This is a genomic window from Aminobacter sp. MET-1, assembly GCF_026521175.1.
GTDB lineage: Bacteria > Pseudomonadota > Alphaproteobacteria > Rhizobiales > Rhizobiaceae > Aminobacter.
This window is the reverse complement of sequence record NZ_JAMSHL010000015.1, coordinates 112,104-159,381: the sequence shown is the minus strand read 5'-3', so window position 1 is coordinate 159,381 and position 47,278 is coordinate 112,104. Positions and strand designations below refer to the sequence as shown.

Here is a 47,278-nt window from a genome sequence, read left to right as displayed (position 1 = left end):
TGGGTGCGACAGGGATCGAACCTGTGACCCGCTGATTAAGAGTCAGCTGCTCTACCAACTGAGCTACGCACCCACACAGTCGTTTCAGCGACCGTGGCCGGCATATAGCCAACGCATTTTTGCCTGTCCACCCCTCCAGGAGCTTTTTCTTCAAGTCGGCAAAAATTCCTGCCTGTCAGGCGAAGATCGCCCCTTCAGCCACCCGCACAGCGTGCCCGCCTATGCGCGCCGCAACCAGATTTCCGGCAGCGACATCCAATTCGAGCCTGATTTTCGACGGACGCCCCATCTCGATCCCCTGTTCGATCCAGAATCGCGACACGCCGTCAGTTGGTTTGTCGAATTGCATGATGGCACCGGCAAAGGCGGCCGCGGCCGATCCGGTGGCCGGGTCTTCGTAGGATGGACTGCCCGGAACGATCATGCGGGCGTGGAAGGCATTGTCGTGGCCCACCGTCTCACGGCAGTAGATATAGGCGCTGGCGACGGCGGAATCGCTCTTGCGGGGCGAAAACGTGAACCACGCCTCATTGTCGAAGCGGATCCGGGCCGCGACCTTCGTGTCGGCCACCGGCACGGTTATGTAAGGCACGCCGGCCGACCACAGCGAAACGCGGTGATTCTCGAAGCCGATCTCGTGCGGGGACAGGCCAAGGGCGGCGGCAACCGCGTCGCTGCTTGCGGCCAGTGGCAACGGCTCGGGAAGTTTCGGCAGGTCGAATTCGGCAAACAGGCTGTTTCCGATCTTGTTCACCGCACAGCGCACGAGGCCGATATTTTCCTCCAGCACGAAAATGCCGGCCAGATCGCTGTCTTGCGCCATCTCGGTAAGGGCGATCGCCGTGCCCACCGTCGGATGGCCGGCAAACGGCATCTCGTAATCTGGCGTGAAGATGCGCACCTTCGCCTTGTGGGTGGGCGTTTTCGGCGGCAGCACAAAGGCCGTTTCCGACAAATTGAACTCACGCGCGATCGCCTGCATCGAGGCCGTGTTCAGGCCATTGGCCTCGACGACGACGGCAAGCGGATTGCCGGCAAGCCTGTCTTCGGTGAAGACGTCGTAGATAAAATACTTGCGTCCGCTTCTCATGTTTGCTCCTTCTGCCGCCGGCTATGTGAACTAAAATTAATTTGAATTCCGGGGTCTTACGGCCGATCTGTGGACCAGAAGGGATTTCGAGGGATAATTGGGGACAGGGTTGGATCAGCTTGTCAATCGCCCAGAAGGCGCCACCGCAGAGACCATCGAGAAGGCGCTGGGGCTGGACAGCAAGGGCCGCGCGCGCCGTCGCCGCAAGGGCTGGCTCTGGCTCGTGCTTGCCCTGGCGCTGGTTGCCGGCAGCTATGCAGCATACTCGCTTCTTGCCACGCCCTCCGAACGTGTCGTCTACACCGCCCAGCCCGCCGAGATCGGCGACCTGACCGTCGAAGTCTCGGCGACAGGCACCCTGCAGCCCCTGGTCCAGGTCGACATTTCGAGCGAGCTGTCGGGCGTGGTCCGGTCCGTCGCCGTGGTCGAGAATCAGCAGGTAAAGAAGGGTGACGTGCTTGCAGCCCTCGACACGACGAGGCTGAGCGCCCAGATCGAGCGCGCCGAAGCTTCGGCCAAGGCCGCCGCGGCCAAGGTCGAGGACGCCCGCACCACGCTGTCGCAGAACGCCCAGGCACTTGTGCGTGCACAGGAACTGGCCAAGCGCGGCATGACCACCACCCAGGCGCTCGAGGCCGCCACTGCCGAGCGCGACCGCGCCCAGAGCGCGCTTGATATGGCCGAGGCCAACCTCGCCATAGCAGAGGCCGATCTCAAGCTGCAGCAGGCCGATCTCGCCAAGAGCACCATCTATGCGCCCATCGACGGCGTGGTCCTCACACGCTCGGTCAATCCCGGCCAGACCGTCGCCTCCTCGATGCAGGCGCCGGTGCTGTTCGTGATCGCCGCCGATCTGTCCAAGATGGAGCTGAAAGCCGCCGTCGACGAAGCCGATATCGGCAAGGTCGCCCAGGATCAGAACGCGCGTTTCACCGTCGACGCCTTTCCCGATCGCCGCTTCGACGCCTCGATCCGCGACATCGCCTATGCCTCGGTCACCACCGACGGCGTGGTCACCTACAATGCCTGGCTTGAGGTCGCCAATGACGAGTTGCTGCTGCGTCCCGGCATGACCGCCACGGTCTCGATCATCACCCGCGAGGCCAAGGGCGTGCTGACCGTGCCGGCCACGGCCTTCCGCTACCGGCCCACGCAGGCGGCGCGCAGCCAGGGCTTCAGCCTGCAGAACCTGTTCATGGGGCGGCCGACGCGCGGCCCCGCAGATCGCAGCCGCCCCGCGTCGACGCCGACTGACGGCTCGCGCACCATCTACATACTCAAGAACGGTGCGCCGGTCGCCGCCAGGGTCAAGACCGGCGCCACCGACGGCGACAGGACCGAGATCGTCTCCGGCCTCAATGCCGGCGACCAGGTCATCACCGCGTCGTCTTCCGCCAGATCCAATTGAGCGCGGCCATGGCTGACGCTCCGTTCATCGTCTTCGACAAGGTCTGGAAGACCTATGGCCACGGCGAAGCCGAGGTCAACGCGCTGGCCGGCATCGACCTGTCGATCCGCCAGGGCGAATTCGTGGCCATCATGGGGCCTTCCGGCTCGGGCAAGTCGACGGCGATGAACATTGTCGGTTGCCTGGATACGCCAAGCGCCGGCCGATACGGCTTCATGGGCGTCGATGCGGGCCGGCTGGACCGCAACCGCCGCGCCGTGCTGCGAAATCTCTACATCGGCTTCGTCTTCCAGGGTTACAACCTGTTGCCGCGCACGACCGCCGCCGAAAATGTCGAGCTGCCGCTGATCTATCGCGGAGTACCTACCCATGAGCGGCGCGAGCTCGCCATGCAGGCGCTTTCGGAAGTCGGCCTGCAGGGCCGCGAACATCACACCCCTGCCGAGCTGTCCGGCGGCCAGCAGCAGCGCGTTGCGATCGCCCGCGCCATCGTCACGCGCCCGACGCTGCTCGTCGCCGACGAGCCCACCGGCAATCTCGATACGGCGCGCAGCCACGAGATCATGGATCTTTTGACGCGCCTCAACCGCGAACATGGCCTCACCGTCGTCATGGTCACCCACGAGGCCGACATCGCCGCCTATGCCGGGCGCAACATCGCCTTCCGCGACGGGCATGTCGCCTCGGACACGCTGAAGACGGAGGTCGTTCGCGCATGATCTGGGAAACCGTCCGGCTCGCCCTTCGCTCCGTCCGCCGCAACGCGCTGCGCTCCTTCCTGACGTTGCTCGGCATCGTCATCGGCGTCGCCGCCGTCATCGCCATGCTGACCATCGGCAGCGGCACCACCGAAAAGGTCAAGGCCGATATCTCCCAGCTCGGCAGCAACCTTTTGGTGGTGCGCGCCGGCCGCCCTCCTGCCCCTGGCTCCGCGCCGCAGCAGACGATCCGCCCGCTCGGCGAAAAGGAGGTGGCAGCGCTTGTCTCTCATCTCGAAGGCGTGCGCGCCGTCTCGCCCGCCTCGCAGAAGCAGGTCCGCGTCGTCTTCGCCACCGAAAGCCTGACATCTTCGGTGACGGGGACCGACAATGCATTTCTCGATGCCCGCAACTGGAAGGTCGCGGCAGGACGACCATTCAGCGAGTCGGAACAACGCGGCGGCGTCAATGTCTGCCTGATCGGCCAGACCGTGCGCCAGCAGTTCTTCGGCGCCGGCGAACCGGATGGCGCGTCCATCCGCGTCGGCCGCATGAGCTGCCGCGTCGTCGGCGTGCTCGAGCCCAAGGGTTATTCAGGTTTTGGCCAGGACCAGGACAATGTCGTTTTGATGCCGCTTTCGGCGTTCCAGCGCCGCATCGCCGGCAATCGCGACATCGAGACCATCTATATCGCCGCTGACGACACCACGCCGACGTCGGTCGTCCAAACCCGCATCGAGGACATCCTGCGCGACACGCGCCGTGTCACCGCCGACCGCGAGGACGACTTCTCCGTCCGCGACATGACCCAGATTGCGGACGCCATGGCCAGCGCCACCACCACCATGACCGGCATGCTCGGCGCCGTCGCCGGCGTCAGCCTGCTGGTCGGCGGCATCGGCATCATGAACATCATGCTGGTGTCGGTCACCGAGCGAACGCGCGAGATCGGCATACGCCTGGCCATCGGCGCGCATGAGAAACACATCCTCATCCAGTTCCTGGTCGAAGCCACTGTGCTCTCGTTGCTCGGCGGCCTGATCGGCATAGCGATTGGCCTGGCGCTGGCCGGCGCCGCATCGCTGGCGCTGTCGATACCCTTCGCACCGAGCCTGGCGGTCGTGCTGCTCGCCGTCGGCTTCTCGGCGCTGATCGGCATGGTGTTCGGCTTCTTCCCGGCGCTACGCGGCGCCCGCCTCGATCCGATCGACGCCCTGCGACACGAATAGCGCTATTGCTTCAGCACCGTATTGGAGGTGCCTTTCTCGACCTGGTCGATGACAAGCAGCTTGACCGGCTCGGAACCGACATTGGCGCCCTGGTGCCAGGTTCCGATCATCTCGACGATGAAGTCGCCCTTCTTGTAGCTCGTGCTCTTGCCGGTATCGACATTGGTCACCTCGAGCTGCCCTTCGAGCACATAGGCATAACGGGCGGAGGGATGCATATGAACAGGCAACTTCGCGCCCGGCGGTATCTCGAAGGACGACAACAGCACCTGCACATTCTTTTGCGGCAGCACGATCGGCTGCCCGCTCGCGGTCTCGGTGACGGACGCAAGCGGCGTCACCACCACCTTGGCGGCGGGTGTGGTGTCGAGAGCGGCTGCCGCGATTGCTTGGGCAAGCAACCCTGCCACGGTGATGCCGAAGAATGCTCGTGATGAAACTGTAGCCATGCCGCCCCCCCTTGTGCCTCGCACCGGAGACTGAAGCAGGGCTCGGGCGCAATCAAGAGGCAGGAGAGGCGTGGCAACCGATCGGTCAGCGCTGAGAAAAATGCCACTCCACCAGCGAATGCATATGCGGCATCAGCCCTTCAGGCAGGTCGTGCATGCCGCGGATGATGACAGGTCCCTCGATCTCCGGATCCGGGTCGGTAGCGACGAAGGCGCGGATGCGCTCGGCGAGTTCAGCCGCCGTCTCGGCCGCACGGAAGCAGCGGACGATGACGGTCCCGCTTTCGACCGACAGCGCATGGCAGCGCTCCTCACGCTCCGCCCGGCCGAGGTCCAGACCGGTTTCCTCGCGCACCTCGCGCAGCATGTTGTAGTCGAGGTCGACGAGACCGTCGCGAAAGTCCTCGGGCTCGAAGGAGCCGGCGGCAAAATAGACCTTTCCGGCATTGGCCGTGTGGCTGCCCATGCGGATCGCAACCAGCGCATTGTCGCTTGAGATCAGCATGGCATGGGCAAAGGCATGTTCGGCGCTGCTGACGGGCTTGAGCTTGCGCCACAGCATGAAGGTCGAAAACCGCACCGCATGACAGCGCCCGACGAGCCTGTTGTCGCGATAGGCAAGCTCCGACAGCAACACCACGACGCCGTCGAACAACGCCGGCCGCGCTGCCTTCTCGTCGTGCCAGTTGGCCGCGATCGCCTCGGCATTGTCGCGTTCGAAGGGATGCGGTTCGGCAACGAGGCGCACGTCGACGACGTCGACCGGAAGGATCACGTTGCGCGGAATGTCAAAGGCCAAGGCGAGCACTCTCAGGCGATATCGAGGGTGACGGCGACGGGGCAATGGTCGGAGGCCTTGGGCCTGTCCCAGCCGGCGCGCGGATAACGTTCGACCTCCTGGCCGGGCGGAAAGACGGTGCGCCAGGGCTGGCCGCGGCGCACGATGTCGGGCCTCGCCTGCACATTGCTCCGTGCCAGCGATGGCGACAAGAGGATGTAGTCGAGCTGGCACAGGTGCCGCTCCTGCGGACCGCGCGTATGGTAGAGCGTCCAGCGCTCCATCTCCGGCAGGCGCTCGACCACGTTCTCTGCAAAGCCGTCAGCCAAGAGCACGTCGAGGCACGAGCCCGTCTCGTTGACGGGCGTGAAGCTGTAGCCTTGGTAGCTGTCGCCGCCGATCACCAGCTTCTGGCGATAGTCGTTCATGTCGCCGCAGATCACCCAGCGCTTGTCGGCGACATGATCCTTGCCGAAGCGGTCCTCGATGATGCGCCTGACGGCCTTGGCCTCGGCGATGCGGATCGGCATGGTCGCGTCGCGGCCGTTCAGGCCATTGCGCGGCGAGCCCATCGACTTGAAGTGCACCGAATAGATGGTCAGCGGCTTGCCGCCGATCTTGACGTCGATCTCCAGGCAGTCGCGGCGGAAGATGCGTTCGAACGGCTCCTGCCCCAGTGCTGCGAGCTCCGGCGTGTGCAGCCCGAACTGCTCGAAGGTCACATGCGCGTGGCTGGTCATGCGCACGAACTCGATCGGCTGGCCCTGCGCGGTCTCGGCCCGCATCATCACAGCCACGTCGATGCCACGGCTGTCGTTGCCGGAGGTCGTGTATTTGTGCTGGTAGCCCTGCCCGACCATCTTGAACAAATAGCCATATTCGAAGGCCTTCAGCGCCTCGATATTGTCGACCTCCTGCAGGCAGATGATGTCGGCGCGGGTCTCGGCAATGGCGAGCGCGGTCAGTTGCCGCATGTCATCGGCATGCGCAATGGCACGGGCCTGCTCGAGCACCCTGTACTCGGCCTCGCTGTGTATCTCGAACAGCGCAAGCGTTCGATCCTCGTTGAGCTGATTGCGATAGCCGGAATAATCGAACCTGTTCATCAGGTTCTCGACATTGAAGGTGGCAAGGCGCAGCGACATGGGCGCGAGCATTGCCCGCAAGATGCGTCAAACACAAGCCCCGTCGGGGGCAAGCAAGTCGTTCATTGCACGTTCAGGCTGCGCAGCGGAAAATGCGGCACCTGGATCGAAACTGTGGGCTGGGGCCTTTGGGATTCGGACTATGGAGACGACCATGCAACGCACCCTTTCATCCCTTGCCCGTTCGGGACTTGTCGCCCTCGGCCTTGTCGCCGGCTTGCCCTTTGCCGCATCGGCCGGGCCGATCAGCCTGGGGTCCATGCCATTGGCCAACGCCCAACCAACGGATCTCACCCCCATTCCAGTCCAAAGTCGCTGCGGCAGCCTGCCGGGATGCCGCGATAGCTGGAGCCGTGAAAACTGGCGTCAGGATGGCTGGCGCCGCGACGATTGGCGACGTAACGATTGGCGTCGTGACGGCTGGAGGGACGACTGGCGCTGGCGGCACCGCCCGCAGCACCGGCGCAACTTCAGCGGCACCGGCATCTACCTGAACTTCGGCATTCCGGCGTACCGCTATTACGAGCCGCGTTACTACCAGCCACGTTATGTCCAGCCGCGCCGCATCTATCGCGGCGAGGCATCTTCGGCCCATGTCCGCTGGTGCTATAACCGCTACCGTTCGTATCGGGCCTGGGACAACACCTTCCAGCCCTACAACGGCCCCCGCCAACAGTGCTGGTCGCCTTATCGCTGAACACGCTCGCCTGGTCGATCTGCCGCGTCGGCGCGGCAGATCGCATAACATGATATTTACAAGTCAAGTGTATGAAGCCGTCGGAGATGCAGCCACGCGGCCGCACCGAAGAGCCGACCGATGACCGACGAGACCGAAGCCAAACCTCAGCGCGAGCACCGCAATCGTGTGCTCAAGGGCGCGACGATCATCACCGGCGTCAAGAACTCCGAGATCGCCGTCACCATCCGCAACCAGAACAGCGGTGGCGCCGAACTGCGCGTGCCGCTGGACGCACGCGTGCCCGAACGCTTCCTTCTCTATGTTCCGGTCGACGGCATCGGCTACCGTGCGGTTGTCCGCTGGCGCAAGAGCGAGCGCGTCGGCGTCGAATTCGAAGGCACCGAGGCCAAGCCCGCCTGGCATTATGGCTGACGAGCCGGTTTCCACAATCAGCCAATGAAAAAGGCCGGCGGATCGCTCCGCCGGCCTTTTTCTTGCAGCTGTCGCTGCAGGACTTCTTAGTTCTTGGCCTTGTCGACCAGCTTGTTCTTGGAGATCCACGGCATCATGCCGCGCAGCTTGGTGCCGACTTCCTCGATCTGGTGAGCGTCGTTCATGCGGCGGATGCCCTTGAAGCGGGCTGCGCCCGAACGGTATTCCTGCATCCAGTCAGAGGTGAACTTGCCGGTCTGGATGTCGTGCAGCACGCGCTTCATCTCGGCCTTGGTCTCGGCGGTGATGATACGCGGACCCGTGACATATTCGCCCCACTCGGCGGTGTTCGAGATCGAGTAGTTCATGTTGGCGATGCCGCCTTCATAGATCAGGTCGACGATCAGCTTCACTTCGTGCAGGCACTCGAAATAGGCCATCTCAGGCGCGTAGCCGGCTTCCACCAGCGTCTCGAAACCGGCGCGGATGAGCTCGACCAGACCGCCGCAGAGGACCACCTGCTCGCCGAACAGATCGGTTTCGCACTCTTCCTTGAAGTTGGTCTCGATGATGCCCGAACGGCCGCCGCCGACGCCGCAGGCGTAGGAGAGCGCGAGGTCAAGGGCGTTGCCCGAAGCGTCCTGGTGAACGGCGACCAGGCACGGCACGCCGCCGCCCTTCTGGTATTCGCCGCGCACGGTGTGACCCGGGCCCTTCGGCGCGATCATGACGACGTCGACCGAAGCCTTCGGCTCGATCAGGCCGAAATGCACGTTGAGGCCATGGGCGAACGCAATGGCCGCGCCGTCGCGGATGTTCGGAGCGATCTCGTCGCGATAGATGTCGGCCTGCAGTTCGTCGGGGGTGGCCATCATCATCAGGTCGGCCCACTTGGCGGCTTCCGCCACGGTCATGACCTTGAGGCCGTCGGCCTCGACCTTCTTGGCGGTCGCCGAGCCGGCCTTCAGGCCGATCACCAGCTCCTTGGCGCCCGAATCCTTGAGGTTCAGCGCATGCGCGCGACCCTGGCTGCCGTAGCCGATGATGGCGACCTTCTTGCCCTTGATCAGATTGAGATCGGCATCACGATCGTAATAGACACGCATTGGTGGGTTCCTTCCCGTTTGCAGTCAAAGGGCCTTCGGCCCGGTTTTCGCTCCATGAAGAGCCAGGAACTGCTGCGTCGCGCGCACGGCATCGCCGTCCATCTCCGCCTCAGTCAATTTCAGCCGGTCGCCGAGCAGAAGTCTGATCTGCACGTCGCGGGCGACCAGCCCAAAGAATGTCCTAAATGCCGTCTCGGCATCGTCGAATTCGAGTAGCCCTGCCTCGCGGCCGGCTTCCAGCACCGGCTTCAGGCGCCGGCCCAGCGCAAAGCGACCGCGCTCGAGCACGATGGCGCCGAGGTCGCGCTTGTCCGATCCGGCATGCACGACCCCAACCCGGTTCAGCGCAATCGAGGTGTCGCTTGAGATCACCCGCAGCCAGTCGGAGGCAAAACGTTCGAGGCTGGCGGTCAGTGCGGCAAGGTCAAGGCCCTTGCGGTCCACCGGCGTGACGCGAACCTTGGCCGCCTGCCACTGCACGGTGGCGGTCAGCAGGCCGTCACGGTCGCCGAACCATTTGTACAATGTTTCCTTGGAGCAGCTGGCGCGGCGCGCAACCGCCGTCATGGTCAGGCGGTCGCCTTCCTCGACGAGCAGGCGCAGCACGGCGTCGAGCACGTCCTGCTGACGCGCTGTCGGCCCCTCGCCTTCCATCATCTCGGTGGTTGTCTGCAACATCGTTCCCAGCCTGTCGCGCTCCGTCGGCTCGCTCCAAAGGAGCCGTACCGTACGTTACGGTTCGGCTTATGCCGCAATTTTCAAGGCCCCGCAATGGGCAAGTGCGCGGTGTTCAACAAATGTCGCTTGGTCGCACACCATGCACATGCACCCGGCAGGCCGGCCCCGCCCTCACCGCGGGAGATTTGGCTTGCCAGAGTTCCGCCGCCCCAAGAATATGATCTGGCCCGAACTATGCTGGAGTCATGAAAATGAAAGCCTTGCATAGAGCATTTTGGATCGTCTCATTCCTCATCTTGCTGTTCGGAAATCACACGACGTACGCCGCCGATCGTTATGAACAGCTATTCAGAGGAATGCTCACCCTCGCCGTCGAAGGAAATCCGGAGGCCCAATATCAGCTGGGAATGATGCACAACAATGGCATCGGCACCGAAGCCAATCCAAGCGAAGCCTTCGAGTGGTTTCGCAAATCAGCCGCCTCGGGCGATCCGCTCGCGGCCTATAAGGTTGGATGCTATTACGACGGGCAATTTCCAGGTGTCGTTCCCGAGAACAATGTTCTCGGCCTGAAATACAAGCTGGTTGCCGCCGAGCAAGGCTATCATCTGGCCCAGACCTCAGTCGCCGAACACTACTACGCCGCGCAACAGTACGACGAGGCGATAAGATGGTGGACGGAAGCTGCAAAACAGGGCGAACCGACCGCAATCCGCCGGCTCAGCACCGTTTATGAGCAAGGTGAAATCGCGCCAAGGGACCTAGCGCTCAGCTATCGCTATCTTTTGATGCTCGCGCAGATGCCTGGCGTAACCTCTGACCAGTCGACAAAAGTCGCGAGGGACACCGTTTTCGCGCAACTCAGCCCCGAACAATTGACCGAGGCCTCGGCCGCCGGCGCTTTCGTCGCGCAACCGACACCCCTAACCCAAAAGGCACAGTCGGGTTTGATGGAGGCGATAAGGCTGTACGCGCTCAATCCGCGCTGACCACCTAAAGCAGTCGAGGAGGTAAACCGAGATCGACCGCCTCGACCAGGAAGTCGAGCAGCGCCCTCACCCGTGCCGGCACCGGGCCGCCGCTACCAAGGAAGACTGCATGGACGTCTTCGAGGTCGCCGGGATTGGCCTGTTCGAGCACGGCAACCAGCCTGCCGGCCGCGAGGTCGTCGCGCACCTGGAACGCCGCCATCCGCGCAAGCCCGAGCCCGGCCAGCGCGAGCGCGCGCAAAGCCTCGCCATCGCTTGCCTGCGCGTTGCCGGTGGGCGCGACCTCGACAACGACGCCGTCCTGCAAAACCGGCCATCCCGGCATGCTGCGCACATAAGACGGGCCAAGCAGATTATGCCCTTTCAATTCTTCAGCACTGCGCGGCATCGCGCGCGTCGCGAAATAGGCCGGCGCGCCGACAATCGTCATGCGGGTTGCGCCGAGTTTGCGTGCGACAAGGCTGGAGCTCTTCATCGGACCGGCCCGGATCGCCACGTCTGCCCGCGCCTCGAGCAGGTCGACAACCGTGTCGGACAAGGCGACGTCGACCGAAATATCGGGATACCGGGCCAGGAACCGTGGCAGCAGCGGCAAAAGGAAATGTGTCCCGAAAGGCACATTGGCGTTGACGCGCAGGCGTCCGCGCGGCGCTTCGCCTGATGCCGCGCATTGCTCCGCCTCTTTGAGATCGGCAAGGATGACGACACTGCGCTCATAAAAGGCGCAGCCTTCGGGTGTCAGTTGCAGACGGCGGGTCGAGCGATTAACCAGTCGCGCCCCGAGGCGGCTCTCCAGCCGCGACACCAGCTTGCTGACGGCCGATGGCGACATCGCCAGCGTCCGCGCCGCGGCCGAAAACCCGCCGCATTCCACCGCCCGGGCAAACACTTCCATCTCGCCGAAGCGGTTGACGTCGACACGCATCATTGTGAACTCACGTCATAAATACTGAGATGAAACGACGTCTAATTCATCCTGATCCTTACGTCCATATCAGCAGTCCACAGGAGATTTGGATGATGAAAACCAACACCGCACTCATCGTCGGCGCCCATGGCGTCATCGGCAGCAATCTCGCCAGCCATCTGGCAGCACTCGGCAACTGGAACATTGTCGGGCTGTCCCGACGCGGTGGCCCGAGCCAGGGCCAGATCCGCCATGTCGCGGTGGATCTGCTTGATATCAAGGACGCCAGGGAAAAGCTCGGCAGCCTGAGCGACGTCACCCACATATTCTACGCCGCCTATCAGGAGCGGCCAAGCTGGGCGGAACTGGTCGAGCCCAATGTCGCCATGCTGCGCAACGTCGTCGACACGGTCGAGCCGGCAGCCAAGAACCTGCGCCACATCAGCCTGATGCAGGGCTACAAGGTCTATGGCGCACATCTCGGGCCGTTCAAGACGCCGGCACGCGAGACCGACGCCAACCACATGCCGCCCGAATTCAACATCGACCAGCAGGATCTTCTGGAAGACCGGCAGCAAGGCAAGAGCTGGAACTGGTCGGCACTGCGCCCCTCCGTTGTCGTCGGCCAGGCACTGGGCAACCCGATGAACCTCGCGATCGCCATCGCCGTCTATGCCTCCATGTCCAGGGAACTCGGCCTGCCGCTGCGTTTTCCCGGCAAACCCGGCGCCTATGACAAGATCATCGAGATGACCGACGCCGGCCTGTTGGCACGGGCCACCGTCTGGGCGGCAACAGACGAACGCTGCGCCAACCAGGCGTTCAACATCACCAATGGCGACCTGTTTCGCTGGAACGAGATGTGGCCGAAGATCGCCGCAAACTTCGGCATCGACACAGCCCCGCCCTTGCCGATGTCGCTCGACACCATCATGGGCGACAAACAGCCGCTTTGGGACAAGATGAAGGCCCGGCATGGGCTGGTCGACACGCCTTACAGCGACGTGTCGTCCTGGCGCTTCGCCGACTTCGTCTTCGGCTGGGACTACGACTTCTTCGCCGACGGCAGCAAGGCGCGCCGCTTCGGCTTCCACGAATTCGTCGACACTGAGGAGATGTTCATGCGCACCTTCGGCGAACTGCGCCAGCGCCGGATCATTCCCTGATCGGCGGAGCTTCGGCCACATCAGCGCCGACGCGTTGTGCACACAGGCCTTCTGTGCCCTACCAGCGACCGAGGCCAAGCAGCCTACTGTCCGTAGGGCGCAAGATAATGCGCGGGGATGGCGACCGGGAACAGTGCCCCCGACAGCGCCATGACGATCAGCCCCGCAAACAGCGCGCCCAGCCCGGCAAAGCCGCCGAGCAGGGTTGCGCCCAGCATCGGCCGGCTCGCGCCGACGTTCCAATAGGCCGCGCAGCCGACGTGAACGAACAGCGCGAGCACGCCGAGGAAATAATACGGCGCAAAGAACCAGTGCCAGGGTGCCGCGAAAAATCCCGCGGCCGCATAACGAAAATCGGTGTCGAGGCCAAAGGCGGCGCGTCCGGCGATGACGGCCGTGACATGAACAAGCAGGAACAGCGCGAGATAGCCACCTGACAGGGCCTGCGCCCACGCGGCCACTCCCTTGATTCTGGTCAGGTTGCGCGCGAGCATGAACAGTCCGCTGCCGACCTGCCACAGGATGAGGCCGACCAACGCCACTTCGACATATGGCTGCCGATAGATCTGCCGCGCCTGTGCCATGAAGGCGATGTGCGTCTCCTGCCCGCCCAGACCGACGAGATGGTTGGTCATGTGCAAAAGCACGAAAAACCCGATGAAAAACGCCGACAAGGCGTGAAGACCACGCAGCCCCTGCGGCGCCAGTTGGTCGTCGTCCTTCATCTGGCCCCCTCCTGGATCAGACGCAATTCCCGATGGAAAACCGCTTCACACCTTTCCTGGAGTTGCTCCGATCGCATCCTCGATTGGAATTTCAGCTCGGCCTGGGTCCGCTGCCGCACAACGGACCGGCAACGCCGCAGGTCAGTTCAGCTTGACCAGCGCCACGCGCCGGTTCTTGGCCCGACCCTCGTCATTGTCGTTGGTCGCGACCGGCGCCATCATGCCGGCACCTGCAGCGGTCAGCCGTCCACCGTCGATGCCATATTGCGACACCAGCGCCGACTTCACCGCCGCCGCCCGGCGATTGGACAGGTCGATGTTGTAGTCGAACTTGCCCTGGTTGTCGGTGTGCCCGACAACGGCCACCGCAAGTGCCGGATTGTCGCCCAGAAGCTTGGCGATCTCCTTCAGCGTCGGCTCGGACTCCGGCTTGATGTCGGCCTTGTCGGTGTCGAAGAAGATGCCGTAGAGCGATATGCCGCCGCTGGTCGAAAGCGAATCCGCCATCTTGGCTGCTTCCACCAGCACCATCTTCTTGTCGCGCGCCTTGGGCTCGATCACGTGAACCATGGCCACGGTGCGTCCGTTCAGTTCCTTGCAGTAGAGATCGTCAAGCAGCTGGAAGGTCTGCACAGTGACATAGGCATCGCCGCCGTCGCGCGGTACCCTGGCGCTAAAATAGCGCTGGTCGGCGACCCCTGACGACGCCGCGCAGGCGGCATTCGAGAATGCCTCGACGCCCAGGTCGCTGTCATAGAAGAAGTTCATCATCAGGCTCATGTCGCCGCCGCCGCTCGAGGCCGAGCGCGAGGCGTCGCCGCCGCACTCCTCCTTCTTGCACTCGAACGCCACCTCGCCGCCGGCCGCCTGCACCACGTCCTGATAGTTGCGCAGGACTTCGAGCGGCGAACGGCCATCGGGCAGAACGTAGAAGATGCGCGTCAGCGTGCCCTCGACCTCTTCCGCCTTCTCCGGCCTGAACACCCGGTTGTTGTTCTTGTCGCGCTTGTCGGGATCGGCATCGGCTTTCAGCGCGGCCATCGGCACCGTGAAGTCAGTGTAGTCGAGCTTCTGGTAGTAGACGATGAACGAACCGTCATAACGCTTGGCAAGCGCGTTGTCGGCGGAACCCTCGATGTCTGCGGTCGGCACCGTCGCATCGGCCAGCGCGGGCATGCAGCCCGCAGCGACCAGTATCATCGCCGCAAGCAGCTGGCGCATTCCACGCGAAATCGAGCCCGTCATGACACGCCCCTCGGTTGATGTGCCGCAGCGTAGCCACAACCGCATGACGGCTCAAGCCGGGATCTCGACCTCTTTCGTGAGGCCAAGCCAATCGGCTTCCGCGAGCCCGATCGCGGCAAAAGGATCGGCCAGCGTGCCGGCAACGATCGAGGCCAGCAGCTGCGGCGCAGGCGGCACCTTGGCCACCGTCGCCACCAGCCTGTCACGCAGGAACGGCAGCAGCACCGCATCCGACTGGTAGAACGGCGTGAACGCAAGCGAGAGTGCCTGGAAAAGTCTGATATGCGCGCGGCGGGACCGCGCATAGGCAGAGAGCGCCACATCGACCTCACCATGCTTACGGAGCGCATGGGCAAGGGCTGCGGCGTCGAGCAAGGCCATGTTCGCGCCCTGCCCCAGCTGAGGGCTGGTCGAATGGGCGGCATCGCCGATGACGGCAAAGCCCCGTGCCGCCGGTTTTGCCAGCGTATGATGGCCGTAGCGCGCCAAAGTCAGCTGGTTGAAATCGTCGATCTGGTCGAGATAGGCAGAACATTCCGGCCACAAAGACGCGACCCGCGTTTTCCAGGCGCCGAGCCCTTCCGTGCGAACCCGCTCGGCCTCGTTTGGTTTCAGGCTCCAGAAGAACGCCGCCATGTCGGGCCCGCCTGGTTCCGCACGACCTATCGGCAACACCCCGATCATGACGCTGGCGCGGCGGTAGCGCTGGATAAGCGCATTCGGGTGAAATCCTTCGCCACGCCAGGCGAGCGAAGCCCAGAATGCACCATATTCGAGCGGCCTGGGCTGATCGGTCAGTCCGACGCTGCCGCGCAGCTTCGACCTTGCGCCGGTTGCGTCGACGACGAGGTCGAACGGTCCAACCATCCGGCCGCTCGCGTCGAGCAGTCGCGGGTTCTCGCCGGTGTCGATCCGCTCCAGTTCGACATCTGTGACGATCTCGATTTTCTCGCGCCGAGCCGCGCGATAGAGCACGCCGAACAGCGCTGCGCGATGCACGGCCACACCAAAACGGCCGCCGCTGCGGGCATCGTAGCGAACGTCCAGCACCGTGCGCCCGCTTTCTGCGTCCGTGCCGTGCAGCCGGTCGATGCGGCTGCCCAATTCCAGGATTTCGCGGAGAAGCCCGAGGTCGCCGAGCACGGTCAGCCCGGTCGGCTGCAGGATCAGCCCGGACCCCAGCGCCTTCGGCTCGGCAAAGCGCTCGAAGACGGTCACCTTGTGACCGTCACGCTTAAGGTAGAATGCTGCCGCCAGCCCTGCAGGACCGGCGCCGGCGATTGCGATGTGAAGTTTTCTGCCGTTCATGTTTGCGTCCGCCCGTATCAGACAGTCACGGGCGAGCAGATCTTTGGCAATGCTTCACTTTGCCCCGCCGACGCATCGGCCCGAAAATCGGAATCGATTTTCGGGAAGCACGATGCCCAGTTTCCAAGAGTTAGAACGTCCTCTGCGCGTCGGAATGGACGCGCGGCGCTCTAGATCGAGACCTGGGTGCCGACCTCGACCACGCGCCCGGTCGGGATCTGGAAGTATTCGGTCGCATCGGCAGCCGTTCGCGCCAGTCCGATGAACAGCCTGTCCTGCCATCCCGGCATGCCCGAATTGGGCGATGCCTTCAGCGAGCGCCGCGACAGGAAGAACGACGTCGTCATGATGTCGAACTTCCAGCCCTGCTTGCGGCATATGGCCAGCGCCTTCGGGATGTTGGGCTGCTCCATATAGCCGAACTTCAGCTTGACCCGCATGAACAGGTCATTGACCTGCTCCATCTTCACCCGCTCGCTGTCGGGCACGATCGGCTGCTGGGCGGTTACGACAGACAGGATCACGTTCTGCTCGTGCAGCACCTTGTAGTGCTTGAGGCTGTGCATCAGCGCGGTGGGCGCGCTGTCGGGATCGCTGGTCAGGAACACCGCCGTACCCGGAACGAGCTGCGGCTTCTTCTTGCTCAGATTTTCCGCCAGGAAATTCAGCGGAATCTCGTTCTTGCGCGTCTTGTCGAACAGATAGCGGCTGCCGCGCACCCAGGTCCACATGACGATGACGATGGCAAAGGCCACAAGCAGCGACGCCCAGCCGCCTTCATGCACCTTGACGATGTTGGACAGGAAGAAGCCGACGTCGATCAGCCCGAAGACGGTGATGACGGCAATGACGGCAAAGAGCGGCCAGCGCCAGATACGCAGCATCACGATCGACAGCAGCAGCGTCGTCACCAGCATGTTGCCGGTCACCGAGATGCCGTAGGCCGCAGCCAACTTGCTCGACTCACCGAAGCCGACGACCAGAAGCATCACCACCAGAGCCAGCAGCAGATTGACGCGCGGCATGTAGATCTGGCCCAGCGTCGTCTCCGACGTGTGCAGGATGGCAAGGCGCGGCAGCATGTTGAGCTGCACCGCCTGGCGGGTCAGCGAATAGGCGCCGCTGATCACCGCCTGGCTGGCGATGACGGTTGCTGCGGTCGCCAGCAGCACCATCGGCACCAGCATCCAGCCCTCGTTCATCTCGAAGAAGGGATGGCCGACAGTGCCGCCATGCGACAGCACATACGCGCCCTGCCCTGCGTAATTGAGCAGCAGGCAGGGGAAAACGATGATGAGCCACGCCAGCACGATCGGACGGCGGCCGAAATGGCCAAGGTCGGCATAAAGCGCTTCCGCGCCCGTCACCGCCAGGAAGATCGCGCCGATGGTGACGAACGACACCTCCGGCTGATCCATCAGAAACTGGACGATGTAGATCGGATTGACGGCAAGCAGGATCTCGGGGTCGTCGGCGATGTGCACGACGCCCGAATAGCCGATGGCGATGAACCAGATCAGCGTCACCGGCCCAAACACGATCGCCACGCCGCCCGTGCCGAAGCGCTGCACCGCAAAGACGACAGCCAGAATCATCAGCGTCAGCGGCACGACATAAGGATCGAAGGCAGGTGTCACCACCTTCAGGCCTTCCACCGCCGAGAGCACCGAAATCGCCGGCGTGATGACCGCATCGCCGTAAAACAGCGACGCGCCGACCATGCCGAGCGCCAGGATTATTCCCGAGTGCTTGGGCAGGCTGCGCCGCGCCAGCGCCATCAGCGACAGCGTACCGCCCTCGCCGCGATTGTGCGCTCGAAGCACGAACATGACGTATTTGATCGTGACGATGATCGTCAGTGCCCAGATGATGAGCGACAGCACGCCAAGGATATCTTCGCGCGAAGCCACCTGTCCGCCCGACGACGAGGCAACCAGCGCTTCGCGAAATGCGTAGATCGGGCTCGTGCCGATGTCGCCGAAGACGACACCCAGCGCACCGATGACAAGAATCCTGATATCCTGGGAATGGCCGTCCTTCTGGACCGCCTGCCCGCCTGTTTCCGCTTTGCCAGCGCCGGCATCGGCCATGAACGACTCTCCGTGAAGCCGCGGGGCTCTACGCTTGCTGTATCGCAAAAGCAACAGCCGTTTTATGACAGCTGATGTTCGATCTATGCGGAAAACGCATGGCTCGTCACCATCCGCAGGCTTTCAGATACCGCTTGATCGTGTTCGCCATGCCATGCTCCAGCGCATCCGCCGTCAAGCCGTGTCCGATCGACACTTCCGCCAGCCTGGGAAGGCGGTGGATGAGGGCGGGCAGATTGTCGACGACGAGGTCATGGCCGGCATTGACGGCAAGCCCGGCGGCCATCGCCACATCGGCCGTCTTGCCGAGCAGGTCCAATTCCCTGGCTGCCTGCGCCCGGTCGGAATGGCAGGCGCCATAGGGGCCGGTGAAGAGTTCGATCCGGTCGGCGCCCGTGTCGCGCGCAGCATTCACCCCTGCCGGATCGGCATCGGAAAACAGCGACACCCTGAAGCCGCCCTTCTTCAGCCGGGCGACGACAGGCTTGAGGAATGCGCCCTGGGCAACGAAGTCCCAGCCATGATCGGAGGTGGCCTGCGTCGGATCGTCGGGAACGAGCGTCACCTGTTCCGGCTGGTGCTTCTCGACGAGCTGCAGGAAATCCTCGGTCGGATAGCCCTCTATGTTGAACTCGGCCTTGGGAAACTCATCATCGATCAGGGCCCTGATTTCGGGCAGGTCGGAAAAGCGGACATGCCGCTGGTCGGGGCGCGGATGCACCGTCAGCCCATGGGCGCCGGCGGCAAGTGCGATGCGGCCGAGCCCAGTGACGCTCGGCCACGGCAGGTCGCGACGGTTGCGCAACATGGCGATGGCGTTGACGTTGACGGACAGCTTGGCAGGCATCGGCAGCTCGCATCGGTTCACTGAATTCAAGCACCTAGCACGCCTTGGATGGGAACAGAGAGCGCTTTTGTGTGTTCCAGTATCAAAGCGCGGCAACGCATCGCCGCCGCCGTGCCAAACCACTGGTATCAAGAGGAAATTCGCATGAGCTCAATGGACGCCCCTCCCGTCTTTCGGCGCATCGACACCGACAAGAGTGACGTCTTCGGTTTCGAGATCGTCGGTCACTTCACCAATGCCGATGTCGAGAACGCGTTTGGCCTGCTCGACGCGGCTTATCAGGGCCACGACAAGATCGACGTCTTGCTGCGCGCATCGGGCTATGACGGCTTCGACTGGTCGACGCTGTTCAACCCTGACACCTTCAAGGGCAAGCTCAAGGCGTTCCAGCATATCCGCCGCTATGCGCTGGTCGGCGGCCCGGCCTGGATGGGGCCCATGGTCGGGCTCATCGCGCCGCTGACGTCGATCGAAACGAAACATTTTGCCGCCGCCGACGAAGCCAAGGCCTGGGAATGGCTGGGAGCGAAGCCGGCAGACGACATCTGACAGTCAACGCGTCCCTTGGAATGCACGTCTAGGAGAACTCGACCCGCTCTTGGTCGCGAGGGCCGACGCCACGATAGCGGCGGGGTTTGAGATAGCGGATGTTCTTGCGGAGCCGGCGCAACTGGTTGGCGAGCCTGATCGACAAGGGCGGCACGATACGAAATCCGGCAAGATGCTTCGTCCACACATCCTGATTGCCGCTCCAGTCCCCACCCACGTCGCCCTCAGGAGAGGCGAGCAGCAGGAACGGTCTCTGTCGATTTGCCTCGGCCAGCAGGTCGGAAATCGTCTGCTCCTGGATGGGAGTGACCGGCATGCCCAGCACGACAAGCGCAGACAGATTGCTGCGCAGCGCGTTCTTCGTCACCGCGCACCAGGCATCGTGCTTTTGCCGGGCGACAGGATAGAGAGCGTCCAGCCCCCCGTCCGACAGGCCTTTGGGAAACTCGTGGTTGTGCGTCGTCCCGAAGCGGCGATTGAAGACGATGCCATTGCGGATGGCGAGATCTTCGCGCTCGAACATGCCGGCGAAATCGCGGCGGAAATACTCGATCACGGTGTCGGTCGGCGTAACCTGCCAATCGAACACGCCTCTTTTCGAAACCTCCCGGCCAAATGCCTGCCTGATCCAAAACTTGGAGCGGCAGTTCTGACCGAGACCGATGACTTGCTGAAACTCGCTGCTGTCCATTGGCGACCGCCGATCGTTGGCTCACGCCAATCTGGCACAAACCACGCCGACTACAACCCTGCATCGCACACCAGGGAAATTGGGATGGCCGGGGTAATCCAGCCGATCAGGCTGTCGTCACAATCCGGTCACCGGTACCGGCCAGACATCGGTCATCATGCCAAGCATTCGCATCATCGATTCCATCACCGCCCCCGGCTCCGCATCGCGCCCGAATGAAGACAGCGCCGGCGGCAACGCCAATTGCGCCTTCGTCATCGACGGAGCCACCGGGCTCGGCGGCAACAGCATCGTCGGCCTCCACGGTTCTGATGCCGCCTGGCTTGCCCGCTTCGCCGGAAGCACCTTCGAAGAGCTGGTTCGCGATGGCCGCGAGGTTGCCGATGTCGTGCGCGAGCTCAACCAGCGTGCCTTCAATGTGGTGCATGAGGCGGCCCACGCCTTGCCGATCGAGCCATGGAACATGCCGGTCGCGGGGTTCCAGATGCTTCGCATCGAAGACGATGCCGTGATCACCCATGGCCTCGGCGACTGCCGCCTTTTCCTGGTCGACGCCGCGGGACAAGAATTCGACACCAGCGCCATCAAGAGCGCCCATGCTTATGAGCGCGACGGTGCACGCAAGGCGATCGCCCAGTCTGGCGGTTTTGCAACGCATCAGGCGCTCGCCGACGCGCCCGTCGTGCGCGACGAGCTGCGCCGCCGCCGCGCCGCCTACAACCGACCAGGCGGTTCGGTATGGACGCTGGGAACCGAACCGGATGCCGCCGATCATGTCGTCAGCGAGCTGTTGGCCGTAACCCTGCCCGCCCGCGGCCTGCTGTGCTCCGACGGTTTTGCCGCCCTTGTCGACCAGTACGACCGCTACGGCGTCGCTGAATTCGTCCGCACGGCCGGCGATGCTGGTGTCGCCCAGCTCTTGCAGGAGCTGCGCCACATCGAGCGGATCGAAGACCCTGACGGCAAGCGTTTCCCACGCTTCAAGGTGTCCGACGACGCCACTGCAGTGTTTTTCGAGATCGTCGCCTGAGGCACCTCAGCCTCACGTCAATCGCTAGCGCACGATGGTCAGCCGCTCTGCCGCACGCGTGATCGCCGTGTAGAGCCAGCGCTGACGCGTGTCCTTGAAAGCCCAGCTTTCATCGAACAGCACGACATTATTCCACTGCGAGCCCTGCGCCTTGTGCACCGTCAGCGCGTAGCCATAGTCGAAATCGTCGTAGCGCTTCTTGGTCCCCCAGGGGATGTCCTCGTCGGGGTTCTCGAATGTCTGCTTCAACAGCTTGATCTTGGCGACGCCGCGATCCGGATCGTCCTCTTCGGGTGCAACCAGAAGATTGATGCCCGGCTTCACCGTCTCACGCGACGACGTCATCACCTTCCACAACGAACCGTTGAGCAGGCCCTTGGCCGGGTCGTTGCGCAGGCACACCAGCTTGTCGCCCGCCTGCGGATAGCCGGCGGTAAAGCCTTTCAGCTCGCGCAGTCGCTGATTGTAGCGTTTGCGCGTTCTGTTGGTGCCGACGAGCACCTGGTCGGCGTCGAGCACCAGATCCTGGGTCACGTCTTCCTTGCCGATCACCTGGGCGGTGCCATAGTCGCCGCGCATGAACTCACGCCCCTCGCGCACGTCGAGCGCCAGCCTCAGGATCGGGTTGTCGCGCGCCTGACGATGGATTTCGGTCAAGAGGAAGTCGGGCTCGTGCTCGGTGAAGAAACCGCCGCCCGAGATCGGCGGCAGCTGCGCCGGATCGCCCAGCACCAGCACCGGTGTTCCGAAGGTCAGCAGATCGCGCCCAAGCTGCTCGTCGACCATCGAACACTCGTCGATGACCACCAGCTTGGCCTTGGCGATGGGGCTCTGCCGGTTGAGCGAAAAGGTCGGCGACATCGACGTCTTGCCGGTCGCCTCGTCGGCGATCGCCTCTTCACCCTTGGGCCGGTAGATCAGCGAATGGATGGTGCGCGCGTTGGTCGCGCCCTTCGAACGCAGCACCTGGGCCGCCTTGCCGGTGAAGGCGGCGAATTGCACCTGGCCGTCGACATGCTCGGCGAAATAGCGCGCCAAGGTCGTCTTGCCGGTGCCGGCATAACCGAACAGGCGGAAAACCTGCGGCTTTCCGGATTTGAGCCAGCGCGCCACGGCCTGCAGCGCTTCGTCCTGCTGAGGTGAGAATTCCATAGGTTTGACTGACAGGATTCGGCCGCCAAGGGCAAGGGATTTGGCCATTTGGGCAAATCCACCTCGGGAAAGTCGCGGCATTCAACGGCCAGCGCAGCACCGCATGGCGACGCACAAAGACCGGTGCAGGCTCAGCGCATGTTACCGGTATGTCCCTGGGAGTATCTGCCGGGCTGTGGCCACACCGTCAGGCCATGGGGTTCGGCGCCGACAGGAACCTTCACAACGGCACCTGTCGTGGTGTCGAACATGTACACCTCGCTGTCGAAGCGGCCGGACAGCCACAGTTGTTTTCCGTCGGCGCTGACATTGCCCATGTCGGGGCTGCCTCCGCCCGGTATGGGCCATTGCGCGACGACCGCACGGGTGGCGAAATCGATGACGGAAACGCTGCCCGGTCCCTTTGGATGGGACTGATCCATGTGGTGGGTACCGCGATTGGAGACGTAAAGCCGTGTCCCGTCGCGGCTGACCGCAAAGCCGTGTGTTCCAACGCCGGTGGCAATGAAGCCGATCTCGGTGAAGCTGTCGCCATCGATCAGGAAGACACCGTCATTCATCATGTCGGCGACATAAAAAACCTTGCCGTCGGGCGAAAGCCTGATGTCCTGCGGCATGCCTTTCTTAGACAAGGTAAGGCTGCCAAGGACCTTCTGGTTTTGCAGATCAACTTTCACCAGGCCACCGCCGCCGAATTCGCAGGTGAATATGGCGTAGCTGTTGTCGGCGGCAAAATCGGCGTGATTGATGCCATGGCAAGTCGGCGTCGGGATGACCGACTTCAGCGCCATGGTCTGCGGATCGCGCAAATCCAGCTGTTTCACGGCTTCGTCGACAACGATCGCCGAGCTGCCATCGGGCAGGAAATACATGTTGTAGGGATCGTTCACCGGAATGGCGGTGCCCGGCTTGCCGGTTTTTGGGTCGAGGGGCGTCAGGCTGCCCTTCTTCGTGCGGCTGGCGTTGTTGGCGATCCACAGCGTCTTCAGGTCCCATGACGGGACAATGTGCTGCGGCTGCAGCCCGACGGTGAACCGGTCGACCTCCTTCAGCGTCACCATGTCGATCACAGACACGCTGTTGGACGAATGGTTGGGCACATAGACCCGCGGCAGCGCATCCTTCGTCACCGGGCTCAGATGGTCCGGCGTCGTCTGGCTGTAGATGTTTATCGGCGCCGACGATGCCGGCGGCTCGCTGCAGTCTTCGGGGCATGAGCCGGCCAAGACGGTGGTTGCCGACAACATCACCAACACCAGCGTTGGTGCGAAGACTCCCGAAAGAAGCTTGAGCACTCCGGTCATTTTGGCTGCTTTGCAATGAAGTTGTTGATTGCCTCGACCGTTCCCGCAACGATCAGCTCGACGCCAAGCTGGCCGAACGCGGCCGACGAGCGCGTCGGGTCGCCATCGTAGACGCCATCGGCCGCACCGAATTTCGCCCCGCCAGCGATACGGTCCTGGCGCACCAGGGACGGATCGATGGCGAGCATCAGCGAGGTGTCGGCCAAACCCGCATGCTTGCCGAGTTCGGACTGTTTGGCACCGGCAGCCAGGAGCTGCTGCACATAGGCGCCTTGGGTGATCCTGTAATAGTCGAGCGCCGCAAAAACGCGGACTGGTGTCTTGCGCCATTCGCCGTTCAGACGATCGGCCACCGCGCTTTCATTGTCCTGGTAGCTGCCGTGATCGCCGATCAGGATAATCGTCTTGAAGCCATGGAGCTTGAAACTGCGGGCTGCGGATTCAAGCAGCTGCTCGAAAGTCTTGTCGCTGATCGTGATCGTGCCTGGAAACTTCATATGGGCCGTCGGCGGATCGATGGTCCCTTCCGGCACATAGGAGATGACGGGCGCCACCAATGCGTTGCCCAGTCGCTCGGCGATCTTCTCGGCCAGAAACTTCACCCGCACATTGTGCTTGCCGAGCGCCATGGCGGGGCCGTTCTGCTCGGTGCCACCGATCGGGATGATGATGCTGGTCGTGCCTGCGTCGATGCGATCGCGCAGTTCGGTCCAGGTCTGGTCCTCAAGGAAAACCGACGCCGCAACAGCATGTGACGGAGCCAGAAAAATCGACACCACGCAAAAAGCGGAAAAAGTGGCAAAGAGGATGCAGCGCCGTGCAAACATTGTGCCCCCATGGTCCAGACTAGAATGTACTCACCTGGACATTGCCACTTTGTTACACCCGTCAAGACCCGCCCGATCAGCTTCGGGCCGCGCCGCAGCAGCCGACCGATGAGGGAACATATTGTGCCAACTGATACCGACCTCCCTCAAATCCGCAGATTGGCTGCAAGGGACGACAGCCAGGCTGTGTTGGGATTGTACGAGCGGGCTGCCGATTTCGTCCTGCTGGAAACCGGCTCGGCCCCTTCCGGGACGACGGTTGACGAGTTCTTCACCGATTGCCCGCCGGGCGGCGATCTCGCGGCATCGTGCAAGCTCGGCATGTTCATGCCTGACGGCGAGCTTGTCGCGATCGCTGATCTGGCCTTCGGTTATCCCGAGACTGACGACGCGTATCTCGGGCTGCTGTTGTTTGCCCCGCAAAAACGAGGACTGGGCCTCGGCCGCATTTTCCTCGAACACATCGAAGCCATTGCAAAAACGCGCAACGCAAAACGACTTCTGATCGCGGTTCTCGACAAAAATACGCGCGGACGCACCTTTTGGGAGCGCGAGGGATTTCACCTGATCCGGAGCTTTTCCGGTTTCGAGATCGGCCGGAAAACCCACACCGTACACCGGATGTGGCGCTCGCTCTAGGCGAGCAGAAGCGACCGCATTCATTGCGAAATCAAAGGCTTTCCGGATCGTTCGCCAGCAGGATCGGCTGACCGTGCGGCGTTGCGTGTGCTGCCCGCTCCCAGGCGGCGGCAACGATATCGACCTCGTCGCGTCCGGCAAAACCCTTGTCGGCCAGCAGGCGCTCGAGCGCGGCCAGCCAGCGCTCGTAATAGTCGCTGCCATCAGCTGCCGCGTCGGGCCGTTTCACCTCCGCCGACAGCCGCTCGGCCCATTCAGCCCAGCTGAAGACGCCGCGTTCGTGCAGGGCAACCACCATGGCGAAGGCTTCGGCCTGCCAAGGCTCGGCAAAGACCGGGGCGTCGATCCCGCCATCCCCAACTGTCAGCCGCACTTCAGGCCGGTTCAAGATAGCTCTCCCAGGCGTCGATGCTGACCTCCAGCGTCGGGTCGGCGCCTTCCCCCCACAATTCCTGCGCCGAAAACACCACCGTGTAGACCCATTCAGGGTTTTCGCCCTGGCCGGGGGCATTGCTGTCGGGAAATACAAAACCTTCGCGCACTGCGTCGATCACGCCTTCCTTGCCACGGGCATAACGCGGCAGGCGGGTGTGACCAGTCGGATGGAAGTTCTTGGTACGCACGCGCTGGCCGGCCGCAAACCGCTGAGGTTCCGCTACCGGCCGGTCGCAAGGGCCGCCCTTGGCAAGCGCAGCCGGCACATTCTCAGCCTTCAGCACTCGCTTTGGCGTTGCCGCCGGGTCGACGGCGTCACCAGCGGCCAGATCGTTGGCGGTGACAAAGGCGTGCCGCTTGAGCAGTGTCTCCAGCGCCTTGATCCAGATTTCGTAATAGCTGGATGAATAATAATCGGCCGGGTGCAAAGATTCCCTGGCGTGCCGGCTTTCGTCGATGTTCCAGGCCCCCATCGCACCCGCCGTCAGCGTCACGCCAAGGGCACGCTTCTCCCATTCGGCGTGGAAGTAAGGCTCGTCCTTCTCGGGCGCGACGGGGCCAAAACCCATTTGCCCGCCGAGATCGTGCGGCCCGTTCATGCAGCCTCCCTGGCGATGCCGGTGCCGATCATGGAATCGCGCGTCACCAGATCGGCGAGCCTTTCCGCGCTCCAGCCGTCGGTGCCCTCGGGCCGCTGTGGCACGACGAGATATCGCAGTTCGGCAGTCGAATCCCAGACGCGGATCTTTTTGTCCCTAGGCAGCGAGAGCCCGAATTCCTCGAGTACGCCGCGCGGGTCGATGACCGCCCGGCTGCGATATGGCGGCGCCTTGTACCAGACCGGCGGCAACCCCAGCACCGACCACGGATAACAGGAGCAAAGCGTGCAGACGACGAGATTGTGCGTCGCGTCGGTGTTGAACACGGCCTGCATATGCTCGCCCTGCCGCCCCGTATAACCGAGCGACGCGATGGCCGCGGTGGCGTCGCGCTTCAGCCAGTCGGCGAATTCGGGATCGGACCACGCCCTCGCCACGACGCGCGCCCCGTTGCGCGGGCCGACCTTGGTCTCGTAGGTGTCGACAATGATGTCGATCGCCGCCGGGTCGATCAACCCCTTTCGGGTCAGGATCGTCTCCAGCGCCCGCACCCGTGCTGCCATCGGGTCCAGTTCGTTGTCATGATGGTGATCGTGGTCGTGATGATGATCGTGCGACATGGGCCGAAGGTTATGCTCGCGCGGCACACCGGGCAAGCGGCTGACTTGGGCCAGCATCACCCGGCCCAAGAGCCACGGGACCAACTAAAAATGTCGCTGCCGGAGTTCTCTCCGCGCGTCGCAATGCGCTGCGGCACTGTATCGTGCGGCCATGCGCGTGCTGATTCTAGGGGCGAACGGTTTCATCGGGGTGGCGGTGGCAAGGCTTCTGGCCGGCCGCGGCCATCAGGTGGTCGGCCTTGCGCGCAGCATCGAGGTCGCATCGCGCCGCCTGCCTGAAATCGAATGGCGCAAGGCAGACATCGCCACGCTGTCGCAGCCCGACGACTGGCGTCCGCTGCTGTCGGGTATCGATGCTGTGGTCAACTGCGCCGGAGCGCTTCAGGATGGCGCGCGCGACGATGTCGTGGCCGTGCAGCAGGTCGGCATGGCCGCACTCTACCAGGCAGCGAGCCCGTCATTGCGCCTGTTCGTCCAGATATCGGCGCGCACCGACGGCGCGGCCGCCAAAACACCGTTCCTCGCCACCAAGCGCCTGGCCGACGACGCTCTCAAATCGTCGGGCGTGCCCTTTGTCATCCTGCGACCGGCCATCGTTGTCGGCGCCCCCGCCCATGGCGGCTCGGCGCTGCTGCGGGCGCTGGCGGCATTCCCTGCGGTCACCCCATTGGTCTACGGCCAAAGCCCGATGCAGTTCGTTTCACTTGACGATGTTGCCAGTGCCGTATCCGACGCGCTGGCCGGAAAGATTGTTGCCGGCAGCGACCTCGACCTTGCCGCGCCGGAGATACTGACCCTCGCCGAAGCCGTGACGATCCATCGCCGCTGGCTCGGCATGGCCCCGGCCAGGATGCTTCATCTGCCCGGCCTGTGCGCCCGCCTCGCATCCAGAGCCGCCGATCTGCTTGGCCATCTCGGCTGGCGCTCGCCACTGCGCTCCACCGCAGTTGAGGTTACCGCTGGCGGCGTGTCCGGCCATCGCAGCAGCAATGAACGGCAGTTGCAGCCACTGCGCGATATCCTGTCCCGAAATCCCGCCGGCGTGCAGGATGTATGGTTTGCCCGGCTCTATCTGCTCAAGCCACTGATATTTGTGACCTTGAGCCTGTTCTGGCTGTTGTCGGGCATAGTCGCCCTGCTGCGGTTCAATGCGTCATCCGCGCATCTGGAATCCGCAGGCGCAAGCGCTGCGGTCGCTGCCGGGATCACCCTGGCCACCAGCCTGGCCGACATCGCGCTGGGCATCGGCATTGCCTTTCGCCGCCATGCCGGACTGGCACTGAAGGGGATGATCGCGCTGTCCCTCGCCTATCTCGGATCGGCGACCATCCTTGCCCCCAATCTCTGGGCAGATCCGCTCGGCCCCCTGGTCAAGGTGCTGCCGTCGATCGTGTTGGCACTGGTCGCGCTCGCCATCCTGGACGAGCGCTGAGCATGGAAGAATTGCTGCGCCTCGCCCACGTCATCGGCGCCACGGTCCTGTTCGGCACCGGCGCCGGCATAGCCTTCTTCATGGTCATGGCCCACCGCACGCGTGACGCAGCCACCATCGCCCATGTCGCCGGCACTGTGGTGATCGCGGACACGGTGTTCACCGCCACGGCCGTCATCCTCCAGCCAATATCGGGCGCCTGGCTGGCTTATGAGGTCGGCTGGCCGCTGGACGAACCGTGGATCGTGCTGTCCCTGTCGCTTTATGTGCTGACCGGTCTGTTCTGGCTGCCGGTGGTGTTCATCCAGATCCAGCTGCGAAATCTCGCACGCTCGTCCGCCGGCACAGGCAAGGCGTTGCCGGCGCGCTATTTCCGCCTCTACCGGATCTGGTTCGCTTGCGGATTCCCTGCCTTTTTCAGCGTCATCGCCATCTTCTGGCTGATGCTGACAAGACCGGCGATCGAGCTTTTCTGATTATTTGAGCATCGGCCAGAGCGTCGCGGCCAAAAGCAGGCCCATGGCGATGTTGAACCATTTCAGCCGCACCGGATCGGCAAGGAAGCCACGCAGGGCCATGCCGAAGCCGGCCCAGCTCGAAACGCTTGGCAGATTGACCAGGGCAAAGGCACCCGAGATCAACAGCACCGACAGGAACGGCGCGGCCGGATTGGTGTAGACGGCCATGGCCGTGACCGCCATCACCCAGGCCTTGGGGTTGATCCATTGGAAGGCGGATGCCTCGATGAAGCTCATCGGCCGAGCCTTCACGTCGCCGTCCTTGCCAAGCGAGCGCGACATGCCGATGCGCCAGGCGAGGTAGAGCAGGTAAGCGCCGCCAGCGATCTTGAGCACGGTATGCAGCGCCGGAAAGGCCGTCAGCACAGCCCCCAGCCCGAAGCCGACACCGAGCAGCAAGGACAGGAAGCCGAAGCCGATGCCCAGCATGTGCGGGATGGTTCGTAGAAAGCCGAAATTCACGCCCGAGGCGAGCAGCATGAAATTGTTCGGCCCCGGCGTGATCGAGGTCACGAAGGCATAGACCAGCAATGCGAGGAACGCGTCGTAGGTCACCTTTTCCTCCTCCCGGGATTATTATGTCAGCAATACTGTCCTTATTGAGCCGGATCAACAAGATTCCGCGTGTTTCGGCACGTTCTGGGTCGGCAGAAGCTGGCTCGCTGCACCTATCGTTCGGCACAGGCTTCCATATTGACCGCGGCCAGGACACGGCGTAAGCGAACCCCTTAGCCGAATACCTATCCAGGGTTTCATTGCGCCAGTTCGCCAGCAAGCGGACGATCGAACATTCTCAAGGGGAAGAGAAATGTCAGCACTCGCCAAGACCGAGCCCAGCAGCCTTACGCGCGAACTCATCGCCCATGCCGTGGCGAGCATCGAGGCGGCCGACCGTTTCTCCCTGCCCTTCCCGCACATCTTCTTTCGCGATTTTTTCCCGCGCGATTTTTACGCCGACCTGATCAAATCGATCCCGACCGAAGGCTATGACCCGATCACGGGCGACGCCACCCGCATGGCGTTGCGGCTCTATGGCGACAATATCGGCAAGGTGGATGCCGAGTTGCGCGACATGTGGGCGGCGGTGTCGGAAACGCTGACGTCAAGCGAAGTCGAGAGCGCCATCCGCCGCCAGCTTCATGAAGGCCTGGAAATCCGTGCCCGCGGCGACAAGTTCAAAAGCGTCGACGACCTCCGGCTGGTGGCCAAGCCCGTGCTCTACAGCGACAAGGACGGCTACCAGATCAAGCCACACCCCGACGCGCGCAAGAAGGTCGTGACCATGCAGCTCTACTGCCCGGCCGACGAGAGCCAGCGCGAGCTCGGCACGACCCTCTACAAGGCGTCGCTGAAGGGCCTGCTGAATGTCGGATCCTACGGGCTCGAGCCGGTCAAGACGCTGCCTTTCCTGCCCAATGTCGGCTACGCCTTCGTCGTGCTGAAGGCCTACCACTCGCTGATGAAGATGAGCTGGCACGGCCGCCCGAAGATCAAGACGCCCATCGAGCGCCCGCGCGTCTCGCTGCTCAACACCTTCTACATCAACGAGAATGTAGGTTTCTGAAGCCGGCAGGAGCTGGTTTCTAGAAATCAAAAAGCCGCCGTGCAGTGCATCGGCGGCTTTTTTTACGTCCGTGGTGTGGACCAGATCACATCGCCTGCGGGCCGCGGTTCATCGCCGCCACGCCGGTGCGGCAGACTTCGACAAGGCCGAGCGGCTTCATGATGGCGATGAACTGCTCGATCTTCGACACCTTGCCGGTGATCTCGAAGATGAAGTGTTCGGTGTTGGCATCGATCACGCTGGCGCGGAAGGCGTCCGCCAGGCGCAGCGCCTCGACCCGGGCGTCGCCCGTTCCGGCAACCTTGACCAGCGCCAGCTCGCGCTCCAGCGGCCGCTCCTGGCCGAGCTCGGCAGCGCGCACCGACAGGTCGACCACGCGATGCACTGGCACGATGCGCTCGAGCTGGTGCTTGATCTGCTCGAGCACATGCGGCGTGCCGCGCGTCACGATGGTGATGCGCGACAAATGCTTCTCATGCTCGGTCTCGGAGACGGTCAGGCTTTCGATGTTGTAGCCGCGGCCCGAAAACAGGCCGATGACACGGGCGAGCACGCCCGGTTCGTTGTCGACCAGCACCGACAATGTGTGATTTTCCGGCAGCGCCGTTTCCTTGGCGATGAAATAGGCCGAACCGGTGGCTTGTAGCTGTGCGTTCATGAATGAATCTCGATCTGAGGCTTTTGCGCCAACTCGTTGATTGTGCGGCCTTCCCTCGAAGGCCGCACTCGGTTCGTCACACCAGTTCGCGGCCCTTGGCGTCGATGGCATTCGCCACCGCCTCGTCGGTCGCCTCATCAGGCAGCAGCATCTCGTTATGCGCCTTGCCCGACGGGATCATCGGGAAGCAGTTGGCAAGCGTTGCCACGCGGCAGTCGAAGATCACCGGCTTCTTCACCGAAATCATCTCCTTGATCGCATCGTCGAGCTCGTCCGGCTTGTCGCAGCGGATGCCGTGGCCGCCATAGGCCTCGGCCAGCTTGACGAAGTCGGGCATCGCCTCGGTGTAGGAATGCGACAGGCGGTTGCCGTGCAGCAGCTGCTGCCACTGGCGTACCATGCCCATGTAGGAGTTGTTGAGGATGAACACCTTGATCGGCGCATCGTACTGGAGCGCTGCGCTCATCTCCTGGATGCACATCTGCACCGAGGCGTCGCCGGCGATGTCGATGACGAGCGATTCAGGATGGGCGATCTGCACGCCGAGAGCCGCCGGCAGGCCGTAGCCCATCGTGCCCAGGCCGCCTGACGTCATCCAGCGGTTCGGCTTTTCGAAGCCGTAATGCTGGGCAGCCCACATCTGGTGCTGGCCGACCTCGGTGGTGATGTAGGTGTCGAGATGCTTGGTGTTCTCGTAGAGCCGCTGGATCGCATATTGCGGCATGATCACTTCGCTGTTCGCCTTGTAGGCGTAGCTGTCGCGCGCGCGCCACTTGGCGATCTGTTCCCACCACGGATACAGCGCCTTCTTGTCAGCCTTGGCGGTCGCCCGCCACAACCGCACCATGTCTTCGAGCACGCGGCCGACATCGCCGAGGATCGGCACGTCGGCGCGCACGTTCTTGTTGATCGACGACGGATCGATGTCGATGTGGATCTTCTTCGAGTTCGGCGAAAACGCGTTGAGGCGGCCGGTGATGCGGTCGTCGAAGCGCGCGCCGATGCACACCATGACGTCGCAATCATGCATCGCCATGTTGGCTTCGTAGCTGCCATGCATGCCCAGCATGCCGAGCCAGTTCTTGCCCGAAGCCGGATAGGCGCCCAGCCCCATCAGCGTCGAGGTGATGGGGAAGCCGGTCAGGTCGACAAGTTCGCGCAGCAGATGGCTGGCCTCGGTGCCGGAATTCACCACGCCGCCACCGGAATAGATGACAGGCCGCTTGGCGGTGGCCATCAGCGCGACCGCCTCCTTGATCCTCTCGAGGTCACCCTGGATCTTGGGCTGGTAGGAGGTGCGCGGCGCGGTCTGCGGCGGCGTGTAGATGCCCTTGGCGAACTGCACGTCCTTGGGGATGTCGACCACAACAGGGCCCGGACGCCCCGTGGTGGCGACATGGAAGGCCTCGTGCAGGATGCCGGCCAGGTCGTTGACGTCCTTCACCAGCCAGTTGTGCTTGGTGCAGGGACGGGTAATGCCGACGGTATCGCATTCCTGGAAGGCGTCGGAACCGATCAGCGTCGTCGGCACCTGACCGGTGATGCAGACCAGCGGGATCGAGTCCATGAGCGCGTCCTGCAGCGGCGTCACCGCATTGGTGGCACCGGGACCCGACGTCACCAGCATCACGCCTGCCTTGCCGGTCGAGCGCGCATAACCCTCGGCGGCGTGGCCTGCGCCCTGCTCGTGGCGCACCAGGATGTGCTGGACATCGTCCTGCTGGAACAGCTCGTCATAGATCGGAAGGACCGCGCCGCCCGGATAGCCGAAGAGGTGCTTGACGCCGTTGTCCTTCAGCGCCTGAACCACCATCTCGGCGCCAGTCATTTCGCGCCGTCCGCTGTCACTATGTCCGCTCATCGGTCCGTTCCGTCTTTCCTTCGCCATACTTGGCGGTTGCTGCTCTGTTAGTCCTGTTTCGGGCAATAAAAAAGGCCCCCGAGGGAGCCTTTGCATCTGCGCATGGGGGATTTCGCCCGGCGGTTACACCGCCTTGCCCATGCGCAATCCTACTACGAGAATGAGTGTCGTGTTCATCGGGGCGGACGTTAATGCGCAAAAAGCCCCACTGTCAACCTGACGGCAGCAGATTTTTCCGCAACGTCAGGCGAACGTCATCGCTCGAATTTTCCGCATCCGCTTAACCTTTGCGACACCATCCGACCTCACCCGCCCTTAACCGCACAGCGCTAAGGTTCCGGAAGAGAATTGGGGAAAAATCTCAGCATGTACGTTGAACGCCAGGCAGCAGCAGGCGAAACCACGTCGCAGGAACGCCGCGATCCGCTTCAGGACGACGCGCGCATTCTCGGCCATGTCGTACAGTGCGACGGCGCCCGCGCCGTCATCAGCGCCTTTGCCGAAAGCGGCGGCGCGGCGGCATCGGGGCTCTGGGCTGTCGGCCGCATGATCTCGATCAATCTGGGCGCATCTCGCACCATCGGGCTCGTCTATTCCATCGGCAAGGCCGACCGCTCCTGGAGCCCGCAGGGCGACAACCCCATCGAAGTCAGTGTCGAACTCATCGGCGAGGTCCGCGACCTCGGAACCGAAAAACGTCCGGTCTTCGACCGCGGCATCACCACCTATCCTTATGTCGGCGCCGTCGCCCACCGCATCCGCAGCCGCGACCTGCAGGCCGTCTACGATCTCGCCGGCCGCCATGCCGTCACCATCGGCCAGCTGTCGCAGGACGAGAACATCGATGCCTGCCTTGCCATCGACGAGACACTCGCCCGTCACTTCGCCGTGGTCGGCACGACCGGCGTCGGCAAGTCGACCGCCGTGTCGCTGCTCATGCGTAAGATGATCGCCGAGCGCCCCGACCTGCGCGTCCTGATCCTCGACCCGCACAACGAATTCGCGGCCTCGCTGCCCGAATATTGCGTCAAGGTCGACACCAACTCGCTCGACCTGCCCTTCTGGCTGTTCAAGCTGGAGGAATTCGCCGAGGTGCTGTTCCGCGGCCGCGAGACCGATGCGGAAGAGATCGACGCCCTGCGCGACCTCATCCCGATCGCCAAGAACCTCTACCGCAATCCCAATGGCGGCGCCTTCCTGCGCCGTGGCGTCGACGCGCTGACCGCCGACACGCCGGTGCCCTACCGCATGGCCGATCTCATCAAGCAGATCGACGATCGCATGGGCATGCTCGAATCCAAGAACGAGCGCCCGATCCTGAAGTCGCTGCGGACGCGCATCGAATCGGCTCTGTCCGACCCGCGCTACCGCTTCATGTTCCATTCGCGCCTGATCGAGGACACGATCCACGAGACCATCGGCAACATCTTCCGCGTGCCGACCCAGGGGCGCCCGGTCACCTGCTTCGAAATGGCCGGCCTGCCCTCCGAGGTCGTCAATTCGGTCTGTTCGGTGCTTGCCCGCCTCGCCTTCGACCTCGCGCTCTGGAGCGAAGGCAAGCTCAAGCTTCTGCTGCTCTGCGAGGAGGCACACCGCTACATGCCGGCCGACCATCGTCTCGGCTTCGCGCCCACCCGCCATGCGCTGTCGCGCATCGCCAAGGAAGGCCGCAAATATGGCTGTTATCTCGGCGTCGTCACGCAGCGCCCGGGCGAGCTCGACCCGACGATCCTGTCGCAGTGCTCGACCGTTTTCGCCATGCGCCTCGCCAACGAACAGGACCAGGCAATCATCCGCTCGGCCATCGCCGATTCCTCGGCCTCGACACTGTCGTTCCTGTCGTCGATGGGCCAGCGCGAGGCGATCGCCTTTGGCGAAGGCGTGGCGACGACGATGCGGCTGAAGTTCGAGAAGCTGCCGCCCAACCTGATCCCCGGCACCCAGAAGCGAGCCGCCGAAGCACCCGGCGGCGACGGCAACGACGTCGATCTGGCCATGATCGTCGAGCGGCTGCGCAATGTTCCGAAGCCGCAGGCGGCATTGGGTTTTGCCGAAACCGTCGATGTCCAGCGCCAGGCCGGCGACAGCGACTACCGCAAACCGCCGTGCCGGCCCGAGCCCGACGGCGATTTCGACACCCGCTTCGGCCTGCGCCCGACCACCTTCGGCGGACGCAGCAGCGGCTGAGAGCCTGCCAGCGAGCTGGAAGGACGCCCGACCCCACCGGGGCGGGCGCTCCATGGGGCAGATCGGCTAAACCGTTGAGTACTTTGCCGCTTGGGCGCGCAAAGGGCGGCAATCGCCAATACTCGGAAGCTCGTTTGCGCTCGCCGAGTTCACGCCCACGCGCCAAGGCGATGGTCCGCAAGACAACGTGTCGCCGGGTTTCGGCGGCATCGCCAACCAGGGCGTATTCCTGCCCATTTGTCACTGCGGACCGCTGGCTGTACAATCGGTCACGCGAGATACCACTGCCGTTGGTTCGAAACCGGGGGGTCCCATGCAGAGAACTCTCGAGCCTGAGATCATGGCTGATGCCGAGCAGTCCCTCGCCTATGCGAATGCCGACTTCGCAAGTTCAAATCAGTTGTTCGTCGATCATCTGCTGGTGGACAATCCGCAGGCCTTGAAAGATGTCATCGACCTCGGCTGTGGCCCCTGCGACGTAATGTTGAGGCTGGCGGAGGCATGCCCTGATATCCGCATAACCGCGGTCGATGGCTCCGCGGCGATGATCGAATTGGCGACCCAGGCAGTGCGTGCAGCGAACCACGAAGCCCGCATTGTGGTGATGCAGGGGTACATCCCGGGATTGGCACTGCGTGAGCATGATTTCGATGCGATCCTCTCAAAGGACCTTCTGCACCACCTCCCTGATCCGATGGTGCTGTGGCGCGAAGCGCGGCGATTGGGACGGCAGGGGGCAGCTGTTCATGTGATGGACCTGATCAGGCCAGCCACGCAAGAAGACGCGCGAAACATTGTCGAGACAGTGGCGCCCGACGAGCATCCAATTCTCAAGGAAGATTTTTACAACTCGCTGTGCGCGGCTTTCACGATTGAAGAGGTCGAGACACAAATACGACAGGCCGGACTGCCGCTGCGGGTGACACGGGTCGGCGACCGCCACATGCTGATCAAAGGCGCGTTGCGTTAGGACTCTCGTCAGCCGACAAAGTCGGCTCCCCACCCCTACATGACATTCCGTCTGGGGATCGCCGTGCCGGAGGCACGCATGGCCGCGTCAGGCACACACGCGATTGCGGCCCTGCCTTTTGGCTTCGTAGAGCTGCTTGTCGGCGCGTCGGTAAAAATCTTCGGCGCTCTCCTCGCGGTCCCAAAGTGCTAACCCGACACTCGACGTCACATTGAGCTGGGCGGTGCCCGCATCAATGGCGAGCGAGGCGATTGCCTTGCGCATGCGCTCGGCAAAGCGCTGCAGCAGTTCCAGGTCCATATTGGGCGCAACAATGGCGAATTCCTCGCCACCCAGCCGCGCCACCACGTCGTGGTAACGGGTCATGTTCTTGAGGCACTTGCCGACCGAGCGCAGCACCTCGTCGCCGACATCGTGGCCATAGGTGTCGTTGACCAGCTTGAAATGGTCGAGGTCGAGGATCATAAGCCCGACCGGTTTTCCGATACGACGGAATTCGCCCAGATATTCCTTGAGCGCGTCGTCGAAATAACGCCGGTTCTGCATGCCCGTCAGGCCATCGGTCAGCGCTGCCTGTTCCAGATTGCGCGAGCGCGCACTCAGCGACGCCGTCATCTCGCGCAGCTTGCCGCCTTCCTTCACCTGGGTGCGGATCTGCGGGAAAATGAAGAACAGCCCGAACACCAGCGTGCCGGCCAGAAGCAGCATGACCGCCAGCAGCAGCACCTGCACCTGCTCGATGGCTGCGACCCGGCCGGGCATATAGAGCTGGTCGGCAGGCCCGTGCAGCAGGCTCCAGCCATAGAATATCGCCAGCGCTGCCGTCAAAATCAGCGCGATAAAGACGAAAAACGCGGTTTCAGCCTTGTGAAAGCGCATGGCCACCCTGGTCAAACCCCACCAGCTTTTATGCCATGCCGCGCCTTACGGACCGTTAATCGGCAGCTGCAAATGCCAACCCCGGCACAAGGCCGGTCAATCGTCGGCGAGCCCGCCGGGGCGGCCGACCTCGCCGCCGATGCGGCGCCATTCCGGGCCGAACTGGTTGCGGAACCAGGTCGACTGGCGCTTCGAATATTGTCTCGTGGCGATCTTCGCCCGCTCGATGGCCTCGTCGAAGCTCATCTCGCCGGCCATGGCGCTTGCCAGCTCGCGCACGCCGATGGCCTTCATCGCCGGCAGTTCGGGCGCAAGCCGCATCGCCGTGATCGCCTCGACCTCGTCCAGGGCGCCGGCCTCGATCATCTTGTCGAAGCGCATGTCGATGCGCCTGATCAGCTCCTGCCGCTCCGGCTCGATGACGATGAAACGCGCGGTGGCGAGATCGATCATCGGATGGCCGCGGTCGGCCTGCCATTTGAGGATCGACCGTCCCGAGGCTTGGAGAACTTCGAGCGCACGCACGATGCGCTGGCCGTCGCTGGCCTTGAGCCGCATGGCAACCTCGCTGTCGACCCTCATCAGGAGACGGTGCAGCCTGGGCGCGCCTTCCTCGTTGAGACGCCAGCGCCAGCGGTCGCGGATATCAGTGGGGATTTCGGGCATCTCGGAAATGCCTTCGGCCAGCGCCCGGAAATAGAGGCCGGTTCCGCCGACGAAAACAGGCCGGTGCTCGTCGAACAGTCCGCTGTCGGCGAGCACTGCCACATCGCGCAGCCACGAACCGGTCGAATAGGCAGTCGCCGGAGAGACGTGGCCGTAAAGGAAGTGACGGACACGCGCCAACTCTTCGGCCCCCGGTCTCGCGGTCAGAACGTTGAGCACACCATAGACCTGCATGGAATCGGCGTTCACGATCACGCCGCCGTCGCGTTCGGCCAGCTTAAGCGCCAGCGCCGACTTGCCGCTGGCGGTAGGCCCGGCTATCAGGGTCGCGTTCTTGATGCGCCCCTCGTTCTTGCCGGAATTTTCGATGCCGCTCGTCGCCACGCTGATTTCCCATCCCGACCGCGCACTGCTGCAGCCGTCCCTTGCCGATAAGGCCTCACGCGCCCTCGGCGCAAGCGGCATTGTCTGGCTGGCAGACGGCATCGCCTGCGACATCGCCCTGCCATCGGGCCTTGCGGCGGAAGCGGCAAGCCAGGCGCTCGCTTCGGCGCTGTCGGGCGAGCCCATCGATTTCGCCGTTCAGGACAACGCGACACGTAGGAAAAAGATCCTGATCGCCGACATGGACTCGACCATGATCGACCAGGAATGCATCGACGAACTGGCCGACGAGATCGGCGTCAAGGATCGCGTCGCCGACATCACCGCGCGCTCGATGAATGGCGAGATCGCCTTTGAGCCCGCCCTGCGCGAACGCGTTGCCCTGCTTGCCGGGCTCGATGCCTCGGTCATCGACGGCATCATCAAGAACCGGCTGACGCTTGCGTCCGGCGGCAAGACGCTGGTCGCCACCATGAAGGCCCACGGCGCTTATTCGGCGCTGGTGTCGGGCGGCTTCGACGTCTTCACTTCGCGCATCGCAGCCATGCTCGGTTTCGACGAGAACCGCGCCAACCACCTGATCGAGACCGACGGCCGGCTGACCGGCCAGGTTTCCGAGCCGATCCTCGGCCGCGCCGCCAAGGCGGTGGCGCTCGACGAGATTTCCGCGCGCCTGGGCCTCACCCCGGATGACGCAATCGCGGTTGGCGACGGCGCCAACGATCTCGACATGATCCGCCTCGCCGGCTCGGGCGTTGCCCTCCACGCCAAGCCGTCGGTAGCGGCCCAGGCAAAAATCCGCATCGACAATGCGGACCTCACGGCCCTGCTCTACCTGCAGGGCTACAGCCGCGCCGAGTTCGCCTGATGCAACCGATCCGCACAAATCGCCTGATCCTGCGCAACTGGGAAGAACGCGACCGCGAACTCTTCCATCGCATCAACTCCGACGATCAGGTGATGGAGTTCTTCGGCATTCGCCGCAGCAGGGCCGAGAGCGATGCGCTTTTCGACAAGCTGCGCGGCAACATCGACCGCGACGGCTTTGGCTTTACCGCGGTCGAGATCGCGGAGACGGGCCAATGCATCGGCTTTGTCGGCATCAACCCGACCGATCTCGAGCCCTTCATGCCCAAGGGTACGATCGAGATCGGCTGGCGCCTGGCCCCCGAGTTTTGGGGCAAGGGCTATGTCACCGAAGCTGCCGAAGCCTGGCTCGAATTCTGCTTTGACCGGCTCGGGCTCGACGAGGTCGTCTCGTTCGCCGTGTGGAACAATGACCGCTCGACGTCTGTCATGAAGCGGCTGAGCATGAGCAACGACCCGGCACGCGATTTCGATCATCCCAGGGTCGCCGACGCCCATCTCAAGCGTCATGTCTACTACCGCCTGTCGCGCGACGACTGGCGATCACGAAAAAAGGCGGCCAACTAGCCGCCTTTTTCTTTTCCACGTGGGAAGGCCAGCCCTGGCGATCTGCCGCGGCAGGCGAATTGCCGCCGGCCTCAATCCATCCGAAGCGTCACGAACCTCAGCTCGCCCGTCTTGGACGCCAGCATCAAAAGCGCGTTCTTGCGCCCCTGCTCCTTCAGCGCCGCAATGCGGTCGGTGACCTGCTTGGGCGACTTCATCTCTTCCTGGCCGATCTCGGTGATGACCTCGCCGGCGACGATGCCGCGCTCGGCCGCTGCCGAATCCTTGGCAACCGCCGTCACCACGACACCGACCACGTCTCCGGCAATGCCGAATTTCGCGCGCGTGTCGTCGTTGAGTTCGCCAAGCGTCATGCCGAGCACGCTGACCGCGGCCACCTCGGCGCCCTTGTCGGCTCCTTCGCCCGGCTTGCCGGTTTCGCCCTCGGCCAGCTTCTCGCCGTCCTCGAGGCGGCCGAGCGTCACCTTGACGGTCTGCTCGACGCCCTTGCGCACGACGACCACGTCGACGGCCTTGCCGACGGGGCTCTCGGCCACGACGCGCGGCAGGTCGCGCATCTCGACGATGTCCTTGCCATCGAACTTGATGACCACATCACCAGGCTGGATCGCCCCGTTGTCGACCGGTCCGCCCTTGATGATGCCGGCAACCAGCGCGCCCTTGGCCGACGTCATGCCGAGGCTTTCGGCGATGTCGTCGGTCACCGGCTGGATGCGAACGCCCAGCCAGCCGCGGCGGGTCTCGCCGAACTGCCGAAGCTGATCGACCACGCCGGCCGCAATCTCCGACGGGATCGAGAAGCCGATGCCGATGGAGCCGCCCGACGGCGAAATGATCGCCGTGTTGATGCCGATCACCTCGCCATACATGTTGAACAGCGGGCCGCCCGAATTGCCGCGATTGATCGCCGCGTCAGTCTGGATGAAGTCGTCATAGGGGCCGGAATTGATGTCGCGGTTGCGCGCCGACACGATGCCCAGCGTCACCGTACCGCCAAGGCCGAACGGGTTGCCGATCGCCATCACCCAGTCGCCGATGCGCATCTTGTTGGAATCGCCGAACTTCACCGCCGTCAGCTTCTTGGCCTTCGGATCGATCTTGAGCACGGCGATGTCGGTCTTGGTATCGGTGCCGATAAGCGTCGCCTTCAGCTTCGAGCCGTCGGAGAAATTGACCTCGATCTCGTCGGCATCGGCGATGACGTGGTTGTTGGTGACCACGATGCCCTGCTCGGCATCGACGATGAAGCCCGAGCCAAGCGACTGCACCTTCTGCGGCGCGGCGCCGTCCTGGCCGTCGCGCTTCTTGAAGAAGTCGTCGAAGAAGTCCTGGAAAGGTGCGCCTTCGGGCAGCTGCGGCACCGGCACGGCATTTTCGTTGTCGCCGTCGCCGCTCTTCACCGTCTGCGACGTCGAGATGTTGACCACTGCGCCCAAAAGCCCTTCGGCGAGGTCGGCGACGGATTCAGGCCCTTGCGCAAAAGCCGGGGCAACGAAGGTCGGTGCCGCCACCGCGCCGATCATCAGCGCCGTCGTTGCAGCCAGAGAAGCCTTTCGCATGGCGCGCAAAAGGGTTGTGGAATTCATCAGGGAAGCCTCCCGGGCTGCATTGGCGTTGGTCGCGCCGGGCCGTCCGGACGCGAAGCGTCATGATGGAAACAAATAAGGCCTGTTTGCGACCATTGCTATCGGAAGGGAATAAATCATCCGTTATCCCCTGATGAGCCAGACGATGCCGACGCCGATGGCAATCGCCACCAGGCCGAACAGGCGCAATGCATTGTCAGGGATGTCGGCCATCTGGGCCGCGAGCCGCTTCATCTGAGCGGGAAAGCCGCCATAGACGACGCCCTCTATGACGAGGACGAGGCCTATGGCGACGATCAGATCCTGCACCGTCAGTTGCTGGTGCTGGGAGCGGCAGCGCCGGCCTGTGGGGCGGGCGTTGCCTTGGGCGCGGCAGAAGCTGCACCGCCGTCCGGGCTGCGGAAGTAGCGGAAGAATTCCGACTCCGGCGACAGCACCATGGTGGTGCCGTTGGCGTCGAGCGCGGTGCCATAGGCACTCATCGACCGGTAGAAGTCGAAGAACTCGGGATCGCGCTTGAAGGCGTCGGCGAACACGGAGTTGCGTTCGGCTTCGCCCTGACCGCGCAGGATCTCGGACTCCTTCTGTGCCTCGGCGACGATCTCGACGACCTCGCGGTCGGCACGGGCGCGGATGCGCTGCGCCGCTTCGCGGCCACGGGCGCGCAGCCTTTCAGCTTCGGCCAGACGCTCCGCCTTCATACGGTCGTAGGTCTGCTGCGAAACTTCTGCCGTCAGGTCGGTGCGGCGGATGCGGACGTCCTCGACCTGCAGGCCGAGCGCATTGGCGTCGGGCTGCAACTGGTCGCGCACGTCGCGCATCATCGATGCGCGTTCTTCCGACAGGGCGGACTCGAAGCCGCGCACGCCGTAGACCCGGCGCAGCGCTGCGTCGAGACGCGTGCGCAGGCGCTGTTCGGCCAGTTCCACGCTACCCGAAACCGCCGAGCGGAACTTGCGGGCGTCGTTGATGCGGTAGGCGACGAAGGCATCCACATCGTAGAACTTGCCGCCCGAGACCTGCACGCGGATATCGTCGAGGTCGAGGCGCATGACGCGGTCCTCGATGATCTGGATGTTGTCGGCCTCAAACATCGAGAACGGCGCCTTGAAGTAGATGCCCGGCTCGGTCTTGACGTCGACGATCTCGCCGAAGCGCAGCACGATCGCCTGCTGGCGGGCGTTGACCACGAAGATCGACGACCAGAGCAGGAACAGGATGATGGCAAAGAAGATGCCGATGATGGGAAGACGATTGGACATCAGTTGCCTCCCGCCGCCGGAGCGCGCTTCTGCAGTTCGGGCAGCGGCAGATAGGGCACTACGCCCTGGCCGTTGCCTTGCTCGACGATCACCTTGCCGGAGCCCTGAAGCACCTTCTCCATCGTCTCGAGGTAAAGGCGCTTGCGGGTGACGTCAGGCGCCTTGGCATATTCGTCATAGACCGAGATGAAGCGCTGCGCCTCACCCTGTGCTTCCTGCACGACACGGTTCTTGTAGGCGGCCGCATCTTCGCGGACCTGCGCTGCCTCGCCGCGTGCCTGGCCGAGCTTCTGGTTGGAGTACTGGTTGGACTCCTCCACGAAGCGGTCTTCGTCCTGCTCGGCGCGCTGCACCTCGTCGAACGCATCGGCCACTTCGCGCGGCGGCGCTGCGTCCTCGATCGAGATGGCGTTGACCGTCATGCCGGTGCCATAGCTGTCGAGCGTCTGCTGGATGATGTCGCGCACGTTGCCGGCGATGCCCTGGCGGTCGTCGCGGAACACGTCCTGTGCCGGACGACGGCCGACCACTTCGCGCATCGCGCTCTCGGCCACCTGGCGCACCATCACGTCGGGATCGGCGACATTGAACAGGTAGGCCGTGGGATTGGCGACCTGGTAGGCCACCGAGAACTTGACGTCGACGATGTTCTGGTCGCCCGACAGCATCAGGCCCGAAGACGCAGTACCCCGGACTTCGCCGATATTGACCAGCTTTTCAGCGGTGTTGACCTTTTCCACGGTTTCCATCGGCCACCAATGGAAGTGCAGGCCCGGCTGCGACAGCTGTTCCTTCGGCTTACCGAAGCGCAGTTCCACCGCCAGCTCGTCCGGCTGCACGGTATAGACGGCCTGATAGGCCCACAGCGCCACCAGACCGACCGCGATCAGGCCGAAAAGGGCTGCACTCGAGCCGCCGCCACCCGGCAGGGCGCGCTTGAGCCGGTCCTGGCCCTTGCGAATGATGTCCTCAAGATCGGGAGGCGATCCGGGAGGTCCGCTCGGCCGCGGCCCCTGTCCCCAGGGGCCACCGCCCCCGCCGCCGCTGCCGCCGCCACCCCATGGGCCGCCGCCGCCTCCATTTTGATTGTTCCAGGGCATGAATGTCCTTTCAACTGCGAAACAATGACGGCCGCGCCTGAGACGGCCGCTTATTTACCGACACCATCTATAGGGATGCAATCACGCGCTTTCAACGCGACCACGGGATGCACCCGCGCTTTTCACTACAGATGTATGAGTACACGCTTAATGCGTGACGGGACGCTTGCGATAAACTGTGTAGCGTGTCGCATGGCTGTCTTTTTCACCTGATGGAAAATCCTCCGAGCTTTCGACCGCCCAGATCTTAGGATCGATTTCGGGAAAGCGCGTGTCGCCGTCGGGCGAAGCCATGACATGGGTAACGTGCAGCCGGTCGGCCAGCGGCAGCGCCTGGCGATAGATTTCGCCGCCGCCGATCACGCAGATGTCATTGGCATCGGGCATGCAGCGCCCGCGCGCGGTCGCCAGCGTGATGGCATCCTGCAGCGAATGCACCACCTCGGCCCCTTCGGCTTGAAAATTCCTGTCGCGCGTAACGACGATGTTCAATCGCCCCGGCAGCGGCCGCTTGGGAAAGCTCTCCCAGGTCTTACGGCCCATCACGATCGGCTTGCCCATCGTGTCGGCCTTGAAGCGCTTGAGGTCGCTCGACAGCTTCCACGGCAAGCCATTGTCGCGCCCGATCACGCCGTTCTCGGCAATCGCCACATAGATCGCAACTTCCATCGGACGCGCTTCCCTGTCAGGGCGAATCTACGCCCGGCCGTTCATTTGCCGGTATCGTAGGGCTGCAGGATCAGAATATCGATATCGCGTTCGGGATTAAAATCCTGCGCCGTCATCTCGAAGGTCGTCAGGCCGGTCTTCTTCACGCCGGTGCCGCAGAAGCTGACGATGTTGGCCGGATCGCCCTTGTCGATGGTCAGCCTGAACTTGCCGATGGTGCCCAGCGCCCAGTTGCCGCCTGATGTCAGCACATAGGAAAGCCAGGTCTCGGTGTAGGGCGGATAACCGTCGGCGGCAGCCTTTGCCGCCTTCGTGACCGCACGTTCGAAGGCGTCGTCGAGGCAATATCTGCGCTTGTAATCGTCGTATCGGCCCTGGAACTTGCCATCCATGTAGAAGCTCACGCCGGCCGTGCCGCCGACGCTCGGCGTGTAGCTGTGCGCCACCTTCACCGGTTTGCCGGCCGGAAAACGGGCTTTCCACCAATAGGCCGAACGCAACTGCCAGAGCGGCTCGCGCACGCTCTTCATGCCCGAACCCTCGTCATATTCGTTGATGGTGATGAGGCCGCGTTCCTGCCAGTCGGCGGCGACCTCGGGCGAAAGCGTCTCCAGCGCCTTCAGCGTCGCATCGCCGAACGGGAAATAGGGAACGCCGTTGGCGTCGAGTTCCTTGCCGATGTCGATGCCGACCGCATAGACCGAATGCTGCAGCTGAGGCTTCACCTCCTGCCCGTCGATCGACACGGAGAAGCCGAGGAAATTGTCGGACGCATCGACAGGGATATCGACATTGGCATAGGGGCTGCCCTCGATGTCCGGCATCGGAAACGCAACCAGCGTCTCGACATCCTTGTCCGAATTGTTGCGGAACACATAGTCGACCGTCACCTTGTCCGCGGAGATGAACAGGTCCTCGCTCTCCATGGCGATCAGGTCGTTGCGGCCGAGGATCAGCCCGCCGGCGCCGAGTTGTGCCGTCGTGTCGTTGGCAGACGCCGGAACGGCCGCAAGCAGGCTCACTGCCAAGAGCCCCGACCGCATTTCCCACGACCTGTGTTTCGACATATTCCGCCCTCTCCCGCTCTCTGCAGGCAGCCATCGGCAAGCCGCACCCACGACCCAAGCTCTAGTCGATCCCCCGCCGGCAGTCCAACGCGACGGGTCTCGCAAGCCCGAAGGCCAACCTTACGAAAGCGTATGGCGGCCGCGAAGCCTCGGTAACCTCGCAATGGCATGATGAAAATGCGCAGTGGTCGCTGTCGCGAGGTGAGGAGTTTCAGCAATGCTCCGGATGGCGGTTCTGTCCAGCACGTTCGCTCTCGTGGCAATCGCAACGGCTGCTGCTGTCCCGGCGTCCGGGGCGAGCGCAGCCGAAAAGCCCGTGGCTGCTGAAAAGAACCCACCCGGCGACATTCCCGACAGCCAGGTCTTCATCGACTACGCCTCAAAGGACGGCTACGCCCTGAAGGTGCCCGAAGGCTGGGCGCGCACCGATCTTCCGACAGGCGCCAGTTTCGTCGACAAACTCGACGGCGTGGTGGTCACCCGCAGCGACGCTGCCCAACCGCCAACGGTCGACAGCGTCCGCAAGGACTACCTGCCCGTCCTCCAAAGCCAAGAGCGCGCCGTGCAGATCGGCGGCGTGAAAGCAGTCAGGCTGCCGGCCGGCAACGCCATCCGCATCGCCTACAGCTCCAACTCCGCACCCAACCAGGTCACCAACAAGCAGGTTCGGCTCGAAAACCAGCGCTATCTCTATTTCAAGGACAAAAAGCTCGTGGCGCTCGAACTCTACGCCCCGTTTGGCGCCGACAATGTCGACCAATGGAAGCTGATGTCGGAATCGTTCCAATGGCGCTGACATGAGCGTTCTGGAGGCGCACGAACTCTACCGCTTCTACCATGTCGGCGACGACGAGATCGCGGCGCTGCGCGGCGTCAGCCTGTTCCTGTCGGCTGGCGAGATGGTCTCGGTGATGGGGCCCTCAGGCAGCGGCAAGTCGACACTTCTGGCCTGCCTCACTGGTCTCGACGAACCTGACGGAGGTTACGTTACCGTCCGCGACCGTCTGATGACACGCCGCCCCGAGGCCGATCGGGCCACGATCCGCGCCGAAAACTTCGGCATCCTACTGCAGTCGGGAAATCTCTTCCAGCACCTGACGGTGCGTGAGAACATCCTGCTGTCGATGCAGCTGTCGGGGCGCAAGGACAGAGAAAGGCTCACCGCCCTGCTGCAGGCGGTCGGCCTGTCGCATCGCGAGCGCGCCTATCCGGCGCAGCTTTCCGGCGGGGAGACGGCGCGAGCGGGACTTGCGGCCGCACTTGCCGCCGATCCGCCGCTGTTGGTGGCGGACGAACCGACCGCCGAGATCGACCGCGTGGCGGAGGAGCGCCTGCTCGACTATTTCGAGGCGCGCCGTGCCGCCGGCAAGACGACGCTCGTCGCCACCCACAGCGCCTCCCTTGCCGCGCGGGCCGATCGCATCATCCATCTCGCGGACGGGCGCATCGACAATGTTTGATGCCCTCGTCACCGCCTCCGGCATCTCCAGGAGCTTCGCCGACGGCAGCGACGACGCCCTGACCGTGCTTTCCGACGTCAGCTGCCAGATCGATGCCGGCGACCGTATTGCGCTGGTCGGCGCCTCGGGCAGCGGCAAGACCACGCTGCTCCATATCCTGGGCGGCCTCGACAGCCCGACGCTCGGCGCGGTCGCCTGGCCCGCCCTTGGGCCACGCTCCTCACTGCGACCCGGCAAGGTCGGCCTGGTGTTCCAGACGCCGAGCCTGTTTCCGGCGCTCACCGTCCTGCAGAATGTCAGCCTTCCGCTGGTCTTGCTGGAGCGCAACGACGACATCGAGGCCAAGGCAGCAGCCATGCTCGAGCGCTTCGAACTGTCGGCCCTTGCCCAAAAGCTGCCTGAGGAGCTTTCGGGCGGTCAGGCGCAGCGTGTCGCCATGGCGCGTGCGCTTGCGGCCGGCCCGCGACTGGTGCTGGCCGACGAGCCGACAGGCCAGCTCGACAGCGCAACCTCCAGGCATTTCATCGACCTTACCATCGACGTACTCCGCAAGACCGGCACCGCGCTGCTCATCGCCACACACGACGAGGCGGTGGCAGAGCGCATGAGCCAGCGCTGGTTGCTCGACCATGGTCGGCTTTCGCACCCGGTCGAACCGGAACGGAGGCGCGCGTGACCCGCCTTTGGCTGATTGGCCTGCTGCGCCGACGGTTCGGACGCCTCGCCGGCGTTGCCGCAGGCATCGCGGTGACCGTTGCGCTGCTCG

Annotated in this window: 51 protein-coding genes and 1 tRNA gene (1 of these 52 running past the window's edge); 21 read left to right on the top strand and 31 right to left on the bottom strand. The window is 63.5% G+C overall.

Annotation, left to right across the window (positions count from 1 at the left end; genetic code table 11):
- Together NDO48_RS20450 and NDO48_RS20445 are read right to left on the bottom strand one after the other, a co-directional pair.
- Window positions 1-73 (bottom strand) — tRNA-Lys (locus NDO48_RS20450).
- A gap of 102 nt (window positions 74-175) precedes the next feature.
- Complete coding sequence (locus tag NDO48_RS20445; RefSeq protein ID WP_267322263.1) at window positions 176-1,090, bottom strand: PhzF family phenazine biosynthesis protein; 915 nt, start codon at window positions 1,088-1,090, stop codon at window positions 176-178.
- Between the two features lie 109 nt (window positions 1,091-1,199).
- Between NDO48_RS20445 and NDO48_RS20440 the strand changes: the two genes are divergently transcribed.
- From NDO48_RS20440 to NDO48_RS20430, 3 genes are read left to right on the top strand one after another with little or no spacing between them, the layout of a single operon-like run.
- Window positions 1,200-2,498 carry an efflux RND transporter periplasmic adaptor subunit gene (locus NDO48_RS20440; RefSeq protein WP_018428491.1) on the top strand — a complete coding sequence of 433 codons (1,299 nt, stop codon included), beginning with the start codon at window positions 1,200-1,202 and terminating at the stop codon, window positions 2,496-2,498.
- 8 nt (window positions 2,499-2,506) lie between these two features.
- Window positions 2,507-3,217 (top strand): ABC transporter ATP-binding protein, encoded by a 711-nt coding sequence (locus NDO48_RS20435; RefSeq protein WP_018428492.1) that lies wholly within the window; start codon window positions 2,507-2,509, stop codon window positions 3,215-3,217.
- Window positions 3,214-4,425: an ABC transporter permease gene (locus NDO48_RS20430; RefSeq protein ID WP_018428493.1), complete on the top strand. Its 1,212-nt coding sequence runs from the start codon at window positions 3,214-3,216 to the stop codon at window positions 4,423-4,425. Before NDO48_RS20435 ends, NDO48_RS20430 begins: the two co-directional genes overlap by 4 nt.
- A gap of 2 nt (window positions 4,426-4,427) precedes the next feature.
- Here NDO48_RS20430 and NDO48_RS20425 read toward each other — a convergent pair whose 3' ends face one another.
- From NDO48_RS20425 to NDO48_RS20415, 3 genes are all read right to left on the bottom strand, one after another.
- The gene (locus NDO48_RS20425) at window positions 4,428-4,874 is read right to left on the bottom strand and encodes a cupin domain-containing protein (protein WP_267322262.1); all 447 of its coding nucleotides are present in this window, start codon (window positions 4,872-4,874) and stop codon (window positions 4,428-4,430) included.
- Window positions 4,875-4,959: 85 nt separating this feature from the next.
- Window positions 4,960-5,673, bottom strand: a complete 714-nt coding sequence (locus NDO48_RS20420) for a hypothetical protein (protein ID WP_018428495.1) — start codon at window positions 5,671-5,673, stop codon at window positions 4,960-4,962.
- Window positions 5,674-5,684: 11 nt separating this feature from the next.
- The gene (locus NDO48_RS20415) at window positions 5,685-6,797 is read right to left on the bottom strand and encodes an endonuclease/exonuclease/phosphatase family protein (RefSeq protein ID WP_026227296.1); all 1,113 of its coding nucleotides are present in this window, start codon (window positions 6,795-6,797) and stop codon (window positions 5,685-5,687) included.
- A 154-nt stretch (window positions 6,798-6,951) separates the two neighbouring features.
- Here NDO48_RS20415 and NDO48_RS20410 point away from each other — a divergent pair, with 154 nt between their 5' ends.
- Together NDO48_RS20410 and NDO48_RS20405 are read left to right on the top strand one after the other, a co-directional pair.
- A complete protein-coding gene (locus NDO48_RS20410; RefSeq protein WP_267322261.1) occupies window positions 6,952-7,494 on the top strand; it encodes a BA14K family protein in 543 nt (180 codons plus the stop codon).
- Between the two features lie 120 nt (window positions 7,495-7,614).
- Window positions 7,615-7,908 (top strand): hypothetical protein, encoded by a 294-nt coding sequence (locus NDO48_RS20405; RefSeq protein ID WP_018428498.1) that lies wholly within the window; start codon window positions 7,615-7,617, stop codon window positions 7,906-7,908.
- A gap of 86 nt (window positions 7,909-7,994) precedes the next feature.
- Here the strand turns inward: NDO48_RS20405 and ilvC are convergent, their stop codons facing one another.
- Both ilvC and NDO48_RS20395 read right to left on the bottom strand, forming a co-directional pair.
- Complete coding sequence (gene ilvC / locus NDO48_RS20400) at window positions 7,995-9,014, bottom strand: ketol-acid reductoisomerase (RefSeq protein ID WP_018428499.1); 1,020 nt, start codon at window positions 9,012-9,014, stop codon at window positions 7,995-7,997.
- Between the two features lie 24 nt (window positions 9,015-9,038).
- Window positions 9,039-9,692 (bottom strand): TetR/AcrR family transcriptional regulator, encoded by a 654-nt coding sequence (locus NDO48_RS20395; RefSeq protein WP_018428500.1) that lies wholly within the window; start codon window positions 9,690-9,692, stop codon window positions 9,039-9,041.
- Between the two features lie 245 nt (window positions 9,693-9,937).
- Here NDO48_RS20395 and NDO48_RS20390 point away from each other — a divergent pair, with 245 nt between their 5' ends.
- On the top strand, window positions 9,938-10,681 hold the full coding sequence (locus NDO48_RS20390; protein WP_267322260.1) for a tetratricopeptide repeat protein: 744 nt from the start codon (window positions 9,938-9,940) through the stop codon (window positions 10,679-10,681).
- 4 nt (window positions 10,682-10,685) lie between these two features.
- Here NDO48_RS20390 and NDO48_RS20385 read toward each other — a convergent pair whose 3' ends face one another.
- The gene (locus tag NDO48_RS20385; RefSeq protein ID WP_018428502.1) at window positions 10,686-11,609 is read right to left on the bottom strand and encodes a LysR family transcriptional regulator; all 924 of its coding nucleotides are present in this window, start codon (window positions 11,607-11,609) and stop codon (window positions 10,686-10,688) included.
- 89 nt (window positions 11,610-11,698) lie between these two features.
- Here NDO48_RS20385 and NDO48_RS20380 point away from each other — a divergent pair, with 89 nt between their 5' ends.
- Window positions 11,699-12,754 (top strand): SDR family oxidoreductase, encoded by a 1,056-nt coding sequence (locus NDO48_RS20380; protein ID WP_267322259.1) that lies wholly within the window; start codon window positions 11,699-11,701, stop codon window positions 12,752-12,754.
- 83 nt (window positions 12,755-12,837) lie between these two features.
- On the opposite strand, the gene NDO48_RS20375 is transcribed toward NDO48_RS20380, so the two are convergent.
- The 5 genes from NDO48_RS20375 to NDO48_RS20355 form a co-directional block, all read right to left on the bottom strand.
- A complete protein-coding gene (locus NDO48_RS20375) occupies window positions 12,838-13,479 on the bottom strand; it encodes a hypothetical protein (protein ID WP_267322258.1) in 642 nt (213 codons plus the stop codon).
- Between the two features lie 141 nt (window positions 13,480-13,620).
- Window positions 13,621-14,724: an OmpA family protein gene (locus NDO48_RS20370; protein ID WP_267322257.1), complete on the bottom strand. Its 1,104-nt coding sequence runs from the start codon at window positions 14,722-14,724 to the stop codon at window positions 13,621-13,623.
- 51 nt (window positions 14,725-14,775) lie between these two features.
- Window positions 14,776-16,032 (bottom strand): FAD-dependent oxidoreductase, encoded by a 1,257-nt coding sequence (locus tag NDO48_RS20365; RefSeq protein ID WP_267322256.1) that lies wholly within the window; start codon window positions 16,030-16,032, stop codon window positions 14,776-14,778.
- Window positions 16,033-16,202: 170 nt separating this feature from the next.
- On the bottom strand, window positions 16,203-18,122 hold the full coding sequence (locus NDO48_RS20360) for a potassium transporter Kup (RefSeq protein WP_018428507.1): 1,920 nt from the start codon (window positions 18,120-18,122) through the stop codon (window positions 16,203-16,205).
- A gap of 106 nt (window positions 18,123-18,228) precedes the next feature.
- Complete coding sequence (locus NDO48_RS20355) at window positions 18,229-18,969, bottom strand: pyridoxine 5'-phosphate synthase (protein ID WP_267322255.1); 741 nt, start codon at window positions 18,967-18,969, stop codon at window positions 18,229-18,231.
- Window positions 18,970-19,113: 144 nt separating this feature from the next.
- Between NDO48_RS20355 and NDO48_RS20350 the strand changes: the two genes are divergently transcribed.
- On the top strand, window positions 19,114-19,518 hold the full coding sequence (locus tag NDO48_RS20350) for an STAS/SEC14 domain-containing protein (RefSeq protein ID WP_040456239.1): 405 nt from the start codon (window positions 19,114-19,116) through the stop codon (window positions 19,516-19,518).
- 28 nt (window positions 19,519-19,546) lie between these two features.
- On the opposite strand, the gene NDO48_RS20345 is transcribed toward NDO48_RS20350, so the two are convergent.
- Window positions 19,547-20,107, bottom strand: a complete 561-nt coding sequence (locus NDO48_RS20345) for a hypothetical protein (protein ID WP_267322254.1) — start codon at window positions 20,105-20,107, stop codon at window positions 19,547-19,549.
- A gap of 259 nt (window positions 20,108-20,366) precedes the next feature.
- Between NDO48_RS20345 and NDO48_RS20340 the strand changes: the two genes are divergently transcribed.
- Window positions 20,367-21,239, top strand: coding sequence for a protein phosphatase 2C domain-containing protein (locus NDO48_RS20340; protein WP_267322253.1), 873 nt, complete (start codon window positions 20,367-20,369; stop codon window positions 21,237-21,239).
- 24 nt (window positions 21,240-21,263) lie between these two features.
- On the opposite strand, the gene NDO48_RS20335 is transcribed toward NDO48_RS20340, so the two are convergent.
- The 3 genes from NDO48_RS20335 to NDO48_RS20325 form a co-directional block, all read right to left on the bottom strand.
- Window positions 21,264-22,391, bottom strand: a complete 1,128-nt coding sequence (locus NDO48_RS20335; RefSeq protein ID WP_018428512.1) for an ATP-dependent DNA helicase — start codon at window positions 22,389-22,391, stop codon at window positions 21,264-21,266.
- 131 nt (window positions 22,392-22,522) lie between these two features.
- Entirely contained in the window at window positions 22,523-23,695 is a 1,173-nt protein-coding gene (locus tag NDO48_RS20330; RefSeq protein WP_267322252.1) for a YncE family protein, read from the bottom strand.
- Window positions 23,692-24,522: a creatininase family protein gene (locus NDO48_RS20325; RefSeq protein ID WP_267322251.1), complete on the bottom strand. Its 831-nt coding sequence runs from the start codon at window positions 24,520-24,522 to the stop codon at window positions 23,692-23,694. The genes NDO48_RS20330 and NDO48_RS20325 overlap by 4 nt, the downstream gene beginning before the upstream one ends.
- A 108-nt stretch (window positions 24,523-24,630) precedes the next feature.
- Between NDO48_RS20325 and NDO48_RS20320 the strand changes: the two genes are divergently transcribed.
- Window positions 24,631-25,161, top strand: coding sequence for a GNAT family N-acetyltransferase (locus NDO48_RS20320; protein WP_267322250.1), 531 nt, complete (start codon window positions 24,631-24,633; stop codon window positions 25,159-25,161).
- Window positions 25,162-25,192: 31 nt separating this feature from the next.
- Here the strand turns inward: NDO48_RS20320 and NDO48_RS20315 are convergent, their stop codons facing one another.
- From NDO48_RS20315 to nthA, 3 genes are read right to left on the bottom strand one after another with little or no spacing between them, the layout of a single operon-like run.
- Window positions 25,193-25,549, bottom strand: coding sequence for a nitrile hydratase accessory protein (locus tag NDO48_RS20315; protein WP_267322249.1), 357 nt, complete (start codon window positions 25,547-25,549; stop codon window positions 25,193-25,195).
- The gene (gene nthB / locus NDO48_RS20310) at window positions 25,536-26,195 is read right to left on the bottom strand and encodes a nitrile hydratase subunit beta (protein ID WP_267322248.1); all 660 of its coding nucleotides are present in this window, start codon (window positions 26,193-26,195) and stop codon (window positions 25,536-25,538) included. The genes NDO48_RS20315 and nthB overlap by 14 nt, the downstream gene beginning before the upstream one ends.
- Window positions 26,192-26,815, bottom strand: coding sequence for a nitrile hydratase subunit alpha (gene nthA, locus NDO48_RS20305; protein ID WP_267322247.1), 624 nt, complete (start codon window positions 26,813-26,815; stop codon window positions 26,192-26,194). The genes nthB and nthA overlap by 4 nt, the downstream gene beginning before the upstream one ends.
- Before the next feature lie 151 nt (window positions 26,816-26,966).
- Here nthA and NDO48_RS20300 point away from each other — a divergent pair, with 151 nt between their 5' ends.
- Both NDO48_RS20300 and NDO48_RS20295 read left to right on the top strand, forming a co-directional pair.
- Window positions 26,967-28,247 carry an SDR family oxidoreductase gene (locus NDO48_RS20300; RefSeq protein ID WP_267322246.1) on the top strand — a complete coding sequence of 427 codons (1,281 nt, stop codon included), beginning with the start codon at window positions 26,967-26,969 and terminating at the stop codon, window positions 28,245-28,247.
- 2 nt (window positions 28,248-28,249) lie between these two features.
- On the top strand, window positions 28,250-28,723 hold the full coding sequence (locus tag NDO48_RS20295; RefSeq protein WP_267322245.1) for a DUF2269 family protein: 474 nt from the start codon (window positions 28,250-28,252) through the stop codon (window positions 28,721-28,723).
- Here the strand turns inward: NDO48_RS20295 and NDO48_RS20290 are convergent, their stop codons facing one another.
- Complete coding sequence (locus NDO48_RS20290) at window positions 28,724-29,320, bottom strand: LysE family translocator (protein ID WP_267322244.1); 597 nt, start codon at window positions 29,318-29,320, stop codon at window positions 28,724-28,726.
- A gap of 253 nt (window positions 29,321-29,573) precedes the next feature.
- Here NDO48_RS20290 and NDO48_RS20285 point away from each other — a divergent pair, with 253 nt between their 5' ends.
- Window positions 29,574-30,329 (top strand): hypothetical protein, encoded by a 756-nt coding sequence (locus NDO48_RS20285; protein ID WP_267322243.1) that lies wholly within the window; start codon window positions 29,574-29,576, stop codon window positions 30,327-30,329.
- Between the two features lie 85 nt (window positions 30,330-30,414).
- On the opposite strand, the gene ilvN is transcribed toward NDO48_RS20285, so the two are convergent.
- Together ilvN and NDO48_RS20275 are read right to left on the bottom strand one after the other, a co-directional pair.
- On the bottom strand, window positions 30,415-30,987 hold the full coding sequence (gene ilvN, locus NDO48_RS20280; protein WP_018428523.1) for an acetolactate synthase small subunit: 573 nt from the start codon (window positions 30,985-30,987) through the stop codon (window positions 30,415-30,417).
- Window positions 30,988-31,063: 76 nt separating this feature from the next.
- Window positions 31,064-32,848: an acetolactate synthase 3 large subunit gene (locus NDO48_RS20275; protein WP_267322242.1), complete on the bottom strand. Its 1,785-nt coding sequence runs from the start codon at window positions 32,846-32,848 to the stop codon at window positions 31,064-31,066.
- Between the two features lie 366 nt (window positions 32,849-33,214).
- Here NDO48_RS20275 and NDO48_RS20270 point away from each other — a divergent pair, with 366 nt between their 5' ends.
- On the top strand, window positions 33,215-35,035 hold the full coding sequence (locus tag NDO48_RS20270) for an ATP-binding protein (RefSeq protein WP_267322241.1): 1,821 nt from the start codon (window positions 33,215-33,217) through the stop codon (window positions 35,033-35,035).
- Between the two features lie 340 nt (window positions 35,036-35,375).
- Complete coding sequence (locus NDO48_RS20265; protein ID WP_267322240.1) at window positions 35,376-36,005, top strand: class I SAM-dependent methyltransferase; 630 nt, start codon at window positions 35,376-35,378, stop codon at window positions 36,003-36,005.
- Between the two features lie 87 nt (window positions 36,006-36,092).
- Here the strand turns inward: NDO48_RS20265 and NDO48_RS20260 are convergent, their stop codons facing one another.
- Together NDO48_RS20260 and miaA are read right to left on the bottom strand one after the other, a co-directional pair.
- The gene (locus tag NDO48_RS20260; RefSeq protein WP_018428527.1) at window positions 36,093-36,884 is read right to left on the bottom strand and encodes a GGDEF domain-containing protein; all 792 of its coding nucleotides are present in this window, start codon (window positions 36,882-36,884) and stop codon (window positions 36,093-36,095) included.
- Window positions 36,885-36,980: 96 nt separating this feature from the next.
- Window positions 36,981-37,934 (bottom strand): tRNA (adenosine(37)-N6)-dimethylallyltransferase MiaA, encoded by a 954-nt coding sequence (gene miaA, locus NDO48_RS20255; RefSeq protein WP_267322239.1) that lies wholly within the window; start codon window positions 37,932-37,934, stop codon window positions 36,981-36,983.
- On the opposite strand from miaA, the gene serB reads away from it, so the two are divergent.
- Together serB and NDO48_RS20245 are read left to right on the top strand one after the other, a co-directional pair.
- Entirely contained in the window at window positions 37,918-38,802 is an 885-nt protein-coding gene (gene serB / locus NDO48_RS20250; protein WP_026227302.1) for a phosphoserine phosphatase SerB, read from the top strand. The genes miaA and serB overlap by 17 nt on opposite strands.
- Window positions 38,802-39,368: a GNAT family N-acetyltransferase gene (locus NDO48_RS20245; protein ID WP_267322238.1), complete on the top strand. Its 567-nt coding sequence runs from the start codon at window positions 38,802-38,804 to the stop codon at window positions 39,366-39,368. Before serB ends, NDO48_RS20245 begins: the two co-directional genes overlap by 1 nt.
- A 71-nt stretch (window positions 39,369-39,439) precedes the next feature.
- On the opposite strand, the gene NDO48_RS20240 is transcribed toward NDO48_RS20245, so the two are convergent.
- From NDO48_RS20240 to NDO48_RS20215, 6 genes are all read right to left on the bottom strand, one after another.
- The gene (locus tag NDO48_RS20240) at window positions 39,440-40,954 is read right to left on the bottom strand and encodes a Do family serine endopeptidase (protein WP_267322237.1); all 1,515 of its coding nucleotides are present in this window, start codon (window positions 40,952-40,954) and stop codon (window positions 39,440-39,442) included.
- A gap of 123 nt (window positions 40,955-41,077) precedes the next feature.
- Window positions 41,078-41,263: a DUF2065 domain-containing protein gene (locus tag NDO48_RS20235; protein ID WP_018428532.1), complete on the bottom strand. Its 186-nt coding sequence runs from the start codon at window positions 41,261-41,263 to the stop codon at window positions 41,078-41,080.
- Window positions 41,264-41,265: 2 nt separating this feature from the next.
- The gene (hflC, locus tag NDO48_RS20230) at window positions 41,266-42,216 is read right to left on the bottom strand and encodes a protease modulator HflC (protein WP_018428533.1); all 951 of its coding nucleotides are present in this window, start codon (window positions 42,214-42,216) and stop codon (window positions 41,266-41,268) included.
- Window positions 42,216-43,316: an FtsH protease activity modulator HflK gene (gene hflK / locus NDO48_RS20225; protein ID WP_018428534.1), complete on the bottom strand. Its 1,101-nt coding sequence runs from the start codon at window positions 43,314-43,316 to the stop codon at window positions 42,216-42,218. The genes hflC and hflK overlap by 1 nt, the downstream gene beginning before the upstream one ends.
- A 147-nt stretch (window positions 43,317-43,463) precedes the next feature.
- Window positions 43,464-43,985 (bottom strand): dihydrofolate reductase, encoded by a 522-nt coding sequence (locus tag NDO48_RS20220; RefSeq protein WP_267322236.1) that lies wholly within the window; start codon window positions 43,983-43,985, stop codon window positions 43,464-43,466.
- Window positions 43,986-44,026: 41 nt separating this feature from the next.
- Window positions 44,027-45,052 (bottom strand): DUF4424 domain-containing protein, encoded by a 1,026-nt coding sequence (locus NDO48_RS20215; RefSeq protein WP_267322235.1) that lies wholly within the window; start codon window positions 45,050-45,052, stop codon window positions 44,027-44,029.
- A gap of 316 nt (window positions 45,053-45,368) precedes the next feature.
- Between NDO48_RS20215 and NDO48_RS20210 the strand changes: the two genes are divergently transcribed.
- The 4 genes in view from NDO48_RS20210 to NDO48_RS20195 are tightly spaced (at most 1 nt apart) and all read left to right on the top strand, a layout consistent with a single transcriptional unit that may run on beyond the window.
- Window positions 45,369-45,848 carry a hypothetical protein gene (locus tag NDO48_RS20210; protein ID WP_245262182.1) on the top strand — a complete coding sequence of 160 codons (480 nt, stop codon included), beginning with the start codon at window positions 45,369-45,371 and terminating at the stop codon, window positions 45,846-45,848.
- A gap of 1 nt (window position 45,849) precedes the next feature.
- Window positions 45,850-46,512: an ABC transporter ATP-binding protein gene (locus NDO48_RS20205; protein WP_267322234.1), complete on the top strand. Its 663-nt coding sequence runs from the start codon at window positions 45,850-45,852 to the stop codon at window positions 46,510-46,512.
- Window positions 46,505-47,188 (top strand): ABC transporter ATP-binding protein, encoded by a 684-nt coding sequence (locus tag NDO48_RS20200; protein WP_267322233.1) that lies wholly within the window; start codon window positions 46,505-46,507, stop codon window positions 47,186-47,188. The genes NDO48_RS20205 and NDO48_RS20200 overlap by 8 nt, the downstream gene beginning before the upstream one ends.
- Window positions 47,185-47,278, top strand: partial view of an ABC transporter permease gene (locus NDO48_RS20195; RefSeq protein ID WP_267322232.1) — the beginning only. 2,555 nt of this gene lie beyond the right edge of the window; only the first 94 of its 2,649 coding nucleotides appear in the window; it begins with the start codon at window positions 47,185-47,187; its stop codon lies off the right edge, out of view. Before NDO48_RS20200 ends, NDO48_RS20195 begins: the two co-directional genes overlap by 4 nt.

Excerpts from the sequence above, each read along its gene's own strand:
- NDO48_RS20445 (WP_267322263.1), bottom strand. The coding sequence starts at position 1,090 with ATGAGAAGCGGACGCAAGTATTTTATCTACGACGTCTTCACCGAAGAC.
- NDO48_RS20435 (WP_018428492.1), top strand. The coding sequence starts at position 2,507 with ATGGCTGACGCTCCGTTCATCGTCTTCGACAAGGTCTGGAAGACCTAT.
- NDO48_RS20430 (WP_018428493.1), top strand. The coding sequence starts at position 3,214 with ATGATCTGGGAAACCGTCCGGCTCGCCCTTCGCTCCGTCCGCCGCAAC.
- NDO48_RS20425 (WP_267322262.1), bottom strand. The coding sequence starts at position 4,874 with ATGGCTACAGTTTCATCACGAGCATTCTTCGGCATCACCGTGGCAGGG.
- NDO48_RS20415 (WP_026227296.1), bottom strand. The coding sequence starts at position 6,797 with ATGTCGCTGCGCCTTGCCACCTTCAATGTCGAGAACCTGATGAACAGG.
- NDO48_RS20410 (WP_267322261.1), top strand. The coding sequence starts at position 6,952 with ATGCAACGCACCCTTTCATCCCTTGCCCGTTCGGGACTTGTCGCCCTC.
- NDO48_RS20405 (WP_018428498.1), top strand. The coding sequence starts at position 7,615 with ATGACCGACGAGACCGAAGCCAAACCTCAGCGCGAGCACCGCAATCGT.
- ilvC (WP_018428499.1), bottom strand. The coding sequence starts at position 9,014 with ATGCGTGTCTATTACGATCGTGATGCCGATCTCAATCTGATCAAGGGC.
- NDO48_RS20395 (WP_018428500.1), bottom strand. The coding sequence starts at position 9,692 with ATGTTGCAGACAACCACCGAGATGATGGAAGGCGAGGGGCCGACAGCG.
- NDO48_RS20390 (WP_267322260.1), top strand. The coding sequence starts at position 9,938 with ATGAAAATGAAAGCCTTGCATAGAGCATTTTGGATCGTCTCATTCCTC.
- NDO48_RS20385 (WP_018428502.1), bottom strand. The coding sequence starts at position 11,609 with ATGATGCGTGTCGACGTCAACCGCTTCGGCGAGATGGAAGTGTTTGCC.
- NDO48_RS20380 (WP_267322259.1), top strand. The coding sequence starts at position 11,699 with ATGATGAAAACCAACACCGCACTCATCGTCGGCGCCCATGGCGTCATC.
- NDO48_RS20375 (WP_267322258.1), bottom strand. The coding sequence starts at position 13,479 with ATGAAGGACGACGACCAACTGGCGCCGCAGGGGCTGCGTGGTCTTCAC.
- NDO48_RS20370 (WP_267322257.1), bottom strand. The coding sequence starts at position 14,724 with ATGACGGGCTCGATTTCGCGTGGAATGCGCCAGCTGCTTGCGGCGATG.
- NDO48_RS20365 (WP_267322256.1), bottom strand. The coding sequence starts at position 16,032 with ATGAACGGCAGAAAACTTCACATCGCAATCGCCGGCGCCGGTCCTGCA.
- NDO48_RS20360 (WP_018428507.1), bottom strand. The coding sequence starts at position 18,122 with ATGGCCGATGCCGGCGCTGGCAAAGCGGAAACAGGCGGGCAGGCGGTC.
- NDO48_RS20355 (WP_267322255.1), bottom strand. The coding sequence starts at position 18,969 with ATGCCTGCCAAGCTGTCCGTCAACGTCAACGCCATCGCCATGTTGCGC.
- NDO48_RS20350 (WP_040456239.1), top strand. The coding sequence starts at position 19,114 with ATGAGCTCAATGGACGCCCCTCCCGTCTTTCGGCGCATCGACACCGAC.
- NDO48_RS20340 (WP_267322253.1), top strand. The coding sequence starts at position 20,367 with ATGCCAAGCATTCGCATCATCGATTCCATCACCGCCCCCGGCTCCGCA.
- NDO48_RS20335 (WP_018428512.1), bottom strand. The coding sequence starts at position 22,391 with ATGGAATTCTCACCTCAGCAGGACGAAGCGCTGCAGGCCGTGGCGCGC.
- NDO48_RS20330 (WP_267322252.1), bottom strand. The coding sequence starts at position 23,695 with ATGACCGGAGTGCTCAAGCTTCTTTCGGGAGTCTTCGCACCAACGCTG.
- NDO48_RS20325 (WP_267322251.1), bottom strand. The coding sequence starts at position 24,522 with ATGTTTGCACGGCGCTGCATCCTCTTTGCCACTTTTTCCGCTTTTTGC.
- NDO48_RS20320 (WP_267322250.1), top strand. The coding sequence starts at position 24,631 with ATGAGGGAACATATTGTGCCAACTGATACCGACCTCCCTCAAATCCGC.
- nthB (WP_267322248.1), bottom strand. The coding sequence starts at position 26,195 with ATGAACGGGCCGCACGATCTCGGCGGGCAAATGGGTTTTGGCCCCGTC.
- nthA (WP_267322247.1), bottom strand. The coding sequence starts at position 26,815 with ATGTCGCACGATCATCATCACGACCACGATCACCATCATGACAACGAA.
- NDO48_RS20300 (WP_267322246.1), top strand. The coding sequence starts at position 26,967 with ATGCGCGTGCTGATTCTAGGGGCGAACGGTTTCATCGGGGTGGCGGTG.
- NDO48_RS20295 (WP_267322245.1), top strand. The coding sequence starts at position 28,250 with ATGGAAGAATTGCTGCGCCTCGCCCACGTCATCGGCGCCACGGTCCTG.
- NDO48_RS20285 (WP_267322243.1), top strand. The coding sequence starts at position 29,574 with ATGTCAGCACTCGCCAAGACCGAGCCCAGCAGCCTTACGCGCGAACTC.
- ilvN (WP_018428523.1), bottom strand. The coding sequence starts at position 30,987 with ATGAACGCACAGCTACAAGCCACCGGTTCGGCCTATTTCATCGCCAAG.
- NDO48_RS20275 (WP_267322242.1), bottom strand. The coding sequence starts at position 32,848 with ATGAGCGGACATAGTGACAGCGGACGGCGCGAAATGACTGGCGCCGAG.
- NDO48_RS20270 (WP_267322241.1), top strand. The coding sequence starts at position 33,215 with ATGTACGTTGAACGCCAGGCAGCAGCAGGCGAAACCACGTCGCAGGAA.
- NDO48_RS20265 (WP_267322240.1), top strand. The coding sequence starts at position 35,376 with ATGGCTGATGCCGAGCAGTCCCTCGCCTATGCGAATGCCGACTTCGCA.
- NDO48_RS20260 (WP_018428527.1), bottom strand. The coding sequence starts at position 36,884 with ATGCGCTTTCACAAGGCTGAAACCGCGTTTTTCGTCTTTATCGCGCTG.
- serB (WP_026227302.1), top strand. The coding sequence starts at position 37,918 with ATGCCGCTCGTCGCCACGCTGATTTCCCATCCCGACCGCGCACTGCTG.
- NDO48_RS20245 (WP_267322238.1), top strand. The coding sequence starts at position 38,802 with ATGCAACCGATCCGCACAAATCGCCTGATCCTGCGCAACTGGGAAGAA.
- NDO48_RS20240 (WP_267322237.1), bottom strand. The coding sequence starts at position 40,954 with ATGAATTCCACAACCCTTTTGCGCGCCATGCGAAAGGCTTCTCTGGCT.
- hflC (WP_018428533.1), bottom strand. The coding sequence starts at position 42,216 with ATGTCCAATCGTCTTCCCATCATCGGCATCTTCTTTGCCATCATCCTG.
- hflK (WP_018428534.1), bottom strand. The coding sequence starts at position 43,316 with ATGCCCTGGAACAATCAAAATGGAGGCGGCGGCGGCCCATGGGGTGGC.
- NDO48_RS20220 (WP_267322236.1), bottom strand. The coding sequence starts at position 43,985 with ATGGAAGTTGCGATCTATGTGGCGATTGCCGAGAACGGCGTGATCGGG.
- NDO48_RS20215 (WP_267322235.1), bottom strand. The coding sequence starts at position 45,052 with ATGTCGAAACACAGGTCGTGGGAAATGCGGTCGGGGCTCTTGGCAGTG.
- NDO48_RS20205 (WP_267322234.1), top strand. The coding sequence starts at position 45,850 with ATGAGCGTTCTGGAGGCGCACGAACTCTACCGCTTCTACCATGTCGGC.
- NDO48_RS20200 (WP_267322233.1), top strand. The coding sequence starts at position 46,505 with ATGTTTGATGCCCTCGTCACCGCCTCCGGCATCTCCAGGAGCTTCGCC.